We start from the raw sequence: 57671 nt of genomic DNA, 5'->3' as shown, positions 1-57671 counted from the left end.
ACGGGGCATATGTTTACTGGTAAACTCAAAAATGTCCGCAACGATTTGCATGGAAGGGGTAGGCGGATAAATATAGGTGTTCCGCACCATGAATTCCTTGAGAATGTCGTTTTGGATGGTTCCGGAAAGCTTTTCCATGGACACGCCCTGTTCCTCGGCCGCTGCAATATAAAAGGCCATGATAGGGATAACGGCCCCGTTCATGGTCATGGATACCGACATTTGATCTAGGGGAATTTGGTCGAACAGGATTTTCATGTCCTCGATCGAGTCAATCGCTACTCCGGCCTTGCCCACATCTCCAACCACCCGTTCATTGTCTGAGTCGTACCCCCGGTGGGTGGGAAGGTCAAAGGCCACGGAAAGACCTTTTTGACCCGCCTCCAAATTTCTTCTGTAAAAGGCATTGCTCTCTTCTGCCGTTGAAAAACCGGCATACTGACGGATGGTCCATGGTCTACGGACATACATGGTGGAGTAGGGGCCGCGAAGAAAAGGGGATATGCCCGCAGCAAAGTTGACGTGGCTGGGATTATGGGTTTTTCCAAGCTCTGAACTCTGAACTCCGAACTCTGAGCTTAACTCCAAATGTTGAAGGTCTTTTCTACTCATCATCCAGTCTTTTTTGTTCCAAGGCCTCGGCCAACCGTTTTTCAATGATGGGTTCTATCAAGGTTTTTCTGGGCTGCGTTTTTACAAAGGGATACAGTTCCAGATCTTTTTTCATTCGATCTTGTGAATTTTGATAGGTATTGGTGCCCAGTAGCACAATTTTACCTTTATCGAAAAGTTGCTGTTCCTTTGCGGCGCTTTCCTTGATTTTTTGTTGGATGCTCCCTTTTTTGAGCGCACTTAAAAGCCCACCGGATTTTTCAATTTGTTTGAAGAGGGCCAAAGCCTTTTTTGCCAGTTGCTCCGTGATGCTTTCGATAAAGTAGGCTCCATTGGCAACGGCTGAAACGTCTTCAAAATAACTTTCCTCCTTCAACAATAACAGTTGATTGCGGGCAATTCGTTCTGCAAATGCATTGTCTTTATGGTAAATGGCGTCATAGGGAAGGTTGCATACGGTATCGGCACCGCCCAGTATGGCCGACATGCTTTCCGAGGTAGTACGGAGCATATTCACATTATAGTCGTACAGGGTTTTGTTCCGTTTAGTGGGGATGGCCGTGATGTGGCAATCGCTTTCAATCCCATATTCAGAAGCTAGACTGGCCCAAAGCCAGCGTAGGGCCCTTAGCTTGGCTATTTCAAAGAAATAGTTGCTTCCCATGGCAACCTTGAATACTATGGGAAAGGAATTCTGGGTGCCGAAATGGTTCAGGTATTCATGGGCATGGGCCAACCCGTATGCCAATTGCTGAATGCTATTGGCCCCTGCATTTTGGTAGAGCGCTATATCCACGCCAAAAGTGCTGACTGATGCATGCGTTGTGGCAAGTCCATGGATTTCTTCCAAAATGACGTGGTCCTTTTCAAGGTTATGGAACCAATTTCCGTCACGGGACAGATGCCCTACTAAATCAATATTGAGGTATGCCTTGGCATTTTTACCCTTCAAAATTTCCAAAAGGTTTTTGATGGGCTCTATCGCCAAATACTGAAAATTAAAGTGTAATGGTACGCTTTCCAAATCAATGTCATGGAGCAATGTTTTAAAATCAACCTGCTCATTTGGAATGGTGAACGCCAAACTTTCAACGCCTTTTTCCAAGCTGTTCAATGCCTTCGCATTGGCCTTTGCAGAATCACCTGCATAAATGGTTTGCCCGATGTGCCATTTCCGGGAAGCGGAAGTTGGGCGGAATTCGGTGTTTTGCAGGTCCTCTTCGTGATAAAAAGGTTTTACCGCTATCCCTTCCAAGGACTCCCAAACCAAGGTGTCGTTGTAATCCGCTCCCTTCAGGTCGAATTGGATTTTTTGTTTCCACTGTTTGGCGGATACCTCGGGAAATTCTTCGAATAGGCCTGTATTACTCATCTTCCTTGATTTTTAGGCTGTCTTCATATTCAATGAGGAAAATTTCCTCATTCTCCTTTTTCATGTAGTATTTCTCCCGGGCAAATTTTTCCATTTCCCCCGGATTGGACATTTTTTCCAAGATTTCCTTGTCCTTGGCGATTTCCCCTTTTAGAAACTCTTTCTGTTTTTCCAGTTTTTTGATTTCCGAACGAAGTTCCCAGTGTATCAAAAAAGAATTGGTATCGAAAAAAGCCATCCAAATCACAAAAATGGTCAACACCAACACATACATATTGGTCATGACCTTGAACCACCTTTTATTTCTCAGTTCCTTTAACTTCATGTGCTACACCAGTTTGTTGTTGATGATGGTCCTAACCATATCCACCGCAACCGTATTGTAATGGTTGTTGGGGATAATGATATCGGCAAATTCCTTTGACGGCTCTATGAATTGCTCGTGCATGGGCTTTACCGCGGTTTGGTAACGGGTTAGTACTTTTTCCAAATCGTGTCCACGTTCCCGGATATCCCGTTGCAATCTTCGGATCAATCGTTCATCGGAATCGGCATGTACAAATATTTTGATGTCGAACAAATCCCGTAGCTGAGGGTTGCTAAGTACCAAGATACCCTCAACGATCATCACTTTTCTGGGCGGAGTGGGAATGGTTTCCTCCAAACGGGTTTCCTCTACAAAGGAATACACGGGTTTATTTACGGTCTTCCCTTGTTTCAATTGCTCCAAATGCGAAATCAATAGATCAAAATCTATGGAATTGGGATGGTCAAAGTTGATTTTGCTCCGTTCTTCCTTGGTCAAATGCGCCAAATCGTTGTAATAGGAATCCTGCGAGATGATACCCACCTCATTTGCGGGTAGTTGGTCCACAATCTGGTTCACCACGGTAGTTTTTCCGCAACCTGTTCCACCGGCAATCCCTAGAATCAGCATAAAGAAGATTTTAGTCCCAAAAGTAAACATTTGACGGGATTTGTGGTTGATGATACTGTATAACCCAACTGCCTTTATGCCGATTGGTGCATTAATCTTATATTTATCAAACTAACCTATAGGAACACTATTTATGGACAATCCGTATACCGTTGTGGTTGATGGAACTTCTGAATTTCAACTGTCAAAAGAGGATATTGCTTCCCTGGATATCATAAAAACGGGCCCCAATGGATTCCATCTCCTGAAGGATGGCACTTCCTATCATATTCAAATGGTGGAGACGCAATTCAATGCCCGTACCTATACCGTCAGCGTGAATGGGACCGAGCATCAAGTATCCATAAACACCCCTTTGGACGGGCTCATCAAAGCAATGGGTTTTGCCTCCAACGGACAAAAAAGCATTGACTCCATTATGGCACCCATGCCAGGACTGATTTTGGACATCTTGGTCAGTGAGGGGCAGGAAGTAGAAGAGGACGATCAACTCTTGATTTTGGAAGCCATGAAAATGGAAAATATCATTGCTTCGCCTAGGAGTGGGACCATCAAAAAAATTGGGGTAAAAAAAGGTGATGCGGTCGACAAAAAACAGCTACTTATAGAATTTGAATAGGAGACCATGAAGAAAATATTGATTGCCAATAGAGGGGAAATTGCGGTCCGGGTGATGAAAACCGCAAAGAAAATGGGCATACACACCGTGGCGGTCTATTCAACTGTAGATCGGAACGCACCCCATGTGCAAATGGCGGATGAAGCAGTTTGTATTGGTGAGGCACCTTCCAATCAATCGTATTTGCGGGGAGACAAAATCATAGAGGTGGCCAAAAAGTTAAATGTTGATGGCATACACCCGGGCTACGGCTTTTTGAGTGAGAACGCAGATTTTGCCGAAGCGGTGGAAAAAAACGGGTTGGTGTTCATCGGCCCTAAATCAAAGGCCATTCGTATGATGGGCAGTAAGCTGGCCGCCAAGGAGGCTGTCAAAGCGTACGGTATACCCATGGTTCCTGGGATAGATGAGGCCATTACCGATGTGGCCACCGCCCGTGAGATTGCCAATGAAGTGGGATATCCCATTTTGATCAAGGCCTCTGCCGGAGGTGGGGGTAAGGGTATGCGTATCGTGGAAAAGGAAAGCGATTTGGAATCGGGCATGCGGCGCGCCATCAGTGAGGCAACTTCTGCGTTTGGGGATGGCTCTGTATTTGTGGAAAAGTATGTGGCATCGCCCCGACATATAGAAGTCCAAATAATGGCCGATACCCACGGGAACATCCTTCATTTTTTTGAACGGGAATGCAGTGTGCAACGCCGACACCAGAAGGTGGTGGAAGAAGCTCCATCCTCTATTTTAACCCCCAAGCTTCGGGACGAAATGGGCATGGCCGCGGTCAAGGTGGCCCAAGCGTGCGACTATGTTGGGGCAGGAACGGTGGAATTTTTAATGGATGCCGACCACAACTTCTATTTTTTGGAGATGAACACCCGTTTGCAAGTGGAGCACCCGGTTACCGAAATGATTACAGGGATGGACTTAGTGGAACTGCAGATACGTGTGGCCAAGGGTGAGGAGCTGCCCATGAAACAGGAAGACCTTAAAATCCAAGGGCATGCGGTGGAGTTGCGGGTATATGCCGAAGACCCCTTGAATGATTTTTTGCCGAGCGTTGGGCGTTTGGAAACCTATCAATTGCCTGTTGGTGAAGGTATTCGGGTGGATAATGGTTTTACGGAAGGAATGGATATTCCCATTTTTTATGACCCCATGCTTTCCAAATTGATTGCCTACGGGAAAACTCGGGAGGAGGCCATTGAATTGATGCTCAACGCCATCAAAGCGTACAAGATAAAGGGAGTGGAGACTACTTTGCCCTTTGGAAGCTTTGTCTTTTCCCATGAGGCCTTTCGTTCCGGGGATTTTGATACTCACTTTGTGAAGACCCACTATGCTCCGGAAATGGTCAAACAGCAACAGGCCAAGGAGATGGAAGTTGCTGCATTGGTGGCTTTCCACAGCTATCTGGAGGACCAAAAAATAGTTCAACTGCCCAAAAATTGAATCCATGGACCCGAAAATAAAAACACTTCAGGAAAAGTTGGCCAAAGCTCATTTGGGTGGAGGTGAAAAACGCATAGAAAAACAGCACGAAAAGAAGAAACTCACGGCCCGGGAACGTGTCCACTATTTGTTGGACGAAGGCTCCTTCGAAGAGATGGGCGCATTGGTAACCCATAGGACCACAGATTTTGGGATGGAGAAGGAAAAGTACTATGGCGATGGGGTGGTCACCGGTTATGGAACCGTACATGGCAGGTTGGTATATGTATATGCCCAAGATTTCACCGTTTTTGGGGGAGCCTTGTCCGAAACCCATGCCGAAAAAATCTGTAAGGTAATGGATTTGGCCATGAAGGTCGGGGCGCCCATCATTGGGTTGAACGATTCTGGGGGAGCCAGAATCCAAGAGGGTGTGCGATCATTGGGAGGCTATGCCGATATTTTTTACAGGAACGTGCAGGCATCAGGGGTGATTCCCCAAATATCTGCAGTGATGGGACCCTGCGCGGGTGGTGCGGTGTATTCGCCTGCCATGACCGATTTTATTGTGATGGTGGAGGAAACGAGTTATATGTTCGTTACCGGGCCCAACGTGGTCAAGACGGTGACCAATGAAGAGGTTACCTCTGAAGAATTGGGGGGTGCCAGTACCCACGCGGCCAAGTCTGGGGTGGCCCATAAAACCTCCTCCAATGATGCAACTTGTCTGGATGATATCAAAAAATTGTTGGCGTATTTGCCACAGAACAACACCGAGGCACCAAAATTACAGGACTACGTTTTAGGGGATGAGGTACGGGAAGAACTGTCGCACATTGTGCCGGACAATCCCAATAAACCGTATGACATGCATGAGGTCATCAAGGGCATTATTGACGCCGATTCGTTCTACGAAATCCATAAGGAGTATGCCGAAAATATTATTGTAGGCTTTGCCCGAATAGGGGGTAGAAGTGTGGGGGTCATTGCCAATCAACCCATGTTCTTGGCTGGCGTGTTGGATGTGAAAAGTTCCCGGAAAGCAGCCCGTTTCACCCGTTTTTGTGATGCCTTCAATATTCCATTATTGGTTTTGGTGGATGTTCCCGGATTCCTGCCGGGCACCGATCAGGAGTGGAGCGGTATCATCATGCATGGGGCAAAACTGTTGTATGCCTTGAGCGAGGCCACGGTGCCCAGAGTCACTCTCATTACCCGAAAGGCCTATGGAGGGGCTTATGATGTGATGAACTCCAAACACATTGGTGCCGATTTCAATTTTGCTTGGCCCAGTGCCGAGATTGCTGTAATGGGAGCCAAGGGGGCCAGTGAGATTATCTTTAGGCGTGAAATTGCTGCATCGGATGACCCGGAGGCGAAACTCAAGGAAAAGGAAGCAGAGTACGCCGAAAAATTTGCCAATCCCTACCGCGCGGCACAACGTGGATTCATTGACGAGGTCATTTTACCAAAAGACACCCGACGAAAATTGTTGAAGGCCTTTGCCATGTTGGAAAAGAAACAGGTGCAACCGCCCCGAAAAAAACATGGGAACATTCCGTTGTGATGAATTTTTTCAATACAACGGAACCTCAGGACAAGAGTCTTTTTGGAACTGTCAGGTCGAGCGCAGTCGAGACCTTAATCATGGTCAGGACGGTACTTGTAATGTGTTGCATTTCTACATTCAGACAAAATTTGAAGCAAGTCCAAATTATCTTCTACCAGCGCCATTTTCTTTTTAGCACTCCACTTTTTTAATTTCTTTTCAAAAAAGATGGCTTGTAACACATCATTGAATTCTTGTTGAAAGATAAGTTGAACAGGTCTTCTTTGATACGTGTAAGCTGTCTTATTGATTCCGTTTTGGTGTTCAGCAATCCTTCGGTCAATGGCATCGGTAATTCCCGTGTAGATTGAACCATCGGCGCATAAAAGAAGATATACGTAATAAAGTTTCATATTTGGAAGAGGTCTCGACTGTGCTCGACCTGACACCAAACATAACAAAGTTTTAAGGAAGAGGTCTCGACTGCGCTCGACCTGACATTTTTACTATAAGATTACTGTTTTTCCCGTTTTTACCGATTCATCCGCAGCCAATACCACTTTGAGACTGTTCACGGCATCGTTCAAGTGGTCGGTGAGGTCAACATCATTTTGGATGGCATTGAGCAGGTATTCCTGTTCCAAAAGACAGAGACCATCATGGTCGGGCTCATCGGCAGTATCAATGATTTCATCATTTTTCACAAAATGGCCATCACTGTCCAATTGGCTATGGTGCAGTTTTAAGCTTCCGGTCTTGGTATGGCCCTCAATGTCACCAGATTCTCCCTTATCCATATCATTGATGGAAACACAACCTTTTGGGCCTATAACATCTTTGACAAAAAAAGCGGTTTCACTCATCATGGGTCCCCAGCCAGCCTCGTACCAACCTACGGAGCCATCTTCAAAACGGACCTGTAACTGGCCATAGTTGTACATGTTTTTATCCACTTCCTCCGTCAATCGGGCCCCAATGGCAGAGACGCTTACGGGATTGGAACGCACCATGGAACACATGACATCCACATAATGGACCCCACAATCCACAATGGGCGACATGGAGTGCATAAGCTGTTTATGGGTATGCCATTGTTCGCCGGAACTTTGTTGATTGAGGTTCATTCGCATGACCAAGGGTTTACCCAAGCCCTGGGCCATTTGTACAAACTTGGTCCATGTAGGGTGTACCCTGAGAATATATCCCACCACCATTTTTTTTCCGAGTTGATGGGCCAAATCCACTAAAATTTGGGCCTCTTCGACCGTTAGGGCAAGCGGTTTCTCCACAAACACATGGGCACCCGATTCCAAAGCTTGCTTTACATAGTCAAAATGGGTGTCGGGGTAGGTATTGATGGAAACCACATCAGGTTTTGCGGTTGCAAGGGCTTCAGTGTAATCGGAAAAGGTGGGCACCCCTCCCAATTCATTGGACAATCGTTCACGGCTTTTGGCACCACGGCTCACAAGTCCCACAATTTCAAATCCATCCAGTGTGTGGTAGGCACGGGCATGGGAAGTTCCCATATTGCCACAACCTACGACCAAGGTCTTTAAAAGGTCCATTTAGTTTTTGGTTTCCTCAAAGATAGGCATCGAGCTAGACACAACGAAATCAAAAAATGTCATAAAAAAGGGTGTTTTGAAGATGGGCAAGAACCGTTTTATTTACCTACAACGTTTGATTCGTAAACATTACATTAATACTTTCTTAAAAGCTTCGTGGGCCCGCGGGGTATGCCTAATTTTGCAACATGCAAAAAGAAACCCAAAAACCTAATTTTGAATTTATTGCCTTAATGGCTGCTTTAATGTCCATTGTGGCCTTGGCCATTGACGCGTTATTGCCGGCCATCTCCAATATTGGTGCCGATATCAATAGTTTGGATTCCACGGATAACCAAATGCTGGTCACTATGATATTTTTGGGACTGGGATTGGGCCAGCTGTTCTTCGGTCCGCTGTCTGATTGTTATGGAAGAAAGCCTGTGGTCTATGCTGGATTCATCTTGTTCTTGTTGGCCAGTATCGTTTGCTTGTATGCTCCATCCTTGGAGGTGATGGTGCTGGGTAGGATCCTTCAAGGGATTGGACTTTCGGCACCTCGGACCATATCCATTTCCATCATCCGTGATACCTATGAAGGAGATTATATGGCCAAGATCATGTCGTTTGTGGTGGCGTTCTTTATTTTGGTGCCCGTGGTGGCCCCAGCCATTGGAAAGGTAATTTTGGATAGCTTTGGTTGGAAAGGTATTTTCTATGTCCAATTGATTTTTGCCTTGATCATAGCACTTTGGTTTTGGAAACGACAACCCGAGACCCTTCACCCCGAATTTAAAATCCCATTTTCCGGACATGTATTCGTTGATGGGTTGAAAGAATTTATTCGCCACAAGGAAACCGTAGCTTTTACGATTACCTCTGGTCTGGTGACCGGGGCATTTTTGGTGTATCTGAGTTCGGCACAGCATATTTTTGAGGATCAATATGCCCTAAAAGAGGTATTTCCCTATATTTTTGCGGGATTGGCCATTTCCATAGGACTTTCCACCTTTTTGAACGGGACCTTGGTGATGCGTTTTGGTATGCGAAAGCTTTCCTTTATGGCCACATTGGCCTTTACCATAATCGCTTTGTTGTATACGGTACTCTTTTTTAATTCACCCAACCCTAGTATTTATGTTTTGGTGGCATTCTTGTCTGCACAGTTCTTCTGTCTAGGATTCATGTGGGGGAATTTCAGGTCCATAGCCATGGAACCCATTGGACACATAGCAGGAATTGGAGCGGCCATCAATGGGTTTGTATCCACGATTTTTGCCATACCCATAGCAACCTTTATCGGAGAGTTTGTGAAAAACAGTGTTTGGCCACTTTTTGCAGGTTTGGCTGTTTGTGGGCTATTTTCGGTATTGATTTTTATGCTGGTGCGCAGAAAACCCAGAAGAATGGTGACCGCTTAATCCTTTACCGGAAAAAAAACCTCTCCGCTACTGGAATCTTTACGCCCCCCTGTGACTGAACGCAGCACATTGGTTTCACCTTTAAGGCGTAGAACGCCCATCAGGGCAAAGACCAAGGCTTCCTTGTACGCAATCAAGGTTTTGTTTGGTGTGGAAACTATAGCGATACTTCCCAATTTTTCTTGAAGTGTATCCATAAAAAACTGGTTCAAGGCACCACCACCCGTGGCCAATAATTTGTTGGGGGTCTTTACGGCATATTTTTTTACCTCGTTAGCAATTTGCTCGCAATTGTGGTGGATAAATGTATGAAGTAGATCAATGTTGGTGGCCTTTGAAGCTTGAATCAAAGGAATAATTTCCCCAGTGAACCATTCATACCCGGTCGATTTTGGATAAGGCAATTTGTAGTATGCCAAACTGTTTAGTTTTTGCAGGAGGTCATGGTCCAATGTTCCCGTTCTGGCCCGTTTCCCATTTTCATCATAGTCCAACCCCATTCTTTGGGTAATGTAGTTTAAGGGCATGTTGGCCAATCCAATGTCATAAGCTATCCGTACCCCGTTGTCATCAAACGAGATATTGCTGATACCTCCAAGGTTGAGGCAGAAATCATATTCATGGAACAACAATTTGTCCCCAATGGGCACCAACGGGGCTCCTTGGCCGCCCAAAGTAACGTCCTTGGTCCTAAAATCACAAACCACCTGTTTTCCACTGGTATTGGCCAATAATTGGCCATCACCAAGTTGAAAGGTAAACCCATCTTCCGGTCTATGGTGCGATGTATGTCCGTGACTGGCAATGAAATCCACATCCAAATTTTCCTCATCAATGAAGTGTTTGGATTGTTCCCCCAGCCAAATGCCATAGTCTTTGTGGAGTTGGGCATGGTCTTCCTCGGATAGGAAAATGGCATTTTTGAGGTGTTCCCGCATTTCATCGGTATAGGAAACCTCTTTTGTTCGTTCAATGGAGAATTTCCAACGTCCATTATCCTCTGTAAAATAACAGTAGGCCATATCCAAGCCGTCCAAGGAGGTGCCGGACATCAACCCTAAAACTTTATAGGTGCTCATGCTTTTTTAATTTTGATGATCAAGGAAATGGGTTTTTCTTCATCGTTGACCACTTCTTCAATGGAAACCCCTCCATGCTGTAACCCATTCAATTCGTTGATCCAATCCTCCAGTGTTCGGGCATACCATGAATGGCCATCCTCAAAGTTTCCGGGAAGACCTTTCCAGGAATCGGTGAGCCACTGGCTTTTGTAGGGCATACTGTTTTGTACCAGAAAAAAAGGGTGCAGGGTTTGAATCACCACAGTGCCTCCAACAGTCAGATGGCCCAAGGTGTTTTGTAAAAGGGGAACAAGGTCATCCTTCAAATACAGACAGAAATTGAATACTGCAGCATCAAATGGTGCATTGGGAATGGTTTTTCCCGATATAATGTCCTCAAAGGTGGCTACATGATAGGCTTCTTTTCCTTTGGTCTTGGCTTCGGAAATTAGACTTGCAATGGCATCCAAGCCGGTAGCCTCCCATCCCAAGGCGGTCATTTCCCGGGTCAGCCAACCCTCGCCACACCCTATGTCGGCAATTTTCTTGCCCTTTAGATTTTTGATGGTTTCCACTATGGCTGTGTTGGTGAACTTTCTGGAGGGAATGCTTTGGTTCTGGATGACCTTGATCCATTCCAATGCATTTTTCTCCCATGAGGAAATGATATCGGTTTTCATGGCTGAAAGGTTTTAAGTTGAACGGGTAGCTTTCCTTTGGCCGCCAACTTTCCAATGAAATGTTGGAAGGCCTCTTCTTGAAATTCTGAGAAATCTTGATACACCAGAACCGCATTCGATGTGGGCAATAGCCCCATGATGTCCAAGGCGTATGGATTTCCAAAAAGATAGATGAGTACATTTTTCTGTGCGATGATGTATTTGATGAAATCCAACACCTCGTTTTCAAAACCAAAGTTATTTTTTGGCTTTACGGCAGGAGGGAAGATGGACAGTACAACATTTTGATGCTTTTCCAACAATGTTTCAACGGTCGCTTTGTCCTTTGTCAAATCCCATGGTTTCTGGCCGAGGTCCTCTTCGATTTTTACGGAAAACCTATTTTGGATGTTATTGTTCACCGACAGGTTGAGAAATGCACCACTCTTGATTTTGGATACTTCCTCAGCTTTGCCGTGGAGTTCGGTAAGGGTGTTTTGTGCCAATAGTCGGTTTAGCCCTGAAGGTTCTTTGGTTGGAGAAGTGTCTTTTGAATGGGAAAATGCCTTTTCCTTGAGCTGCCAAATGCGTTTAAAACTTTGTTCAATTTCTGCTTCGGTGGCGGTGTTGAGGATTGCTTCAATGCCTTCGGGAACATTTTCGCTAAAACACAACATATCCATTCCTGCGGCAAAGGCGGTTGCCTCCAACTTGCCCTTTTCGGGATATCTTTGGGAAACGGCATGCATGTTCAGTGCATCGGAGATGACCACTCCATCAAACCCCAAAGTATTGCGAAGCAAGTCCGTAATAATTTTTGATGAAGTCGTGGAGGGTTCTTCGCTATCCAACTGGGGAAGCAGCAAATGCCCCACCATGACGGAGTCCACTCCTTTTTGTATCAGTTGGTGAAAAGGGTACAATTCATTTTCATGGAGTTCTTCCAAAGATTTGTCGATTACCGGAAGGCCCAAATGGGAATCCGTGGCGGTATCGCCATGCCCGGGGAAATGTTTTATGGAGTTCAAAGTTCCTGAACTTGCCAGACCTTTTAGGTATGCCCCGGCTTTGGAAAACACTTCACCCTTACTGTCCCCGAACGATCGGTAACCGATCACAGGGTTTTCAGGATTACTGTTGATGTCCACTACAGGTGACAAATTCCAATGGATACCTGCTTCCTTACAATCCAAGCCAATGTGCTGCCCAACCTGTTCAATAAGATCAAGGTTGTTGGTCAGGGCCCCCAACGTGATGGCATATGGGTATTGCGGGGTATTTTCAATCCGCATGGCTAAACCCCATTCGGCATCAATGGCAATCAACAGAGGCTGTTGTGCCGCTTTTTGATAGCGCTCTATGAGGGTTTTTAATCGGTCATAACTTTTTTCATTGTGGACAACCTTCTTTTTTCCTTCAAAATTGGTGGCCGCACTGGCCCTACTATGAAAGAAGCACAGGGCTCCTACATGATGGTCATGGATCAATTGCTCCATTTTGGCCACTTCTTCCTCGGTATCATTTATAAAAACGGCAGGCATGAACAATTGCCCGATCTTTTGTTGTAACGATAGGTCTTTTTGGGCAGTGGTATATGGGAGTATTCTTTTATGCATCTAATTCGCTTGTCTTTTTGCCGTAATCGGCTGGGTATTCAATAAATCGGAGTAGGAGGAATGCCGGAATGGCCGCGATGACCACCCAAACAAAGAAACCATCGTATCCCAACCATTCCTGGATGTATCCGCTGAGCATACCGGGTAGCATCATGCCCAAGGCCATAAAGCCGGTCGCAATGGCATAATGTGATGTTTTTGAAGCACCTTCGGCCACATAAATGAGAAAGACCAGAAATGCGGCAAACCCAAATCCATATCCAAACTGCTCTACCACCACGGTGCCCACTACGGCATAAATGCTGGTGGTGTGGGTGATGGCCAATATGGCATAGAGGATATTGGGCAGGTTTAGGGACAACAACATGGGAAACATCCATTTTTTTAATCCATCCCTCGAGATAAGGATTCCGCCGATGATTCCGCCCAAGGACAGCATGATGACCCCAACCGTACCATAAATGGTACCTACCGCTTCGGTGGAATAACTGAGCCCTCCAACTTCCAGTTTGTCCAAGAGAAATGGTGAGGCCATTTTTACCAATTGCGATTCGCCCAAACGATAGCTAAGGACAAACAAAAGGGAAATTCCAATGTGTTTTTTTCTAAAGAAGGAAGCAAAAACCTCCCAAAAGCTGGTGGGTTTTTCAGAATCTTTGGTGGGTGGTGCCTCAAATTTTGGTGCGGCCATAAAATTGGTCGCGGTCAGAATCAACATCAATACCGCAGCACTGATCATGGTCACGGACCATGCTTTGGTGTTGTCCCCATATTTATGCTCCAAAAAGCCGGCAATGATTACCAAGAGTCCTTGCCCGGTCACCATGGCCAATCGGTAAAAGGTACTGCGCATGCCAATAAAAAAGGACTGCTTTTTTTGTGAAAGCCCGATCATATAATAGCCATCGGAAGCAATGTCATTGGTGGCGGAGGCAAATGCTGCCATCCAGAAAAAAGCCAAGGTAATGGTGAAAAATGCGTTGGATGGCAAAAAGAGGCCAATGCCCAAAAAGGCCAAGGACATGATCAACTGCATGACCAAGAACCATTTCCGCTTGGTGCCGTTCAATTCCACAAAAGGGCTCCAAAGCGGTTTTAAGACCCAAGGGAGGTAGAGCCAGCTGGTGTAGAGTCCAATTTCTGCATTTCCAATGCCCAAACGTTTGTACATGATAACGGAAACGGTTACCACCAATACGTAGGGGATACCTTGGGTAAAATAGAGAAAGGGAACCCAGAGCCAAGCGTTTTTATCCTTTTTTGCTACATCCATTTTATAGTTTTTCTTACGTTTTTAATCCATTGGATTTTGTTCCAAGGGTTGGGTTTGGCTTTCATTGCCATAGGCATCACGAACCACTACTCCCATCTTCTTTTTGATTTGCTTCCTTTCCAATTCCATTTGAACACAGCCCAAATCCTGACTCTCGGAAAGATACGCTGTTCCGATAAGTGTTTTTGGTTCCTTTGTTTTGGGATCCAATTCGTAGAGCAAGATGAATCTAGGGATAGAATCGCTATGCGAAACACAGATTTTTAGTTGACTGCCATGTTTTTGTACGGATTCAACCGTGGGTATGGCAACTGTTCTTTTAATGTGGTTCAGCGGACCGGGACTTTGTGTTGGAAGCCTGTAAAATTTCCGTTTGAGTTTCTGGTTTACTTTTTCGTGTTGTCCGATTAGGGATTTGGCACTGAAAAAGATGTTCCCGTTGATATTGTTCTCTTGCCTAGCAAAGTCCAACTGCTTGGGAATTTCGTTGTTTCGTTTCCAGGCTTTGTCCGGGTTGTTCTTTATTTTGTAGGTACCGTTTCCGATATAAAGGTGGGTATTTGGGGTGGTGTTGGCCCACCACGTAGTGATTTTTTTATGGGAGGCAACTGGGTAATCCATGCTCCAGTAGACTTGTGGAGCCAGATAATCCAACCAACCTTTCTCTACCCAGAGTAGGGGGTCGGCATACAAATCCTCATAAGTGGTCTGTCCCGCTTGGGTGTCGGAACCTTTGGGGTCCGTACTCTTGTTTTTCCATACACCAAAGGGACTGATGCCAAACTGTACCCATGGCTTGTTCTTTTTAATGGTGTGGTGTACATCTTTCACCAAGGAATCCACATTGCTACGGCGCCAATCCTCTATATTTTGATTGGGAAGGCCATAGGTGGCAAAAGTGATTGAATCTTTAAAAACTTCTCCTTTGACCTTGTAGGGATAGAAATAATCATCGAAATGGATGGCATCCACTTCATATCCGGTGACCAGTTCTTCGATGATTTTACTGAATTTCTGTCGAACTTCGGGCAAACCGGGATTGTAGTAGTACTTTTTCCCATATTTTACCATCCAGTCCGGGTGTTGATGGAAGTCATGTTGTTTGGAAAGTGCGGAAGTGTCCAAATCGACTGTGGCTCTATAGGGATTGAGCCATGCATGGAATTCCATGCCCCTTTTGTGGGTTTCCGTTATCATCCATTCCAAAGGATTTGAAAACCCTTCCGGGGCTTCACCTTCTTTTCCGGTGAGGTACTCGGACCATGGGGCCAAATCCGAATCGTACAGGGCATCTCCAGCGGTACGGACTTGGACAATGGCAGCGTTGAAGTTCAAGTCTTCGTAAAAATCCAGTATTTCAGTGAAGTCTCTCTTCTTTTTCTCAACATTGTCCTTGGGATTCTTGGGCCAATCAATGTTGGCCACAGTGGCGATCCAAACTCCCCTAAACTCTTCTTTTGGGGCTTTGGTCACGGCACAGGATAAACAAAAAATAACGGGAAGGATGTATAAAATACGCTTCATAAGAATAAAAAAAGGCCTACGATGCACTAAATGTAGGCCTTTTCACTTGGATTAAATTAAAACAACTAACAACTCAAATAATTTATTTTGATCAAATTGACGGATCGGCCGGTGTATTGGTATTATTGTCCCGTTCCGTATTTGGATAAGGATAGAAATTCCTGTTGCGTTCCTCGTCAAAGTTCTGTACCGTTGGAGAGGGTTGGGGTCTTCCAAACCTTCTACTATCCTCCAAGCTGCAACCGGTCAAGAACAATTCTGCACGTCTGTTTTTGTACACTTCGTCCAAAAGGGCATCCACTGTGGTGTCCCCTGCATAAGCGGCAACGTTGGCATTTACACCAAACACGTCATCGGTGTCGGTCAATACCTCGTTCAAAGCAGCAACGGCCGCTCCAGTATCAGGTGTTCCTTTTCTTAGGTTGGCTTCAGCAATGATCAGGTTCATCTCGTCTGGAAGGTACACCGGAATGGATTCGGTATCGCCATCAAAGAAACCAGCCAAGTCCTCAATGGGCAATTGGTTTTGGTTCAACTCGTCCAAAGCGATAAGATAGAAATCGAATCTGCCGTCATTGGCATCGAATGTAAACGAATCCGGCAAACCAAAGTTGTCCCTAGGCTTAAAGTTAGGTGCACTGTTCTGATACACCCTACTCCAGATAGGATTCAGGTTTTGGGAATCGTACGTAAATACAGAGGCAGAGGTCTGATCCACAGCGGAAGCGGCACTGATGGCAGCTTCATAATTTCCCGCATAAAGGTTGAACCTTGCCAGCATGGCATCAATGGTATTGGCCAAATCGATATCCCCTCTTAAGATTTCGGATTGAAACTCTCCGGATATGGGATTGGCAGCAATGGCTGCTTTGGCCTCGGTCAATAGGGTAATGGCCGTATTGAAACCTTCGGTTCTTGAAACGAAAGGTGGGTTATCCTCCGAAGTGGCTACGATCACCTGTTCGTAGCTTTGGGCCAAAGCCCCTATACTCATGGCCTGGTAGAGCTTGGCATAGGCAATCAATCCGCTTTGGGTTCCTGCATCAATGTCCACGTTTGCTGCATTTTCAGCTATATCCTCTGCGATGCCGACCACGCGTAGCATGGTGGACCAAAGTCCAACGACATTGGAGTTGGAATTGGGAATGTCCCCTCCGTCTTCCAGTTCGATCATGTTTTGGAAGGTAGTGGTAATACCTCCCTCCCTGGCGGTGATGGCAGGGGTTTCAACGACCCATCGCAAACCAGTGGTGGAATAGAGTTGTTGCATCCCTATGGTCGCAGCCAAGATACCCTCCCTGGAGGAGAATACCTGATCGTCCGTTGCGGCATTCGGATTGTCAAAATCGGTTTCACATGATGTGATCGCCACCACGGAGGTAAGCAATAACATCAGTTTTAGTTTTGTATATCTATATATTTTCATCATCAATTTTTTATTGGATTAGAAACTAACGTTAAAGCCTAGTTGATAGGTTCTTGGAATAGGCACGGTGGCAAAATCAAATCCACGTACTCCGTTGCTCTGTCCGGCGGCACTTACTTCTGGATCCCATCCGGAGTAATCGTCCCAAGAAATCAGGTTTCTTCCCACCAAACTTATTTTCACGTTGTCTATGCACTCCCATTTGGGTTTAAAGTCATAGCTCAAGGCCACTTCCCGTAGTTTTACAAAGGAACCATCCTCCACAAATTCCTCGAAGATGTTGGCCTGTGCACTTCCATATCCTTTAGGCAAATTGCCCAATAGTTCTTGCCCTACTTGGGCACCACCACCAAAGATTACGTTGTCCAGCAATCTGCGGTTCCAGTTGAATACATCGTATCCCTGAACGGCGTCGAACTGTACACGAAGACCAAAGTTCTTATAAGAGAATTCGTTGATAAAAGAGCCGAACCAATCTGGGTTGGGATCGCCCAATACTTTGGAGGATTCACCATCTTCGGTAGTACCTCTGTACGGATACCCATCGGCATCCAAGGCAATGGAACCATCTTCGTTTCTGGCATAAAACTGTCTGTAGAACACACCCAAGGGTTCTCCTTCAATAACATAGTTGGTAGAGAAACTTCCAGCCAAGGCCAGTCTTCCACCTCCGGCAACGTTGGTCACCTCGTTCTTGTTCTTGGAGAAGGTAGCGGTAACGTCCCAGCTAAAGTCCTGGGTTTTTATAGGAGCTCCACGTAATAGGATCTCAACACCGGTATTTTCCAAGTTCCCCACATTTTCAAAACGAGAACCGAATCCGCTCGAAGGAGCCAAAACTCTTGGAAGCAATAAATCGGTCACTTTTTGTTTGTAATAGGAGAATTCAATACCCAATCGGCTGTTCAGCAATCCGGCATCAAAACCAATTTCAATTTCATCTTGACGTTCTGGTTTAAGGTCTTCGTTACCTTGGGCGGTGGAAGGAATCAAACTCACCGAACCGGTCAAGGCATCGGGGTTGTAGACTGAAAATCTATCAAAGGCACCCAAGGCGGTCAAGTTACCCGCCTGTCCCCAAGAAGCTCTTAGCTTGAACAGGTTGAAGGCTCCACCGAAGGTACTTTTCCAAAAGTCTTCATCGGAAACCACATAAGAACCACTGGCCTTAAAGTACAACTGGTTTCTTTCGTCTTCACCAAATGTTGAAGCGCCATCCATACGCACGGCTCCATTGACGTAAATTTTGTCATTGAAGGAGAAGGATTGTTGGAAGAAGGCACCCCAATAGGATATTTGGGAACGACTTTCGCCCTGCTCCAAAATACTACCTCCGGTAGCGGTCTCCACCACGGGAGGAAGTCCTGTGGCATTGATGCCTACCCTGTCTCGCTCTTCATATTGCCATGATCCCCCAAGTGTGGAGGTGGATGCGATGGCATCGGTAATATCCGCTTTATAGGTAAGGTTCAAATCGGAGTTGTACTGAAAGCTGTTCAAATCTGACCGTCTTGCATATCCATCGGCATTGGGTGATGTATTGTTGATGGGGATATAGGCTGTGGCGGATTGGTTATAATAATCCATACCCAAGGTGTACTTGGCGCTCAGATTGTCCGTAAAGTTGGCATCCAAGGCAACGCTGGTGATGAAACGATTGGTCTTCTGACCGAAATCGAATCGGGCAACGGCCTCTGCAGGGTTGGTCCTGGGAACCAATAGAGAGGTTACCGGATACACTCCTGATTCATCTGGAGCTGGGTTTACCGAGTTGTCACTGAAAACAAATCCGGTGATGGCACCATAGGCATTGTTGATCCCTCCGTTGGGTACATCCTTACTTACGCTTCGTACATAATTGAAACCACCGGTAATTTTTAACCAATCAAAGGCTTGTTGGGAAAGGTTGGCCTTAAACCCATAGCGTTTGAAGTTGGTGTTTTTCACAATCCCATCGTTGCTCAAATGGGAAGCGGAAAGGTAATAGGAGGTTTTTTCGGTACCTCCGGTCATGGAAAAATAGTTTTCCACACCAAAACCAGACTCAAATATCTCATCCTGTAGGTTGTATCGGTCTACGGCAACGGTGTTCAGGTCGGAACGGTCGGTTGGAGCGGTCCACGCCAAAGGCACGGTATTGTAATCGATTTCCTTGCGTAGTTCGTTGATACGCGTATTGGTCATGAAAGAAAACTTGGGTTCCCCACTTCTTCCTTGTTTGGTGAAAATCTGAACTACCCCGTTACTCGCCCTGGAACCATAAATGGCGGCGGCGGCGGCCCCTTTGATGATTTCTATCTTTTCAATATCGTTAGGGTTGATATCCGCCAAACGGTTCTGGGCATTCCCCCCTAAATCTACGAGCTCATTACTGGAGTTACTGATGATGATACCATCCACAATATAAAGTGGGTCCGAATTACCGGAAATGGTACTGGGCCCCCGTAAACGGATGCTGATACCCCCTGCAGGGTCACCAGAATTCTGCTGTACCAAGGCACCGGTGATCTTACCGGCAATGGCTTGGTCGATTTGCGTGGCCCCGTTGTCCACCAAATCTTCGGATTTTACTGAAGAAATGGCGTTCCCCAAAGCTCTTTTGTTGGCTCCGGCACCGGTACCGGTCACGACCACCTCGTCCAAGCTCAATAAATCCTCTGAAAGGACGGCATCTGTAGTAATGGTAAGGTTACCGCCGGCATCAATGGACACCTTTTGGGATGAAAAGCCCAATGAACTGAACGATAGGCTGTATGATCCAGATTCCAATGAAGCCGTAAAGCTGTAGTTTCCATCAAAATCGGTAACGGTGCCGAACGATGTGTTTTCAATAAATACTGATGCGCCGACCACTGGAAGTCCAGTGCCGCTTTCAGTTACGGTCCCCGTCAAGGTATACTGACTTTGGCCAAACGCGCTCAACGTTGTTGCCAAAAGGGCCAGTAGGGCCAATCGGAACCTCATTTTTCCTAGGTAATCATGAAGTTTTCCCATAAATCTGAGTAGTTAAATTAAGAGTTAATAGTATCTAGTAAGTTCACGGTCAATCGCATTGGGTGGAGCTATATTTTCCGTGGCGAATTTGATGGTCTGACAAAATCCCAAGGACTTGATTGATATTTATCATTAAAAATTCTTTTTCAGGAATAAAGAATGAATAAAAGTCCACAGTACTCTTGCAAAAAATCGAAATTCTACATCCAAATATATGCAAAAACGGCAAAAGATTGCAAGTAAAAGCAATTTTAATCGAAATTATCCAGATATCTGCTTATTTTTGCAATATATTGCTGTAATAAGCAATCTTTTTAGGATTTATTTAACTTTACCCTCCATATGCTAAAAGAAGAGCGGCATCGATTTATTCTCAATGAAGTGGGCATCCATAATAGGGTATTGTTAACGGATATTGCCAATTTGTTGGATGTTTCGGTAGATACGGTGCGAAGGGACATCAAGGAACTCCATAACTCCAAGCTGCTGAAAAAGGTACATGGGGGCGCCATTTCGTTGGGATTCAACAATTATAATCCTATTGGGAAAACTGTATACTCACTGGAGGAAAAGTCCCAAATTGCGGAAAAATGTCTCTCCTTGATCAAGGAAGGCCAGGTAATTTTGTTGAGCGGTGGAACTACAAATTTGGAGTTGGCCAAGCGTTTGCCCTCGAAGTTTAAGTTGACCTGCTTTACACCCAGTTTGCCCATTGCCGTGCAATTGTTGACAAAGAGCAATATTGAGGTTATTTTTATAGGGGGGCGAATGTCCAAAGATTCCCAGATAGCCATTGGGGGCAGTGCCATCAATATGCTTTCCGAGATTAAAGTGGACATCTGTTTTTTAGGGACCAATTCCTTGCACCCGGTTGAAGGACTTACGGAGTTCGATTGGGAAATTGTGCAAATGAAAAAGGCTATGATCCATAGTTCCCGAAAGGTGGTATCTCCATGTATATCGGAAAAAATTGGTTCGCTGCAACGTTTTAAGATATGTGACGTTGAAGAGATAGACGTATTGATCACCGAACTGGAACCATGGGATGTTAAACTCGATGCATTTAAGAATATGAACATACAATTATTGTAACCAAGTGGAAAAACACATCAAAATCACTGAACAACCGTCACTTTATGACCAATTGGACCAAATGGATGCCTTGGATATTGTGACCAACATCAACAATGAAGACAAAAAAGTGGCCCATGCCGTGGAAGCGGTACTGCCCAAAGTAGCACAACTGGTGGATGAGATCGCACCCCGTTTTAAGAAGGGAGGGCGCTTGTTCTATATCGGGGCCGGTACCAGCGGGCGATTGGGTATCCTGGATGCTTCCGAAATTCCCCCAACCTTTGGAATGCCCCATACTAGGGTAGTTGGGTTGATGGCTGGCGGGGACGTTGCAATCCGCAAGTCGGTAGAGCTTGCCGAAGATGATAGGGAGCAGGCCTGGAAAGATTTGATGAAACACGACATCAATGCCAATGATGTTCTTGTGGGCATCGCCGCATCCGGGACCACACCTTATGTTTTGGGAGGTATTGCCGATGCCAAGAAACATGGGATACTTACCGCCGGAATCACCAATAACCCTGGATCACCCTTGGCCACCGAAAGTGATATTGCCATTGAAATCAATGTAGGTCCGGAATTCTTGACTGGAAGTACCCGTATGAAGAGTGGAACCAGTCAAAAATTGGTGCTCAATATGATTTCCACGGCGGTTATGATCCGAGTGGGACGGGTGAAGGGCAACAAAATGGTGAACATGCAGTTGAGCAACATCAAATTGGTGGACCGTGGTACCCGTTATGTCATGGAGGAACTGGGATTGGAATACGAAGAAGCGGAAAAAGCCCTAAAGAAATACGGTTCCGTCAAGGCAGCTGTTGATGCGCTTAAGTAAAGCTTACCTCAAGGCTTGGGCACTAATTTATAGATGCCCTTGCCTTCTATACCAACATAAATAAATCCGTCAGGAGCTTGTCTTACATTTCGTATTCTTCCCATGCCGTCCAATAATTTTTCACGGTAGGTGACTTTGCCATTTTCAATGACCAAACGTTCCAAGTATTGAAAGGATAGGGAGCCGGCCAATAGATTCCCTTTCCATTTGGGATATTTGCTGGAAGAAACAAAGGCCATTCCGGACGGACCTATCGAAGGGGTCCATTGGTACATGGGCTGCTCCATGCCTGGTCTGGAGGTCTCATCCGTAATTTTTGTGCCGCTATAGTTGATTCCGTATGTAATAATGGGCCACCCATAGTTTTTTCCTTTTTGGATGATATTGATTTCATCCCCACCCCGTGGACCATGCTCGTGTTCCCATAAATCTCCAGTTTCGGGATGAAGGGTCAACCCTTGGGGATTTCGATGTCCATAACTGTAAATAGCAGTTTTTGCACCGGTTTTTCCAACAAAAGGATTGTCATTGGGGATACGGCCATCGTCATGTATTCGGTATATTTTGCCACAATCCCTGGTGATGTCTTGAGGATTTATGTCCCTGTCCCCACGGTCTCCAATGGAAAAATACAAATACCCATCAGTATCAAACTCCAAGCGGGAACCAAAATGGTGTCCTTTGGTAGAGTTGGGTTCCGCTTTGTAAAGAAGTTGGGTCTGTGCAAGTTTGTTTTTGGTGAGTTTTGCCCTAAAAATAGCCGTGTTTCCTCCCTTTTGGTCACCTGAACTGGACGCGTATGAGAAGTAGATCCAGCCATTCTCTTTGTAATTGGGATGTAGCTCTATATCCATCAACCCACCCTGTCCACGGGCGTAGATATCTTTTGGGATGTTCCCTATTTTCGTTGCTTTTCCATTGCTGTATAGAATCAGTTCCCCTGATTTTTCGGTTACCAAAACACTGTTGTCGGGAAGAAAAGCCATGCCCCATGGGGTTTGGATACCGGTAATAACAGGTTCTACAGTAAAATCAATGGTTTTTGGAAGTTGAATGCCCTTATCGGGAACTTGGGCACAAGATGTACTGAGCAGTACAACGAAAAAATACAGAAACACCACACTTTTTTTCATAGTTTTACGTTGAAATAATAGATTTTATAGACGAACGACTACTTTTTGGTAGTTGATTGCTGAAAAGATAAAGAGAATTTTATAAGTATAGATAACTACGATTTAGAATATTAAGGTCCCAAATCTGAATATTCTGTCCTAACAAGACTTAACCTATGCTCCCTCGAAAGACAAGGCATCTGCTATATGCCGTGTTGATGGTATCCATATCCATTTTTTGTTCCACGGTATTAGCAAAGACGGAAGTCAAAAAGATGCTCACCCACATCGTATCAAAGGTTTCTGAATCCGGAGAGGAAAAGAAGACGGCAGTACGTACTGTTGATACTTCTGTATCTAAATCGGATTTATCCTCCTCTTTTGCCAGTGCAAGCATGTTCGCTACCATTATCCAAGGGGCCAATCAAGAAGTGGTCTGCCCCAATGATGGAAGTACACTTGCCAAATTTTTCCTGTGCGGTACCAGTGACGTCAGGACCCTTACGCTCAGTCAATCTGGTGCAAGTTATCAATGGCAAAAATTGGACCCCAATACCTGTGCGCCAACGGTGGTGGACGATTGTCCCACCATAAATGGGGCCTGTACTTGGAACACGGTTGGAATAGATCCTACCTATAACCTATCCACGGCAGGAGAGTTCAGGGTACGGGTAGGCTCCGGTCAATACTATTATTTTAAATCGACCTTAAACCCATTGGACCCACAATTGATCAAGGAAGATATTGTATGTGGCAATCCGGGTAGGGTAGAGGTGACCAATGTTCCTGCAGGATATGAATACAGCTTGAACAGTCCGGCAGGGCCTTACCAAGATGCACCTTTCTTCGATATTACCGCTTCAGGAAGTTACAGGGTATATGTACGCTTGAAAAATGTTTCGGCCAGTGCTTGTGTTTTTCCATCAAACAGTGTTACTGTCAATGAGTTGGATATTACAGTAGATGTGACCGCCAATGATATTCTTTGTAGTGGGGAATTGGGAAGTATAGATGTGCAAGTATCCGGTGTTCCGGGATTTTATACATACCGTTTGGTGAAGAACGGGGTTACCGTGGATACCTTTGGACCCAATGGAGCCGATACCTATACATTTGCCAATGTTAGTCCAGGTACCTACAGCATCCGGGTAGAAACCAATAATTGTTCTGAGACCATCACAACAGATATCAATGGAGATGCCATCACCATAGGAAACGGTATAAGCCCGTTGGCGGTATCGGCCACGGCATCCGATAGTTTTGGCTGTGGGGCTACTTCAGTGAATGTAAACCTGACCACTTCAGGAGGTACCGCTCCCTACCGTTTTAGTGTGGATGGAGGTCCTTTTGGTTCCACATATGCTGGGTCCACCAGTTTTTCGGTATCCACCCCCGGGACCTATAATGTTCTGGTGGAAGATGCCAATGGGTGTCAAAGGAGTGCCTCTGTGGATGTTCCCGATATTCCACCGCCAATTTTCAACATCACTGAGGAAGATGCCAACTGTGGTGGCGCCAATGATGGTAGGGTTACCATTAACGTCACCAATGGATTTGGGTATGAAATTGAATACAGTATCAACAATGGGGCTACCTTTCAAATTAGTAATGTATTCTCCAATTTGGCCCCGGGCAACTACGATGTGGTTTTACGGTACGAGCAGGATTCCTTTACCTGTACCACAACACCTCAAGTGGCTACCATTGGGACGCCTTCGACCATTGTGGCCACGGCTACACCCAATACGGTTCCTACCTGCTCCAATGAAAATGGGGGACAAATTACCATTTCCGGGGTTTCTGGAGGAACAGCACCTTACGAATACAGCGTAGGGGCCGGATTCAGTACAAACACCGTCTTCCCTAACTTGGGAGTGGGAACCTATACCCCATTGGTACGGGATGCCAATGGATGTGTTCAAACACTGCCAGATATAGTTTTTAATGCTTTGGACAAACCCACCAATCTGGATTTTGCCATTTCAAGTTTGGATTGTATCACCACCACGGCTTCCCTACAACTTACGGTTACTGGGGGAACTGGACCGTATACATATGAAATCATTGCCCCGGCTGCCAGTGTGGTCAATAATGGGAACAATGACACCTTTACTGGGTTGGGATTGGGGACTTATACCTTTAGGGTGACGGACAATGAAGGTTGCTCTTATGATGAAAACTATGCCATTACCGATATCAGTTCCATTGGAGTAACGGCCCAACAGACCAAAGTGGTCACCTGTGTTGGGGATTCCGATGGGGAAGGTAGATTCTTGGTAGATGGTTTCAACACCACTTACAGCTATAGTATTGATGGAGGAACGGTTTTTACCGGTCAGAATGGAAGCATTATCCCAGTAACAGGATTGGCGGCAGGAAGTTATGTCATTTCTGTGACCGATGAAGAGACCAACTGTACCGACACGGCCACTTTGGTTATTGAGGAACCTTCAACAGCCTTTGCCATTTCCAGTTTGGATGTTACCGACATGAGCTGCCAAAATGGAAACATTGGTGCCGTGCGAATCAACACCATTGGAGGATGGGGCGGTAACCGCTATACCCTTACCCAGCCAGATGGCTCCACCAGAGGTCCAAAAAATGGAAGTACTTTCTCCAATCTTTCCCAAGATGGTACCTATCAGGTAAGCGTAACCGATGCCAATGGTTGTACAGTTACCGATAGCTTTACTTTGACCCAATTGGAAGCACCCACCTTGGCTTTGGATACAGGAGCCTCTGATTTTTGTTACGATAATTTTACCGCGGCCACTTTGGTGGTGAATGCCACCTTGGGCGTTGCTCCCTATCAATATCGAATCAATGGAGGAGCATGGGGTGGAAGCAATAGCTTTTCTGGGCTTACCCCGGGAACCTACACCATCGAGGTTATGGACAGCAACGATTGTCGGGATACGGTCACAGCGACTATTGAGCCCCAGGTGATCGCCAATGCCACCACCATCCAAGAGTTGGATTGTGCCGGGCCACCTGCCCAAATTCAGGTGAACATCAGCAACGGATATACTTCGGGAGGAAACTATGATATTTATGAAGTAAGTATCAATGGAGCCCCGTATACTTCGGACAGTAACAACATCACAGGAAATTCATTTGTGTACAGCATTCCCAATGATGGCTCCATCATTTCGGATACCACATTCCAGTTTTTGATAACCGATGCCAATGGCTGTACCAATGAAACCAATGTAGTGACCATTTCCCCGCCGGAGACCATTGCAGGCTCTGTAGTGGGCACGGATACCCAATGTGGTGACAATACAGGTGGCATTGTGGAACTGATTCCCGATACGAGTCAAGGGATACCTCCATATGAGTTCAGTAATGATAATGGGGCCACTTTTAGTACACAGAATATCTTTTCAGGATACGGACCAGGAACCCATGGCGGATTTGTAATTCGTGATAGCAGGGGCTGCGTAAGTCCGGCCTATGATGTGACCATAGGGGCCAGCTCTCCTTTGGACGCCACGGTGACCCCTACAGACCCAGTGTGTTCAGCAGGGTCCGTGAACGGTTCTATTTCCACAACGATCAACAATGGTGTTGCCCCGTTTGATTATGTCTTATTGGATGTGGCCGGGAATTTGGTGGCTTCTTCCATGAGTACGGCAAGTACCACGGTAAATTTCCCCAACCTTCCTGCTGGAAATTACACCATCGTCACCACGGATGCCCAAGGTTGTGAGGACCGTGATGAGGTGGTCCTTGATCAAAATAGTCTGGATTTGATTCCTTTGGATGCTGCTCCCCTAAATTGTACCGACCCTTTCCTTTCCTATAGGGTGCAGGCGGTTGGAGGTACGGCACCTTACCAATTTAGACTAGTGGGTGGGGGAGCCTTTGTTCCAGCCAATGTCAATGGGGTGGATATTCATGATTTTTCGGCAGTGGTAACCTTTGGAGTGACCTATTTTGTGGAGGTCATAGATGCTTTGGGATGTATTTATATTGAAGAAATAGACCCTATTACCGCACCAAGTCCGGTTACGGTCACTGCCACGACCACTACGGCCTCTTGTGATGTATCGGGAAGTGGTACCATTACGTATGAGGTATCGGGATTGCCGAACGACCCTGCCAATTTTACGGTCACCCTACAAAATACGGATACGGGAGCTACATTGTCAGGACCAACATCTTTTACCAATGAATCACTCCCCTTCACGGATACGTTCACTGGCTTGGCGCCCGGAAATTATCAGATTATTGTCAACGATACCGATACAGGATGTAGTGGAAGTACTTTGGTATTCATTGGATTTAGTTCTCCTTCCATCGCCATCGATAATTTTGTGGAAGCTACCTGTAATGCAGGGGCTTTGGTCACGGTGCGTGGTTTTGGTGGTACAGGACCGTTCAATTATGCCTATGTGCCTACGGGAGCTGCCGAACCCACGGTTTTTTCACCGGAAACTACTTTTGAGATAGCGGGACCTTACCCGTCGGATTACGATTTTTATGTACAGGACGCCAGTGGATGTACCGCATTTACCACATTAACGGTTACCCAAGAAGCTGGGGTGCCTACTCCAGTTATAGATGTGGTCAACCAATGTACGGCCACCAGTGGGTATCAGATTCATATGGTGTCCCCGTTGACTTCTGGACCTGAACCAGAAAACACCTTCCAGTATGATATAGGTAGTGGTTTTCAATCTGGGACTACCTTTACAGTGCCCAACCCGGGAACATACCTGATTACTGTTAGGGATGGCAATGGCTGTACCAATACGGTTACGGCAGAAGTGTTCGATTTCTTCGCTATTTCGGCCGATGCTACTTCATTCCCCACTTGTAATGCCGGGGATGGGGTCATTACCGTGAACACTACGGGAGGTAGTGGCAATTTTGAGTATCAATTGCGGGACGCGGGAACCTTGGCCAATATAGGTCCTGCCCAGTATACCAATGTGTTCAACAATGTTTTGCCCGGAGATTACAATATTTTGGTGACCGACTTGAACTCCAACACCACACCGCTCTGTTCGGATGAGGCCATAGTCAATGTGTCCACTGTGAACACTCCGGTGATCACGGCCACCCCAAGCAGTGATGTTACCTGTAATGGGGCGGACAACGGTACTATTTCGGTAGAGTTGCAACCTGGAAGTGATACGGATACCCCGATAAACTATGTGCTGTATTTGGGGTCGAGTTCAACCATCATCGCAGGACCTCAAGGGTCACCCGTATTTGATGATCTACAACCCAACACCTACCAGGTTGAGGTGGTATCGGATAGAGGTTGTACCGATAGATCGGGCAACATCTTCATTGATGAGCCCTCTTTGCTGCAGTCCAATGCCATCCATACCGAATTCAGCTGTAATCCATCAAGCAACCAGTTCAGTACGGCCACAATCACGATCTATACGGATACCAATGGTGATGGTACGGGCATTGGCACGGGAACCGGACCATACACCTATAGCATGAATGATGGTACGCCCCAGTTTGATGGCACCAACTTCCAGACCGGTAATACCTTTGAGGTTATTGACAATGGTACCAATCAGACCATAACCTTGACGGTAAGGGACCAGAATGGATGTGAGGATACTTCAACGGTAACCATCAACAGTCCTACGGATATCACGTTTAGCTACAATGTAAATCAGATTACCTGTGACGCTTCAGGTACGGGAGTCAATCCGGGCACCATTGATATCATTATCAATGAAGGCCCTGGAAGCTATGAGGTGGAAATTCTTCCTTTAGGCTCTGAGCCGGCAAGAAGTTCTGGGGGTTCAGACCGGGTAACCTGGGATATTGCCACCCCAGGGGACTACATTTTTGCGGTGACCGATGTGGGCAGTGGTGGGTGTACCTATCTAACGACCACGGTCAACATGCCGGAATACAATACCATTGAGGCGGTGATTGCCGAAGTGCAACCAGTGATGTGTTTTAACGGAAGTGATGGCATCATCAGTTTGGAAATCAACAATTATAGCGGACAATACAATTATGAGGTGTTCACTAGGGACAACTTGGGTGTGGAAACTTCTACAGGGGTAACGGGTAGTTTTGATACCAATGCACCCATCAACTCACCAGAATTGATCATCGATGTGCCCGCTGGAAACTTGGTGGTACATATTGAAGCCTTGGATTCCCCCTTTTGTGATGTGGTCAGCAATGTGACCACGGTCCGTTCCCCGGACAGGGCACTTACTGTAGACCTTGTACAAACCTCACCCGTAACCTGTAATGTTCCTGGTTTGGGTGAGATTACGGCGACCGGTGATGGCGGTTGGGGTACGTACCAATATCAATTGGTGGCTTCGGATGGTACTGTTTTGGTGGATTATCCCAATACCAATCCTGTTTTTGAAAATCTATCCACGGATACCTATACCGTAAACGTTAAGGATGTAAGAGGTTGTGAGGCTGGTCGAGACATCTTTTTACCACCCCCCGTTGGAATTACCGCAAACATAGAAATCGTGCAGGGTCTGGCCTGTAACAATGACAACAATGCCATTATACAAGCTGATTTGGTATCTGGGGGACAAGGCCCTGGAAATTATCTTTATCAGTTGAACAGGATCACGGATGGAACCAATAGTGGGTTGCAGACCACACCAACGTTTGCCAACCTTTCGGCCGGAGACTACAGGATTACCATTTTTGATGGATGGAACTGTAGTTTCACAACAGATCTTATTACCATAGATGACCCAGAAATTATAGTGGCCGAGCTTGTGGAGCTGCAACCACCTGGATGTGGGGATTTGGGTAGAATGGAACTCACGGTGACCAATCCAGAACCCGGGGTGGAATATTTCTACCGAAGGGCCGGTACATCGGACCCATTTGTAGCCTTTGGCACAGGAATGACGAGTGTTGTAATTGCCGAGGACATTACGGTGGACCCAGGTCCATTCCAATACGATGTGCAGAATTCAAACGGATGTCCGTTTGAAAAGTCCAACCAAATTTCCTTGGACCCCGCAGCGCCTTTGGTGATTGCACTGGATTTGACCAACGCGACCATCAATTGTGCAGGAGAGGCAACCGGAATTATCCGTTCCGAAGCCTTTGGGGGGATTGGTAGTTACATGTACACTTTGGTAAACTCCAACACCTTGCCGGTTACCCCTGCCACCATGGTACGTCCGGCACAAAGTTCAGGAATCTTTAGGGAGTTGAATCCCGGAACCTATTATGTATATGCAGAAAGTGGCGGATGTGAGGCTATATCCGACCCTATAGTTATAGACCCCAAACCACCTTTGGTATTAGAGTATCTTGAAGCGGTACCAGTAGTCTGTGCCGGCGATGCCAACGGACAGATCATTATCGAGGCCAGTGGTGGTACGGGAGCTATTCGGTACTCCATTTCCGATACGTTGAGCGAATTCTTTGAAGGGGACGACCCAAGCAACCCGAATAGAAAAACGTTCAACGATTTGTCTCCTAGAACATACGATATTATCATTCAGGATGATTTGGGCTGTACCATTACCAGAACGGTGGAAATCACCCAACCGGCCGAATTGGTGGCAAGTGTGGCCTCTACCACCCCTGAAGTATGTCTGGGAGATGGTGATGGTACCTTGACCTTGAACGTAACGGGAGGAACTGCACCGTATTTTACCAGTGTGAATTCTGCCGATGATGCCGATTTTGTCCAGAATGATAGTCTGTTTTTTGACCATCTCCAGGGTGGAGAGACCTATGTGATTTTTGTTAGGGATGCCAATGGCTGTCAGACCACCGTTGTTGCGGATATAGGCATTGGGATTGAAATAGAAGCCGAACCTGTGGTAGAGTATGGTTGTGACGGTATTTTCCCGAACAGCACTGTTCGTATCAATATTTCGGATAATTCCCAAGTTTCCCAATTACTGTTTGCCTTGGATGTGGATGATATTTCCTTGGCTACCGAGCAACGTACTTTTGGTGACCTCCCCGCGGGAGAGCACACAGTATTCATTTATCATCAAAATGGATGTGTAACCTTCGTGGAGTTTGAAGTTGAAGCCTACGAGCCTCTAACCTTGGAAGCAGTGAAAACAGGTCCCAATGAGGTGACTGCCGTTGCAACGGGCGGTTATGGCGGATACGAATATTTCTTCCAAGGGGAATCGTATGGTGAAACCAACACTTTTAACATCAGTGTAGATGCCAATGTCAACATTATGGTTCGTGATGAACGCGGATGCGTGGCCAATTTGGTAATGCCGTTTGACTTTGAGGGAATGCCGGAAATGCCGGATTTTTTCACACCGGATGGCGACAACCTCAATGATTACTGGTACCCGGGCAATCGTGAGTTTTTCCCCAACATTGAAGTCATTATCTATGACCGTTACGGTAGGGTAGTGGCCCATTTGGACCAAGTAAAGAAATGGGATGGGAACTACGAGGGTAAACCCCTGCCCACAGGGGACTACTGGTATGTGGTCAATGCCAATGACCGGGAGAAACAACGATTTGTAGGGCATTTCACCTTGTACAGATAGATCTTGGTTCTGCCTTGTTTTCAGTACGGTAAACCTGTGAATTGTACCTATGGGATTTCCTATATTTCCACAGGCTTGTTTTTTCTTTTTTAATTTCAGGAATTGGCGAGGTAATATCAGTAAAATTTATATTTTTGCAATCCGTTTTCGGGATGTGGCGCAGTCTGGTAGCGTACACGCATGGGGTGCGTGTGGTCGCTGGTTCGAATCCAGTCATCCCGACGAACCACTAAATAGGTGGTATCAAAGCACTGTCAACTGACTGATTGACAGTGCTTTTTGTTTTTATTGCATTCATTTGGATTCATTTAAAACCATATAAAAGGTGTAGAGTTCGGTGAATGTTTCGGTACGTTCATTGTGCATAATTTAGATAGCGTTTGACGCTGTTCACGGGTGTTTTGCAAACCTGTTTTTTTAAACCCAAAAGTTATGTATTATGCGCAATTCCAACACTTTAAAAGTACTTCTCTTCACTCGGGACATTTCAAATAATCCCCAAAAGTTGACCATTTATGCCCGTATCACCGTCAATGGGAAGAGGGCAGAGATAAGTCTTAAACGTTATACCTCGGTGAATGAATGGGACGAAAATAAGGGAAGGCTCCATGGACTTACCCACAAGGCCCGTTTATTGAACAGCTACCTTGATGAGGTCTATGCTGCAATCATGGACACCCACAAGATATTATTGCGGGAAGAAAAGGTAATCACAGCCCAAGCCATTAAAGCCCGTTATCTAGGGCAGGACGAGCAACATAATACCCTACTTGAACTTATTGAGTATCATAACAAAACACAAAAGAGTGTACTCCGCCCCGGAACGATGAAGAACTATTATGGGACCAAAAAGTATCTCCTTCGTTTTTTGGAATTTAAATACAAACTCCCCGACATCCGATTGAAACAATTGAACTATAAGTTCATTACTGATTTTGAACACTATTTACTGAACGGCCCACAACTCCAAAGGGGAAAGAAATGTACCAATAATGGCGCTATGAAACACTTGGAGCGTTTAATGAAAATGGTCAAGCTGGGCGTCAAGTTGGAATGGTTGGACAAAGACCCCTTCATTAACTATAAGCTCAGATTTCATAAAACTGAACGAAGTTATCTTACGGAAAGGGAACTTAGGCGAATTGAAGAAACGGACTTCACTGGAATAGGCTATGAAAAAGTCAAAGATGCATTCCTTTTCGCCTGTTATACTGGCCTATCTTATATCGATGTCCGGGAACTTGAAAAGAATCAATTGGTACTTGGTATTGATGGAAACCAATGGATCTATACCAAAAGGGAAAAAACATCGGAAAGTGTAAAACTTCCCCTATTGCCCAAAGCAAAAGAAATCATTGAAAAGTATTGGGACAGTCCAGAGACCGATACTAAAATACTACCTGTACTCTCCAATCAAAAGACAAACAAATATCTAAAAGAGATTGCCAAGGCCTGTGGTATTTACAAGACCATATCCTTTCATTCAGCCAGGCACACCTTTGCTACAACGGTAACCCTTTCCAATGGAGTGCCGATAGAAACCGTTTCAAAAATGCTTGGCCATACAAAATTGTCCACTACCCAGATCTATGCAAGGGTACTGGAGCATAAGATAGGGGAGGACATGCAAAACCTTATAGAACATATGCAGACCAAAAAAGCAGCCGAAGGATGATAAAGATGTATTTATTCGGTCCCGCTTGCGGGACGAAGGAATAGCAAGAGGATAGCGTGCTAAAGCGGCGCTATTGATTCATTTTCCTTCGGAAAAGCTCTGTTTATAAGGGTTTTTGGAAATGGTTGATTTTAGGAACTGCAAAATTTATTGTTACAATAATGCTGGGGTTTCCTGTAATCACTGAAAAGAATTGTAACAATTGTAGCCCTTAAAACTTGAAATATGGACGATTTCAAAGCAGTTAGGATAAAGAAAAGGACTTTGTCCAGATTTAAGGTCTTTTCTAGAAAGGTGGGCAAGAGTTATTCCCATACCTTGGATATGGTCATGGATTTTTTTGAGTGGCATGGATTTTTACCATCTGAAAGATTTGAAAAGAGCATTGGTCAAGAGATTATCAAGAACAGGAAACGGACGGAAGCGGTCATTGCCATTATCAGGGATATTGAAAAGAACCAGACACTTCCAACCATTGGTATGATGCAGGCTTTGTTCAATCAGGAACTGGACAATGATGGGGAAGAGGATGATTTCCTTGAGGACATGATCGAGAAGAATCCACCAAAGCCATATCCAAAATTCGAGGGGGAAGTAATGGTCCCCAGGATCAAGTATGAACATTTGGAGGAAAAGGCAGCCTCACTCCAAACAGATTTAAAGGATATCCTTGAAAAGGTCAAAGTGGTCAAGGGCAGTTTTGGAAAGAGTTATCTGAAGCTTGAAATAACTGAAGGAAGGTTGGAACGATATAAACTTGAAGCCAATAGGCCTTTGGATTCCCTTTATTGATATGAAGTATGCCGTCCAATCAATAGAAAAAGATGCCTCGCTCAGTAGTATTAGTTTGGTAAGTATTCTATGAACTTTCCAAATTAAATCTGATGATTTTTGTGAATTATTTTTCCCTATCAATACACCCCGTCTTTTTGCGGGGGGCGATATTGAAGGAAAAAATAATGTTTAGTAGGCATGTGCGTAGACGTTGACGTACGGTGTGCCACGATTCACTACTGCGAATGCCCTTGACACGAGTTTGTTTCGTATGATGTTGATGGTGCTCATCTTGCTTTTACCGGAAGCCACCCTTCGGTCATAGTACTTTCGGATTTCTGTATTGTATAGGATTGATGACATCGCACACATGTTCAGAAGGCTTTTGATGTTCTTGTTGGCGATGTGGCTTACCCTCGACCTACCTTTGATGCTTGTCCCTGATTGATTTGGATATGGGGCTATTCCACAGTACGCCGCGAATTGCCTTGCGTTCTTGAACTTGGTGAACGCTTCGGTATGTATCAATAAGGAGAGGGATCCTTGGATTCCAATTCCCCTAATGCTCATTAAAAGGGAGAAGATTCGTGCCAGTTCCGCGTCCCCTTTGGCGATGGCCTCCATTTCCCTGTCAATGGCCTTTATCTGCTTTGAAAGCTCTTTTATGATTTTTTCCTGGACTTTTAACAGCAGGCCAAAATCCTTCCTTTCAAGTACTTTTTTCTGTTCCCTTAAACTGGTCTTGTAGCCTGCCCTTTGCCTTATGACCCGTTCCCTAAGGGACAGGAGTTTTTTCAGTGACCTTATCTGTTTTGATGGGGCCTTTGATGGTTTGATTTCATCCCTGAGCCTATATGCGTACAGAGCTATCTTTTGGGCATCTATCCGGTCATCCTTGCCCCTTGTGATGTCTAGGGACCTTTTGACCTCAAGGCCCGGCACCATTTTATAGGGAATCTTGTTTTTTGATAGAAAACCCGATAACCGTTCGGAGTATAGTCCAGTATGCTCAAACACAAACAGGGTCTCCGTGCTTTTGTGATCACTATGGGACCTTGCCCATTTTACAAGAAGGGTGAACCCTTTCTCGGAGTTCTCGAATGTTGAACTGCTCCCATTGGAATGAAGGTAGGCATCCAATGTGGCCTTGCTCACATCGATGCCGATGGTCTCTTTGATTTCCATAACTTTATAGTGTTTTAAATGGTTACGTTGACTAAAACCTTTAGCAGGTAATTCCTAAATTTCTATTTGGTCCTTTGTAACCGGATTAAGAGAGAATGGGGACTAATACTTACCATGGGCCGTTAACCTCGGTTTGGGAAAAGTTCACCCCATTCTCTTTTTTGATTACTACCAAAGTTATCCATAAAATGGAGGTCAACGATTTAGTACGATGACCAACTTTTGGAATCGACAACAATGGTTAATAAATGAAGATCTAATCTAAAGGAATTTGGGACGCTTGCCGCGCAAAACAACGTTTTGCTCGCGTGTATATCAACCTCTAAAAGAACAAACTCCTTATTTTTCTATGATTATCCGATTCATGTCTTATAAAACACATCTAAAGTATAGCGAGATAATGTTTCAATTCTTTATTGGATTTGAACTTTTCAAGATAAGATAAGATAAGATAGAGCAGCAAAGATGCTGCCGATAACGGGGCCTATTATGGGTATCCAGGAATAACCCCAATCGCTCCCACCTTTCCTCTTAATGGGAAGCACGGAATGCATGATTCTCGGACCTAGGTCACGTGCCGGATTTATGGCATAACCGGTAGTGCCACCAAGGGCAAGACCTATCACAAACACTAGAAGGGATACCGGTACCGCACCTAAAGACCCCATGCCTATTGGAGCTTGGATGTCACCTTCACCCAAAAGAGGGTCGCTAAAATAAAAAATGACAAAAATAAGGGAAAATGTTCCTATGACTTCACTCAATAAATTTGACGGCCAATCCCTAATGGCTGGATCGGTACAGAAAGTAGCTTTTTTGGCAGCTGCGTCATCCGTTTTCCGATAATGGTTGCGATACAATACCCAAACAAAAAAACTGCCCAACATGGCACCGATCATTTGTGCCATTATATAGGTGGGCACGAGCTCCCATGAGAATTTTCCTGCCATGGCCAAACCAATGGAAACAGCAGGATTGAGATGTGCACCGCTATATGGGCCGGCAATGACCACACCTATAAATACCGCTAAGGCCCAACCAGTGGTAATCACGATCCATCCACCGTTGTTCCCTTTAGTTCCCTGAAGGACCACATTGGCCACTACACCATTCCCCATAAGAATGAGAAAGAAGGTTCCGATAATTTCGGCTATAAATGCTGTCATTTGGATATGGTTTATTTGTGGTTAGACCAATAATTAGTAGTATTAATCGCTTTGTGCCATTGTCCAACGGCTTCTTTTACCTGAAAATTTACTTCTGGTTTATATTTAATTTTTACTTTCCATTGTCTTTTGATTTGTTCCACATCACTCCATATACCAATGCCAAGTCCTGCCAAGTAAGCTGCTCCCAATGCCGTAATCTCAGTAGTTTCCGGTTTGACTATGCCGGATTGAAGCACATCGGATTGGAACTGCATCAAAAAATTGTTGGTAGTGGCCCCACCATCAACCCTTAACTCTTTGATTTCAATATCCGCATCTGCTTCCATGGCCTTGAGTACATCATAAGTTTGAAAGGCAATGCTCTCCAGAGCTGCTCGGGCAATGTGCCCTGCAGTGGTTCCTCGGGTAATGCCCACAATGGTTCCACGAGCATGTTGGTTCCAGTGAGGGGCTCCCAACCCGGTAAATGCGGGAACAAAACTTACCCCGCCATTATCATCGGTACTATTTATTAGTTCTTCGATTTCTGGTGCGGAATGAATAATACCAAGTCCATCCCGTAACCATTGTACAACCGCCCCAGCAATAAAGATACTGCCTTCCAAAGCGTAAACCACCTCATCACCAATCTTCCATGCTAGTGTGGTGAGCAACTTGTTTTTGGAAATAATGGGCTTGCTTCCAATATTCATGAGCATGAAACAACCGGTGCCATACGTATTCTTTACCATTCCTGGTTCTGTACACATTTGCCCGAACAAAGCGGCATGTTGGTCCCCTGCAATTCCTGTAATAGGAATTTTCTTTGCAAATATAGCCCCTGATGTTGTGGCCAAGTCCCCGCTCGAATCACATACTTCTGGCAACATTTTTTTTGGTATGCCGAAAAGTTCTAATAACTCATCGTCCCAAGAGAGCGTATGGATGTTATATAAAAGATATCTTGAAGCGTTGGTGCTATCCGTAATGTGCTTTTCACCTTCTGAAAGGTTCCATACCAACCAAGAATCAACTGTTCCGAGAGCCAATTGGCCTGCTTCTGCCTTTTCACGTGCACCTTCTACATTGTCCAAGATCCAACGAACCTTGGTTGCTACAAAATAGGCATCGATGACCAAGCCTGTTTTTTCGCGGATCATCGGTTCATAGCCTTTGGCGATGAGTTCGTCACAATAGTCAGAGGTACGCCTATCTTGCCAAACTATGGCATTGTAGACGGGTTCACCCGTTTCTCTGTCCCAAACTACGGTAGTTTCCCTTTGGTTTGTAATGCCTATGGCGGCTATATCCTCTGATTTTAGTTTGGACATCGAAACCGCTTCGGCGGCCACCCCAATTTGGGACGATAAAATCTCATTGGCATCATGCTCGACCCATCCCGGTTTTGGAAATAGTTGTCTAAACTCCTTTTGAGCTATGTTGATGGCCTTTCCGTTTTGGTCAAAGATCAAAGCACGGGAGCTTGTTGTGCCCTGGTCAAGGGCAAGAATATATTTTGACATGTTAGTTATTATTTTATGTTCTACTCTATCTTTTGTAGTCTGCTGGAAATTAAAACCTCACCCAAGACCGGATCTACAAGGTAATTTTTTGCGATGTTATGAAAATCCTCTATTTGAGTGTTTATCCATTCCTGGTCTTTACCTATTTCTCCAGCCATGATTTCCGCTACTTTTGGGGCCAGTTCGATAGCTGCTCTGGCATTTAGGAATAGAATGCGCAATCGACGGGCCAGTATGTCGTCAACCGTACGGGCCATTTCGTTACGAACTGCCCAGATTACTTCCGCGGCAGTAAATGAAAATTTGGGGTGGAGCGGGTGGTTCCAATCAGGATGGTCTCTTTTAAGCTGAGCAATCCCTATAGCATCTGCCCCATAAAACTCAAGCGATCCGTCAGCTATCTTCCCTGTTGTATATCCATGGATTTTTAAGGTCTGTGTTTGACATGGGCCAGCTGATAAACTACCAACTTCTATAGCTTGATCCACCGTATCTTCTGCCATCTTCCTGTAGGTGGTCCATTTGCCTCCCGTAATGGTGATTAATTTGGATGCGGTGACTTTAAGCTTATGGTCCCTGGATATTTCTTTGGTGCCCACTTCCTTGTTTTCAGGCAGTACGAGAGGTCTGAGACCTACGAATACACTTAGTACATCTTTTTCCTTAGGGGCTATTTCCAGATAATCTTTTAAGGTATCCAAAATGAAATTTATTTCTTGCTTCAAGGGTTTTGGCTCCAGTTGATGACGATCTAATGGTGTATCGGTAGTGCCTACTAAAAGATGATTATGCCATGGAACGGCGAAAAGTACCCTACCGTCAGTGGTGGCTGGTATCATAAGTGCGTGCTCGCTATCGAGGAAGGATTTGGGTAGAACCAAATGAATTCCTTGGCTTACCTTTAATAATGTATTGGCATCCGGATTGTCCATTTTAAGGATATCATCTACAAAGACCCCAGTAGCATTGATGACCACTTTTGCCTGGACACTATAGGCTTTTCCTGTTTCCATATCAGTTACCTGCACTCCGGTCACTTTGCCATTGAAATCTTTATTCAACTCATTTACCTTCATGTAATTAAGTAGATTCCCTCCTTGTTCAATACTGGTCTGGGCCAAGTTGATGGCCAAGCGGGCATCATCAAACTGTCCATCATAATATTGCACACCGCCATTAAGCTTCTTAGGATTTAAATTACCCATCTGTTTAAGTACGGTAATGCGTTTTAGTAGAGAGGTGTTCCCCATTCTGAATTTTTGTGCCATCCAATCGTAAATTTTCAAGCCAATACCATAAAAATATTTTTCCCACCAGCGATAGCTGGGGATAATAAAGGAAAGAGAATTGACCAAGTGAGGTGCGTTTTCAAGCATTATTCCTCTTTCCCGTAACGCCTCAAAAACCAGTTTAATGTTTCCTTGGGCCAAGTATCGTACACCTCCATGTGCCAACTTGGTGCTGCGGCTAGAGGTACCCTTGGCAAAATCGGACTGCTCAAAGAGCACTGTTTTCAAACCTCGTGAACTTGCATCCAGTGCCACGCCAAGTCCCGTGGCCCCTCCACCAATGACAAGAATATCCCAAACTTGATGTTCTGTCTCAATTTTTTGCAACAATTGATCACGACTAAAAGTTGTTTCTTTTTGTTCTTTTTTCATGTATTATTAGAAATAAAACGAAGCAAATATAACATAAATGCAACAGTGGAATAACATAAAAACAAAAAAAAGTTCTATAAAATGTCAAAATGGTATTTGTTTTTATTTTTTTTTGTTACTTTCGTAATTGTTAAAATTGTATTTTTTAAAAACCAACTACTAAAACTAAATTTTAGGAATCCAATGAAAAAAAGTTATGTGTATTTGCTCTTGTGCAGTTTGCTCTCTTTCTCTGCTTGGTCACAAGATACTATGATCAAGGGGGCGATCACCGATCAAGCGGGTGTTCCTCTTCCCGGGGCGTCCATTGTTGAAAAGGGAACTTCCAATGGTGTTGTTTCCGATTTTGACGGACAATTTGGCCTAACACCTTCCAAAGATGTCGTAGTCCTTGTAATTTCTTACGTGGGATATACAACACTGGAGGTTTCCGCTAGGTCAGGGTCTTTTCAAGACATTATTATGGAAGAGGATGCCAGTGAACTTGACGAAGTGGTTGTCACGGCCCTCAACATTACCCGTGAGGAAAAATCCTTAGGTTATGCCGTTGCCAAGGTTGAAGGGGAAGAAGTGACCAAATCTGTGTCGGGAAATTGGTTGAACGGTATGTCGGGAAAAGTTCCGGGTCTCTTTTTTGCCCAAGCCGGCTCTGGACCCAGCGGTTCCATCCGTGTGACTCTTAGAGGGGATCAGTCGTTGAATTATGGGAGCAATGAGGCACTTATCGTTGTGGATGGTGTCCCCATAAGTTCAGGTATGACGGCTACGCGGGCTGTGAGTAACTATGCCCAAGCCGATGCTCCGGTGGATTTTGGTGATGGTTTGAGTGACATCAATCCAGAAGACATAGAATCAGTATCGGTTTTAAAAGGTCCTGCCGCCGCCGCTCTTTATGGTTCTAGGGCAGCGAATGGAGCCATAATGATTACGACGAAATCTGGCAAGAAAGGCAAGGGGTTGGGTGTTACTGTGAATACCACTGTGAGTTTTGAGCAGGCTGGGTTCTTTCCTGATTTTCAAACGGAGTATGGGAACGGTTCCGATAGGGGTGAGCAGCCATATTCCCTTTGGGAGTTGACGGAAGACATGGCTCCCGATGGAGTGGCAACCAACAGACATTACTCTAGATACACTTTTGGGGAGCGGTTCGATTCCAACAAAATGCGTTATCTGTATGCTTCAAAAAACTGGGAGACTGGGGAATTCTCCAAATTGCCTTGGGTATATCAAGATGATTGGTATACAGGTTTGTTTCGAACAGGGGTCACCACGATCAATACGGTAAGTATCAATGGAAACAATGGTGAGGGCACTTCAAGTAGATTATCGATTACTGATTACAAAAACGATTGGATAATGCCCAACACTGGGTTTAATCGCCAATCGGTGTCCCTGGCGTTCAATACACCTATCAATGATTGGATTTCCCTTAACTCCAAGGTGAATTATTACCGTAAGAAAAGCGACAATATGCCAGGGGGGGGATATGATGAGTCCAACCCTATGTATGCCTTGATTTGGGGTTTTAATGTAAACAGTATGGAGGATTGGAAAAATGAGTATTTTGAAGGCAGGTACAATGTCTTGAATTGGTCTGCACAAGGGGAGAACGGGCAAGGACTGGTGTTTCCTTCGGCAAACTCATTCAACCCATATCGTACTTTGTACGAGGCCCTCAGTGCACACGATAAGAATAGGGTGTTTGGAAATATTGGATTGAACTTTGACCTTGGCCATGGCTTGTCTTTGGACTTACGTTCCGGTTTGGACTGGTCCACGGAATTTAGGACGCAACGGAGGCCTTTTTACACAACGGATTACCAGAATGGTTTTTATAGGGAACAGACGGTTCGTTATTTGGAGAACAATAACGACTTTATGTTACGTTACGAGAACAATGATATAGCCGATGGCCGATTTACGCTTTCTACATTTGTGGGTGGAAACAACAGAGTGAATGAGTATTATAACAGTAGGATCACCTTGGAGCAATTGGGGGAAGAGGGAATCTACCATACCACCAACTTGCCTACAGGAGTCAATCCGGACAATTATAATTATAGAAGCAAAAAGATTGTCAACAGTTTGTACGGAATGTTATCGTTGGGTTGGGATGATACTTACTTTTTGGATGTTACTGCACGTAACGATTGGTCCAGTACGCTTGCCCGTAGTAACTGGTCATTCTTTTATCCATCAGTTGCTGCAAGTGTACTACTTGATAAAGTATTTGATTTCCAGACCAACGCTTCCTGGGTCGATTTTACCAAGCTACGTTTTTCCTGGGCCAATGTCGGTAATGACACAGGTGCCTATTCGTTGTCACAACCCTATGGAAACACTTCGTTCCCTGGAGGTTATGTGCTTCCAGGAACCATTAGGAATCCATTGATCAAACCAGAAAATATTGAAAGTTGGGAAGTGGGTCTGGAGGCTAAGTTTTTCAAAAATCGATTGTCGTTTGACATCACTAAGTATTATTCTTCAACTACTGATCAAATCGTTTCGGTGAATGTAGATCAAATTACAGGCGCAACAGGTAGGATAGTCAATGCTGGGGAAATCACCAATGAAGGTATTGAAATTGCTGCTGGGTTTGTGCCAATACGAACCAAAGATTTTGAATGGTCATTTGATGCCAATTGGTCCAAGAACAACAATACCTTGGTGAGCCTGCAAGAAGGCTGGGATCCGGAGGAACCCCTGCAGACGGATATGGGTACTACCATAGGCGGGAGGGTCTATGTCTACTCCTATTTGGGTGGGGAGATGCACAATATTTATGGACGTGGATTCCAAAGGGCACCAGAAGGTGCCACCTATATAGACGAAAATGGAGAGACGATTGATGCTTCTGGAATGCATATTGTAAACTCCCAAGGGTATCCGGTCCTGGATGAGTCTCCCGACCGCGAGATAGCAAAAGTAAATCCAGATTGGAGAGGGGGCATGACACAGCGTTTTAGATACAAGAACCTTTCCCTATCTGCAGCATTTTCTGCACAAATGGGGGGGAGTGCATATTCTGTGACCAATTTTGCCCTTTCGTATCAAGGAAAACTTAAAAACTCTTTGGAAGGGCGTTATGATGGATTGGTACACGAAGGAGTCAATGCAGTAGAAAATACGGATGGTACTGTTACCTATACCAAGAATACAACCGTAACGGAAAACGTCCAAACCTACTACAATGCCTATATCTGGAACAGGAACAATACAGAGATGAATACCTTTAGCACGGACTTCTTGAAGTTGAGGGAACTACGGTTGGATTATCAAATGCCGCGTAAAATAATGGAAAGTACTGGCATTTTTCAAGACATGAGTTTTGGAGTTTTTGCAACCAATGTATTCTGTTTGACCGATTTCCCTCAGTACGATCCCGAAACGGGAATGTTGAACGGTTCGAATATCATGATGGGTATTGAGTCCGTAACCTTTCCAATGACACGTACATACGGTCTAAATGTTAAACTTTCATTCTAACCATAAAGCATGAAAACGTTGAAAAAAATAGCACTTATTATAGGAATCATGGTACTTACTTGGGCATGTACCGACAATTTTGAAGAAACCAATACAGACCCCAACAGAACCATAGTAGGGGATATACAGGCGAGCGGCATGTTTGAACCGCTTTTGTACAACGGAGCCAATGCTTGGCAGAACTATACTTGGTTTTGGAACAACGAACTTATCCAATTCACTGCCTTCACCGGAGGGACTACCCGTCAGGAGCATCGTTATTTTATCAGTGATGCCAATTGGCAGAGTGTTTGGAACTTTTATGCCAGATATGCCAATAATGCTTTGCATATGCATAATTTGAGCATTGAGCAGGAAGACCCCTCGTTGGAAGCCATTTCCATTACATTAAAAGTCCTTTACCTATCAAACTTGACAGATATGTTTGGGGACATTCCTTACTCCGAGGCCTTTTTGGCCCTCTCGGAAGAAGGGGTAGTGAAACCTAGATTTGATTCGCAGGAAGAGGTGTACCGACAAATGTTTGCTGATCTAGAGGAAGCCAATAACATCTATGCCACAAATCCCATATTCATTAAACCTTCTTTGGATGGTATGTATGGTGGTTCCATGGATCAGTGGCGTAAATTCAATAACTCCCTCTACCTGCGCTTGCTTAACCGTGTTAGTGGGCGAAGCTCTATGAACTCTGGAGGCAAAATGACAGAGATGTTGAACAATCCATCAAAATACCCCGTATTCACGTCCAATGAGGATAATGCGACCGTGGTATTTTCGGGAAATGATCCTTATCGTAGTCAATTTGATAATACCAATGAAGGAAGTTTTACCAGTTCAGGGAGAAAACTTACGGAGCAGCTCATCAAGATGACCGTCCTGACCAATGAAAGCGATGAACAAATCTATGAAGACCCTCGATTGGCCATATACGGAAAGAAAAACCCGAATACGGACCCAAATTTGCCATTTGTATGGAAAGGCACTGTGGCAGGATGTACTGAATCTGAGCAAAGTGATGTGGATAGGGGGACCTCCTGGCTCAACGCGGCGGTTTTCTGCCGAGCCGATGCCCCTGGGTTTTTCATGGATTTTGCCGAAGTACAGTTCATCTTTGCGGAAGCTGCCTTAAAGGGGTTGATTCCGGGAGGGGAATCCGCTGCGCGTCAATATTATGAGTCGGCAGTTGCGGCTTCCATTGAAAAATGGGCTCCCTTAGGACAATACAGTGAAACACCTGTGGTCATTTCCAGTGAGGACATCTCTGCTTTCTTGGCTTCGGATCTAGCGGCATGGGATAGTTTGGACAATAAGGAAGAGCTTATCGGTAACCAAAAATTTCTTGCCCTCTTCTGGGTAGGTATGGAGGCATATCATGAGTACCGTCGTACCGGTTACCCTCAACTCACTATAGGTGACGGGGCCATATATAATGATTTTATACTTCCCACTCGATTCGCCTATCCAAATACGACCATGGCCACTAATGGGGAAAATGCCCAAGAGGCGCTTAGCCGCATGGGTGGAGAAAACAATATGAAGACCCCTGTATGGTGGAGCAAGGAAGCCATTGAATAAACAAAGAAGCCAAACCCAAACATTTTGATAAAAATCTCAAGAATATGTATAGTAAAGGAATTTTAACAATAAAATCGTATCCAAAGTTCTTTTGGGCGTTGATCATATCTTGCTTTGTTGCTGTATCCTGTAATGATGACAATGGAGATGAAAATATGGGCGACCCCTATTTTATGATCGAAGAGGACCCTACTTCCTTGTCGGCTAGCGTGGAAGGTATTAGTCAAAAATATGTCGTGCGTTCCAATAGGGATTGGAAAGTGGTGGCCCAGTCGAGCGTCGATTGGGTAAAAGCCTTTCCTGATGAAGGTGATGAAGATGGTATTTTTAGTTTTGATGTGGATCCCAATGATTCTTTTGAAAGCCGGACCGTGAACTTTGCATTTGTGGTCGGTGGAGAAGAACAACCGGTTCTTTTTAGAATCGACCAGGAGGCCAACGTTCCATACATTACCATTGTTGATGGAGAAGATGGTATTTCTGTGCCATCTGCAGGAGGGGATGTGAACATTTCACTGGAAACCAATGTGGAATGGACCTATGTATTGGGAGATGAAAGTTGGATAACCGGGGTAGAACAAACCGATAACTCTTTGGTCTTGAACGCAGAAAAAAATACTGGTTTGGAACGAAGTACCACTTTGACCATCCAATCAACCACCAATGGGCTTACCGAAGAGGTAGAGATAACCCAGTCAGCCGGTAATGTTATCTTGGAAGAGGACTTCAGTTGGCTTACCTACGGTAGTACCATTTTCTATACAACTTCCGGCGAAACGAGAATGGACAACTGGACTGATGAGGAAATGTCCCGTGGTTGGACAAGCACCGAAAATACCTTTACCAGCAACCAAATGGTGGTCTATGCCCGAACCGGTTTTGTAAAATTGGGTAAGACCAACTATGGTGGTGACCTTATTTCCCCACCCCTTGCGGAACTCGATGGGCCGACCAATGTACAGGTGACGTTCAAAGCCGTTCCTTATAAGACGGCGGGTGGAACTCAGGATGATAATAATCTCGTGGTAGGGGTTGTAGGTCCAGGGACTACCAGCGTCCCTTCTTTTACAGTAAGCAATTATCCTGACTATGATGCCGATCCAGATTGTGTCCTGATTTGGGAAGACGAGAGTAGCACTTACACTTTTACCATTACAGGAGCTACCTCTGAGACCCAGGTTCGTTTTCTTGGTGGGGCTTTTGACCTGAATGGTGTAGGGGCAGGCAAAAACAGGATTTTCATCGACGATATTAAAGTAGAAATCATCAACTAGGCACGTCCAATGAAGCATACCCGTAGAAAATTTGTGAAGACCGGTATCGGAGGCCTCGCCTCGATGACTACCTTCAATATTCCTTTTTTTGGATTGATTTCCTGTAGTTCTGATGGTAATAATGACGTTCCGCCGAACAACGGTTTGGGCATCACCGGGGTCTCCGTACCTCCGGTGATTAATGCCTCGGCCGGAAGTGAGTTCGTCCTAAATGGAAAAGGATTCAAGAAAGGTGACCAAATCGAATGGATTTCCATCTCGGATAACTCCAAAAAGTTCTCTTCCTCAATAGGCTCTGTTACGGAAGCGTCCGCTACTTTGGTGTTGCCAACTGAAATTCCCTCGGGCGGTTACCGTCTGGTGCTGTCCCGAAATGGGGAGACCTTGGCAATGGGGTCGGTTCAATTGAACATAGTGGCTGATTCTGATGTGCCGGATATTGAAGGGATGACCATTAAGGGTGTCGTTTTCAGTAGTGGAGTTGGAGTGGCCGGGGTGGTGGTTTCCGATGGTCATGAAGTTACCACAACCAATGAAGATGGTATTTATTATCTGCCCTCTGGCAAGGAGTCTGGATTTGTGTATATATCTGTGCCTGGAAATTATGAGGTACCTACCAATGGTAACGCCCCGCAATTCTTCAAGCGGTTAAGTGCCAACGTGGAATCGGTGGAACAACATGATTTCTCATTGATAGAGGTAGATAATATGGAACATGTGGTGTTGACCATGGCAGACTGGCATTTGGCCAACCGAAACAACGATTTGGAACAGTTCCAGAATATGGTATTACCTGATGTAAATGCCATGATTGATTCATATACTGCGGCAGGTACCAAAGTGTATGTCCTCACTCTCGGGGACATGACCTGGGACCTTTATTGGTACAGTAATGGTTTTGGTCTTAACGACTATATCCCGTACATGAACCAGTTACACTCCCCGGTGTTCAATGTAATCGGTAACCACGATTATGATCCCTACTTCGCCAATGATCGTTTGGCGGAAGATCGTTACAGGAATATTTTGGGTCCAACGTACTATTCTTTCAATCTGGGCCAAATCCATTATGTGGTACTCGACGATGTGGAATACTTAAACACGGGCGGTTCACAAGGAACTGTTGGAAGTCGTAATTATAGGGAGCGTTTGGCCACCGAGCAATTGGAATGGCTGAAAAAAGATCTGGCCATGATTACTGATAAGAGCACGCCTATTGTCATTGCGACCCATACCCCAGTGTATAGTAATCCTTCGTTGGACGGAAGTGGGAATCAGGTCGATTCCTATAAATTGGACAATGCACCGGATCTTATGGCCTGCCTTCAGGAGTTTTCAACAGTGCACATTCTTACGGGCCATACCCATATCAATTATACGGTGGAGGAAGACCCTGGTATTATGGAACACAATACTGCGGCCATATGTGCCACTTGGTGGTGGACAGGTCGTGAGGGCTATGCCGGGAACCACATTTGTAAGGATGGTAGCCCAGGAGGATATGGAATTTGGGAAATCAATGGCGCCAGTATGCAGTGGCAGTATAAAAGTATTGGTTTTGAAACTGATTATCAGTTCCGGGCCTACGACTTGAACACGGTCCATATCACAGCGGCCGAGTTTGCTCCTAACGCTTCGGAAGGGGATATGGAACAATATGCCGGGCCATATGCCTTGCCCAACCTCAACAACGAGGTCTTGATCAATATTTGGGGCTACGATGAACAATGGCAGATTGAAGTAAGTGAGAATGGACAGCTCCTGGATATCTCTCGGGTCAAAATGATGGATCCCTTACATATTATTTCCTATGAGGCCAAGAGATTGAATGTTGGGGCCCAACCCACGGGCTCTTTTGCAACCAATGAAACGGCCCATCTGTTCAAGGTAACGGCATCGGCGCCAGATTCCACATTGGAAATTAAGGTGACTGACCGGTTTGGAAGAGTGTATACCGAGAGCATGCAGCGGCCCAAGGCTTTTTCAACAGCCATAACTTAATCTTAATTCAGTATCATTTATAAAATCATTGACATTTCTATAATCACTATGAATTTTTCAGTTATTTGTTCTCAATTGGCAAGACGGGGGGTATTTTTAATACTCCCCCTCCTGTTCTCAAACCTTTCCTGTTCAGAAAAGATGGACACCAGTGCCCGCGTCATTGCACATCGGGGGGCTTGGAAAACGCAGGAGCTTCCTGAAAACTCAATCGCGGCATTGAAACATGCCATTGAATTGGGTTGTTATGGTGCTGAGTTTGATGTCCATATGACCATGGACAGTATTCCGGTGGTAAACCATGACCCGGATTTTATGGGCATGGACATTGAGCGTACCAACTATGCTGACCTATTATCGGCTTCTCTTCCAAACGGAGAAAAAATACCTACTCTGGAAGCTTACCTTAAGGAAGGGCTCAGGCAAGACAGAACACGGTTAATACTTGAAATTAAAAAAGCTCCCTCTGGCAAGGAGCATACTTTGCTGTTGACCGAAAAAGCCGTGGCCCTTGTAAAGCAACTTGGCGGGGAAGATCTCGTAGAGTACATTACCTTCGATTTTGACGCTGGAGTACGGGTCAGTCAATTGGCACCTAGGTCAGAAGTGGCTTACCTTAATGGAGACATGACTCCTTCCGAGGTCAAGAAATCGGGATACACCAGTATCGATTACAATATCAAGGTTTATCGCAAGCATCCTGAATGGATTGAAGAGGCGCATAAGGAAAATATGACTGTCAATGTGTGGACTGTGAATACGGAGGAAGACATGGCAGATATGATTCAAAAAAAGATAGATTTCATCACAACCAATGAGCCAGAGAGACTCTTTGCCCTTTTGTCCTCCCAAAAATAGTTTATTATTCAAAATTGAACATGGGCAGAATTCTAATCACCTTATTCAAAATAAGGACGTAGGATTTCTGCCCAATACAAATACCCTTTTTCATTAAGATGCAGGCCCTCATCCGTATATTTGGTGTTCAAACTTCCTGAACTATCCAAGAACAAGGGGTAAAGGTCTATCAATGTCAATTCATACTTCTTAGCTAATCGCTTGATACCTGTATTCACTTTGACTATGTGTTCATCCTTGTTGTAATGTCTTTCATATTCCCCAAAACTACTGTTGACGGGGAGAATGGTCTGTACCACTAATCTGGTTTTAGGTGATTCCATTTGTATGCGGGTGATGATGGTTTCGTAATTCCGTATAATCTCTTCATCTGGGAAATTCCGTGAAATATCGTTAATGCCGATCAATAGGAAAATTTGCGATGGCTGTCCCTTGGTGACTTCATCTAGGCGTTCCAAGATACCGAAAGTGGTATCCCCCGAAACCCCTCGGTTCCTAGCTTGGGGAAGCCGTAGGAGTTCATTCCACTGGGCACGAGCCGTAATGCTGTTGCCTAAAAAAATAATGTCATTGGTCGAGTCTGGATAAATTTCAAATTGACGTACTTGGACATCATAGGTGCGGGGACGATAATCCCTGTTGATTTTATGGGTTTGGGCTACAATGCTTGCGGAGCCCAATAAGGTCGTGTAAAGAATTACTCGGGAAATGGAAAACTTCATTTTAATCAAATTACAGAAAGTAATCGAAATATAAGGAAATTTATCGAAACCTAAACAAAGAGATTTTTTGTGAATTTAGAAATCTGGATAGAGGTCTTTGCAATTAAGAAAGTTTAAACGATGGTCACCTTGATACCATATTCTTCCAGGGCATTTTGGGTAAACTTGGAGATTCCTTGATCGGTGATGATTTCATCAATGTGTTCAAAGCCGCAGATACGGCCAAAGCCTCGTTTACTGAATTTGGTGGAGTCGGCCAGAACAATGGTTTTCTGGGAAACCTTGATCATTTCCCTGTTTAGGTGTGCCTCCATTACATTGGCGGTGGTCAGTCCAAAATCAAGGTCAATGCCATCCACGCCCAGGTAAAATTTACTGCATGAAAAATCAGGTAAAATAGACTCGGCATAAAGTCCTGTAACGGATGAAGATCGTTTTCGGAGTACTCCTCCCAATTGTATCACCTCTATTTCCAAATGGTTGTTCAGTTCCAATGCTACATTCAGTGCTGATGTGATGACTGTTAAATTTTCTTGTGGTACTATTTTTTTGGCAAGGGCCAATACAGTTGTTCCCGAAGCAATCAAGATGGAGTCGTTGGGAGTGATCAATTTTGCGGCAGCAGCTCCGATTTTGGTTTTTTCATCGTAATGAATTTTCTCCTTCTCGTTGACATGTTTGTCAATGGTATATGGGTTGATCAATGTTGCTCCACCATGCACTCGATAGACAAGACCTTTTTCCTCCAAAAATTTAAGGTCCTTTCTTGCAGTTACCGGTGAAATATCCATCGCCTCACAGATATATTGAACCTTTATCTGTCCCTCTTGTTGAATTTTTTCAAGGATATGTTTATGTCTTTCTACAGTGTTCATTTGCTGGATGGTTAGTTTGCGCCTGCGCAATGACTGAATGGCTTAAAGGTATAAATTCTGGAATAAATGCGATGTCTTCCTATTCTGCCTTACAATCATTTTGTGTTTTCTTCTACAAAAGCGTTTTGTGTTCAGTTATTTGAAAAAAGCTTTTGGATTTCCTTAATCGGTATCATTGTGTGTAAAAATAATAAAAAGAAACAAAAAGATATTGTTTGAAAGTAATGGAGATGGTATATTAGCATATATAATAAACTCGAAATTCCTCGATTTATCCCAAATCAATTTTATTTTATAAAATCCAAGCAAATGAAAATTTTTCTCAGATTGATAAATTGGTCTAATGTATTTGTCCTATCTATATGCTTTCTGGGCATGGCATCCGCCCAACAACAATCCAGACCAAAATTGGTCGTGGGCATAGTCGTTGATCAAATGAGGGCTGAGTACCTATACCGTTTTCAAGAGAATTTTACCGAGGATGGTTTTAAACGCTTGATGGGTGAAGGTTTCAATGTAAAGAACATGCACTATAACTACATTCCTACCACTACTGGGGCCGGGCACTCTTCCATTTATACTGGGACTACGCCCGCCCGACACGGTATCGTAAACAACGATTGGTACAGCCGTGTAGAGGGTAAAACCGTTTATTGTGCCCAGGATATGGGGGTTTCACTTGTAGACGACCCAGTTACCATGGACTCCAATAACAAAGAAAACTATTCTAGATCTCCTAAGAATCTAATGGCCAATACCATTACTGATGAACTTAAACTTGTCTCTAATGGCAGGTCCAAGGTGGTGGGGGTTTCGCTAAAGGATCGGTCCGCCATTTTCCCTTCTGGACATATGGCCGATCATGCCTTTTGGTATCATTCAGGGAACGGTAACTTCATCAGTAGTTCATATTATGGGAAGAAATTGCCGGATTGGCTTGTTGCATTTAACCAAAGAAAGTTGTCCGACTCCCTATTGAACGAAACATGGGCTCCCTTTTTGCCTATGGAACGCTACCGGAACAGTAATCCCGATGACTCCCCTTTTGAAAAAATCTATAGGGGAAATGAAAAAAGTGTTTTTCCTTATAATTTAAAAAAACTGAGAAAGCAAAATGGCGATTTTGCCATGCTTACAGAAGTACCCTTTGGAAATGCCATAGTGACGGAAATGGCCATGGCCACTATTGAAGGAGAAGAATTGGGGAAAGGAGATGATATAGATTTTCTTGCATTGAGTTACTCAAGTACTGACTATGTGGGCCATTATTTTGGGATTCGTTCCAAAGAACTGGAGGATACTTATGTGCGGTTGGATAGGGAACTTGCCAGATTACTTACTCACTTAGATAGGACCTTGGGCAAGGGGAACTATTTGATTTTCCTTACCGCAGATCATGCCGCCAGTGACCATCCCGGATTCTTGGAACAGAAAGGACTTCCTGGCAGAAATTATGACCCTAATAAGATAGGCCAAGAACTCAATGAATTCCTTTCCAAGGAATCGGGCCTTGAAAACTGTGTTTCATTTATAGACAATACCCAGGTCTATTTATCTCCAGAAACAAGAGACAATAGGGAACTTCTTAAAAAAGCGGCACTGTACTTGGAAGGCAAAACCGGCATCAAAGAGGTTTTTGTACCTGCCCTACACGATTGGAACATAGGCAACAGTACTACAGGAGAGTTTATACGTAACAGCTATAATTCTAAAAATTCAGGGGATATTCTCCTTCATTCTTTTCCTGGTTGGATGGATCAAAGAGATTATGGGACCACCCACGGAACGGCTTACACGAAGGATACACACGTACCCATGCTTTGGTATGGCTGGAGAGTGGATAATGGAATAAGTGTTGCTCCGCATACCATTACGCAAATAGCACCAACGTTGGCATTGCTGCTGGATATTCCTTTGCCTGATGCATCGGATAGGAAACCTATTGAGGAATTGTTTAAATAATTAAGTCAAATCTTTAATTTTTCAAACTAATTTTCAAAAGATTTTTATTTCTTCTAAAATCAATATCAAACCTTCACATGTTTACGAGTTCAGTAATTTCAGTTTATAATAGAATGCTCATATGGATGTTTATGTCAACGTTACAACTCTTGATTACAATGAAAATGGAGATCAGAAATTAGGTTATATTTGATATTGCGATAAGCAAATCGGCCGCAAAAGTCTACAAATCGTCAACATTTTGAAATAAAAATGGGAAAACCCTTAGGAAATGGTGCTCTGAGACAAGTTTGATTCTTGACGGATTTTGTAATCAACAGCTTATTTTAAAACCTCAAATAGGTGTAACTCATAAAATTTTTAAAGGAATTTCATTAAATTTACATAGCAAACATCCATAAGTTTTGCCTCTGAATGTGCTGTTTTATAGACAGTTTAGATTTCGGTTAATCAGTATTGGAACACAGTATAAAGTGTTGATTATGAGTTGGTTGGAAACACTACTTTCTTCCAGTCATCCCGACTTACCTTATTTAAGTAAAATAAAAACACTGTTAATCTTATGATTTTCAGTGTTTTGTGTTTTTAGGCATATCGTTTGAGTTCATTTAAAACCATCTAAGATCATATCAAGCGTGTTCCCATCGGGAGCAAACACTTACAGTCTGTTCAGGAAAATGCCCATACCGTGGTGAGATAGCAAGGCTCAGAAACGAGATACGGAAAGTGGAACGGGACGAATCCATACGGAAAGACGGTCAAAAGAGGCTTTGATAGGGATAGTTTTTACCAAGCCGCAGAAAAGTACCTTTGAAAGGACAACAGTTTTCAACAGGAACTATGTGGAATCCTATGCTGCTAGAAAAGCACATGCCAAGATCATGGGACAGCCACCAAGGAAAAGGACATGGCCTTCAAATTGCTTAAAACGGTGGGGGTCAAAGCTCCCAGTATCCCACCAACAAAGTACAAATGGCGGCCAAGATCATCAAAGCCTTTGGAATAGGCATCAATAAAGCTAGGGGCACAGGCGAGGACATGGGGTACTGAAATCCAAAAAAGTAGGTTGCGTCCTGTCGTGCTTTTGCTTCACGCTTATCTTTCCGGACGCTACAAAAACCCGATAGGATCTATGCGCAAAAGTTGGGCGTAAGGATTTGGGGAAATATCATTCTAGTATCAGTCCCGAGGGAGTGTTATGGTTGTAAGGATTAAGAAATTGTAAGATTATCAATTCAATATCCAATAAATACGAAACCAATGTATTGATATTCAGAGCTGTACATGAAATTGTAAAACTATTAAAGAAAAAACCTACTTTTTTTAAGGTTTTCACGTAATAATTTTCAAGCATTTATTGGTATTTTTCTTACCACTAACCATTAAATACCAATTATTGAAAACCTCTATCCTTTCAGGGATCCATGGATTCATCCCTGTCCCTATTCTTTTCATAACAATTAAGCTCTCCCTTTCGGATTGCCCTGCAAATAATAAGGATTGGGGCTTTCCCATCTCTTTTTTATGTGGTTGGGCATACTTTCTTCACCACTTAAAATTTTATCAAAAGAACTTAAGGATGACTAGAAAAAAGAATTTCACATTTTTTGTTCTTGTTTTATCATTTTTCATTACAACCAATGCATTTTCCCAATGGCAAACCAATGGTTCGGATATATATTATAACGGAGGCAATGTTGGAATAGGAACGGCTGCTCCGAACACTAAACTGACATTGTACTTGCCCAATGGAACCAGTTCTTTTCCAACTTCAACCACATCGGGGGATATAATGCAGTTTTTCAGGAGCAATAACAATGGGATTGAAATTGGAAATGCTAGGAGTACAAATGCTAGAAAAGCTTGGATATTGGCTAGGCATTCCTCCGCTTATTATTATGGGGAATACTATTCGTCCCTCCACTTGCAACCAGATATAGGGACCAAGTCTTATTATCGTGGTGTGGCCATCGGATATAATGCTTCTACGGAAATTCCATATGGTACTCATTTGGCTGTTGATGGAAAAGTAGGGATTGGAACCCTAAACCCTGATGAAGAACTTACCGTAAAGGGTAAAATCCATGCAGAGGAGGTCAAGGTGGATCTTTCCGTTCCCGGTCCGGATTATGTTTTTAAGGAAGGATATGATCTCAAATCCTTGGAAGAAGTCCAAGACTACATTAAAAAAAATGGGCATTTACCCAACATTCCATCGGCCCAAGAAATGGAAGAGAACGGTATTGAATTGGGGCAGATGAACATTAATCTTTTGGAGAAAATCGAAGAGTTGACGCTTTATACAATCCAACAAGAGGAACAACTAAAAAGGATGAAAGTCCTAGAAGGGGAAGTTGACGAACTGAAGAAACAATTTAAAGAACTGCTGAAAAACAAATAGCATAAAGCATGAAAAACATAATAATACTGTTTGCAATAAGCTTCACTTGTCTACGGATGGAATCCCAAGATTTGACACTTAATGCTAATAACTCCTTACTAGGAAATGATGGGTCTGGAACTTTTACCCAACTTATCTTTTGGACTGGCAGCAATGTGTATTATGGTAGAAATGCTTTAGGTGCAGGGGTAGACAATCAGTATTTCAGGACCAACGGAATTGATAGAATGATGATAAGCTATGTTGGAAATATAGGCATCGGCACCACTTCACCAACTTCAAAGTTCTTTATCAAGCAAAATCATGAGAACAGTAATGGCGGATTGTCAATTTCTGACCTATCCGGGCGATTAATTCAAATCTATGGTGAAGGATCTGGCGGGAGGCAGGTGATTGGAACTTCATCAACCGCAAATCCTTTGGCTTTTGACATGAATGGGGAAGAAAAAATGCGACTGACTTCCGGGGGTAGTTTAGGAATAGGAACCACCAATCCCGGAAGCTATAAATTGGCCGTCAAAGGAAAAATAAGGGCAGAGGAGATAAAAGTGGAAACCGGTTGGGCCGATTATGTGTTTAAAGAGGGCTATGATCTACCTACTTTGGAAGAAGTGGAACAACACATCAAGGAAACAGGACATCTTATTAACATTCCATCAGCAAAAGAAGTGGAAGAGAACGGCATTGAACTGGGAGAGATGAACAAACTGCTCTTGGAGAAAATTGAAGAGTTGACCTTATATGTTATTGAGTTAAAAACGGAGGTTGATAAAACCAATATCCTGGAAGGTTTGGTAAAGGAACAGGGGCAAAGAATCAAAGAATTGGAACAGGAAACAAAAAAGTAGGATGAAAAAAATACTAATGTTATTTGTTGTGTCTTTTTCAATGTCGGTTCAAGGGCAAGTTTATGAGGATCCCAATGGCAGCGTGGGTATTGGAACCTCATCTCCGTCAAATAAATTGGAGGTAAATGGAACTATAGGTGTTCAAGATGCTTTGGTAATAAAAAAAGGAAGCACATATAGAATTGCGTTGAATGGAACCGATAACGCTTATATAAATGGAAGAAATTCTTTATCGGAGAACAAGTTTTCCATAAACTCCAATGGCCCAAGCTATTTAAATGGCGGTTTTGTCGGTATAGGTACTATAGGTCCCAGAACAAAACTTCATGTTTTGGGTCCATTGGAGACCCATGCAGGGGCCATAAACACCTTTGGAAACCTTTCGACAGAAAATCTGGTCACATCAAACACTTACAGGTCTTTTTCGGGCTCAACTTTTACCGATGGCAATTCGGGGTCAATTAGCAGATATATTTCCTACAGGTCTATTTACGGAGGTTATTTAAATTACAATAATGAAGGCCACGGATTTTATAGCCAAGGTCATTATCCTAGAATGTTCATGGAGGTGATTTCGGGTAACCATGGGACCATAAGCAACCTTCCGTCAGATTCACCAATCAAATCAGGATACATATACCAACAGATCAAAGGCCCAGTTGCCAGTGCTGCCACTTCCCCGGTAAAAGCGACCAATGGCAATTCCCAGTGGCTTTGGGGAGTTACTGGCTCTGGAAATATTGTGGTGGCAGGCAAAGTTGAATCCAGGGAAGTTAAGGTGACTGTGGATGCCGGGGCGGATTATGTCTTCAAGGAGGGATACGACCTGAAATCCCTTGAAGAGGTTCAAAACTACATAAAGGAGCATGGCCACCTGCCCAATATCCCCTCTGCCAAAGAAATGGAAGAGAATGGAATCCAGTTGGGGGAGATGAACATGAAACTTTTGGAGAAGGTCGAGGAGTTGACACTTTACCTTTTTCAGATTAAACAGGACCAGGATTCTCTGAAAAAGGAAAACAAAGAGCTAAAAGCTGAACTAATAAAACTATTGAAAAAATGATAAAATCTCTTTTTGTCCTCTTTTTGTGCATTTCTATATCCATTAATGCGCAAAATCAGTATTCAGAAAATGAAATTATTGGCAATATGGTTTTAGGAGTCTACTATCAAAAGGGGCCAGGGAGCAATAATTCAACTCTGAATTGGATATATCCTTTTGGAACAAAATTAACAGTTCTTGGGGCTGCAGAAAGAAATTTTGAACTGTTGGTCACCCAGTATCCTTACGGGAACCTTAAACTAAGACAGTGGGATCCAATAAATGACGTTTGGATAGGATGGAGGGATATTATGGTACAGGACAGTAATGGTAATTATGGGTTGGGTACATCGTCAGCCTCTGCTTTTTTTGAGGTACATAAGTCGATTAACAATTCATGGACTGCAAAAATTTATAATGGGGGAGGAGATGGACTGGGTTTATTGGTGCGAAGCGGGTATGGAGGTTCACAATCCTCCAATAACCCGACTATACTGAGGTTGGAAGATGGAAGTGGCAATATAAGAATGAAAGTCCAGAGCAATGGCAAAGTTGGAATTGGTACGGACACTCCTGACTCTAAATTGACTGTAAAAGGCAGAATACATGCAGAAGAGGTAAAAGTGGACCTTTCTGTTCCAGGCCCCGATTATGTGTTCAAGGAGGGGTATGATCTCAAATCCCTGGAAGAAGTCCAAAGCTACATTAAAGAGAATGGCCACCTGCCCAACATTCCCTCTGCCAAAGAAATGGAAGAGAATGGCATCCAATTGGGAGAGATGAACATGAAGTTGTTGGAGAAGATCGAGGAGTTGATACTCTACATGATTGAGTTGAAGAAGGACAACGAAGAGCAGCAAAACCAAATAGATGCTTTAGAACGAAATCAGGAATTACAAAACGGAAAAAAATATAAGAAATAATGAAAAAACACGTAACAACTCTTCTTTTGGTAGCATTACCATTATATGTCTTCTCACAAATCACAGATACTGGAGATAAAATTGGGATTGGATTAAATAATCCCACCGAGGGCAAATTACACATATTACAATCAGGGCCTAGTGCATATGATGGATTGGCAATAGAGCATCCCACAAATACTAACAC

39 protein-coding genes and 1 tRNA gene (1 of these 40 only partly in view) are annotated in these 57671 nt (G+C 44.3%); 20 read left to right on the top strand and 20 right to left on the bottom strand.

The window, feature by feature from the left end; all coding sequences use genetic code 11:
• The 4 genes in view from scpA to udk are tightly spaced (at most 3 nt apart) and all read right to left on the bottom strand, a layout consistent with a single transcriptional unit that may run on beyond the window.
• Positions 1-612 carry the beginning of a methylmalonyl-CoA mutase gene (gene scpA / locus ACPD8L_RS06380; protein WP_423942978.1) on the bottom strand. 1476 nt of this gene lie to the left of the window's left edge, so 612 of the gene's 2088 nt are visible here — the first part of the coding sequence; it begins with the start codon at positions 610-612; its stop codon lies off the left edge, out of view.
• Positions 605-1984 (bottom strand): methylmalonyl-CoA mutase subunit beta, encoded by a 1380-nt coding sequence (locus ACPD8L_RS06375; protein WP_423942579.1) that lies wholly within the window; start codon positions 1982-1984, stop codon positions 605-607. The genes scpA and ACPD8L_RS06375 overlap by 8 nt, the downstream gene beginning before the upstream one ends.
• Complete coding sequence (locus ACPD8L_RS06370) at positions 1977-2309, bottom strand: FtsB family cell division protein (protein WP_116218148.1); 333 nt, start codon at positions 2307-2309, stop codon at positions 1977-1979. Before ACPD8L_RS06370 ends, ACPD8L_RS06375 begins: the two co-directional genes overlap by 8 nt.
• A gap of 3 nt (positions 2310-2312) precedes the next feature.
• Positions 2313-2921 (bottom strand): uridine kinase, encoded by a 609-nt coding sequence (gene udk / locus ACPD8L_RS06365; protein WP_116218147.1) that lies wholly within the window; start codon positions 2919-2921, stop codon positions 2313-2315.
• Positions 2922-3054: 133 nt separating this feature from the next.
• On the opposite strand from udk, the gene ACPD8L_RS06360 reads away from it, so the two are divergent.
• Genes ACPD8L_RS06360 through ACPD8L_RS06350 form a run of 3 tightly spaced genes read left to right on the top strand, consistent with a single transcriptional unit; the run spans position 3055 to position 6535 of the window.
• Positions 3055-3540 carry an acyl-CoA carboxylase biotin carboxyl carrier protein subunit gene (locus ACPD8L_RS06360; RefSeq protein WP_423942577.1) on the top strand — a complete coding sequence of 162 codons (486 nt, stop codon included), beginning with the start codon at positions 3055-3057 and terminating at the stop codon, positions 3538-3540.
• 6 nt (positions 3541-3546) lie between these two features.
• Positions 3547-4989, top strand: coding sequence for an acetyl-CoA carboxylase biotin carboxylase subunit (gene accC, locus ACPD8L_RS06355; RefSeq protein ID WP_423942576.1), 1443 nt, complete (start codon positions 3547-3549; stop codon positions 4987-4989).
• A 4-nt stretch (positions 4990-4993) separates the two neighbouring features.
• A complete protein-coding gene (locus tag ACPD8L_RS06350; RefSeq protein WP_423942575.1) occupies positions 4994-6535 on the top strand; it encodes an acyl-CoA carboxylase subunit beta in 1542 nt (513 codons plus the stop codon).
• A gap of 74 nt (positions 6536-6609) precedes the next feature.
• Here ACPD8L_RS06350 and ACPD8L_RS06345 read toward each other — a convergent pair whose 3' ends face one another.
• Together ACPD8L_RS06345 and ACPD8L_RS06340 are read right to left on the bottom strand one after the other, a co-directional pair.
• Positions 6610-6930 carry a GIY-YIG nuclease family protein gene (locus tag ACPD8L_RS06345; protein ID WP_423942574.1) on the bottom strand — a complete coding sequence of 107 codons (321 nt, stop codon included), beginning with the start codon at positions 6928-6930 and terminating at the stop codon, positions 6610-6612.
• A 93-nt stretch (positions 6931-7023) separates the two neighbouring features.
• On the bottom strand, positions 7024-8085 hold the full coding sequence (locus ACPD8L_RS06340; protein WP_116218142.1) for a Gfo/Idh/MocA family oxidoreductase: 1062 nt from the start codon (positions 8083-8085) through the stop codon (positions 7024-7026).
• A 188-nt stretch (positions 8086-8273) separates the two neighbouring features.
• Here ACPD8L_RS06340 and ACPD8L_RS06335 point away from each other — a divergent pair, with 188 nt between their 5' ends.
• Positions 8274-9485 (top strand): multidrug effflux MFS transporter, encoded by a 1212-nt coding sequence (locus tag ACPD8L_RS06335; protein ID WP_116218141.1) that lies wholly within the window; start codon positions 8274-8276, stop codon positions 9483-9485.
• Here the strand turns inward: ACPD8L_RS06335 and ACPD8L_RS06330 are convergent.
• The 7 genes from ACPD8L_RS06330 to ACPD8L_RS06300 form a co-directional block, all read right to left on the bottom strand.
• Positions 9482-10564 (bottom strand): anhydro-N-acetylmuramic acid kinase, encoded by a 1083-nt coding sequence (locus ACPD8L_RS06330; RefSeq protein WP_421809757.1) that lies wholly within the window; start codon positions 10562-10564, stop codon positions 9482-9484. The genes ACPD8L_RS06335 and ACPD8L_RS06330 overlap by 4 nt on opposite strands.
• Positions 10561-11226, bottom strand: coding sequence for a class I SAM-dependent methyltransferase (locus tag ACPD8L_RS06325; protein ID WP_421809756.1), 666 nt, complete (start codon positions 11224-11226; stop codon positions 10561-10563). The genes ACPD8L_RS06330 and ACPD8L_RS06325 overlap by 4 nt, the downstream gene beginning before the upstream one ends.
• A complete protein-coding gene (locus ACPD8L_RS06320; RefSeq protein WP_421809755.1) occupies positions 11223-12821 on the bottom strand; it encodes a glycoside hydrolase family 3 protein in 1599 nt (532 codons plus the stop codon). The genes ACPD8L_RS06325 and ACPD8L_RS06320 overlap by 4 nt, the downstream gene beginning before the upstream one ends.
• A complete protein-coding gene (locus ACPD8L_RS06315) occupies positions 12814-14094 on the bottom strand; it encodes an MFS transporter (protein ID WP_423942571.1) in 1281 nt (426 codons plus the stop codon). Before ACPD8L_RS06315 ends, ACPD8L_RS06320 begins: the two co-directional genes overlap by 8 nt.
• A 21-nt stretch (positions 14095-14115) precedes the next feature.
• Positions 14116-15618 carry a glycoside hydrolase family 10-like protein gene (locus tag ACPD8L_RS06310; RefSeq protein WP_421809753.1) on the bottom strand — a complete coding sequence of 501 codons (1503 nt, stop codon included), beginning with the start codon at positions 15616-15618 and terminating at the stop codon, positions 14116-14118.
• Between the two features lie 91 nt (positions 15619-15709).
• Positions 15710-17011, bottom strand: a complete 1302-nt coding sequence (locus ACPD8L_RS06305) for a RagB/SusD family nutrient uptake outer membrane protein (RefSeq protein ID WP_181898201.1) — start codon at positions 17009-17011, stop codon at positions 15710-15712.
• A gap of 51 nt (positions 17012-17062) precedes the next feature.
• On the bottom strand, positions 17063-20038 hold the full coding sequence (locus ACPD8L_RS06300; protein ID WP_116218134.1) for a SusC/RagA family TonB-linked outer membrane protein: 2976 nt from the start codon (positions 20036-20038) through the stop codon (positions 17063-17065).
• Positions 20039-20380: 342 nt separating this feature from the next.
• Between ACPD8L_RS06300 and ACPD8L_RS06295 the strand changes: the two genes are divergently transcribed.
• Together ACPD8L_RS06295 and murQ are read left to right on the top strand one after the other, a co-directional pair.
• Positions 20381-21130 carry a DeoR/GlpR family DNA-binding transcription regulator gene (locus ACPD8L_RS06295; RefSeq protein WP_116218133.1) on the top strand — a complete coding sequence of 250 codons (750 nt, stop codon included), beginning with the start codon at positions 20381-20383 and terminating at the stop codon, positions 21128-21130.
• 4 nt (positions 21131-21134) lie between these two features.
• Complete coding sequence (gene murQ / locus ACPD8L_RS06290) at positions 21135-21947, top strand: N-acetylmuramic acid 6-phosphate etherase (protein ID WP_116218132.1); 813 nt, start codon at positions 21135-21137, stop codon at positions 21945-21947.
• An 8-nt stretch (positions 21948-21955) separates the two neighbouring features.
• On the opposite strand, the gene ACPD8L_RS06285 is transcribed toward murQ, so the two are convergent.
• Positions 21956-23080: a PQQ-dependent sugar dehydrogenase gene (locus ACPD8L_RS06285; protein WP_421809752.1), complete on the bottom strand. Its 1125-nt coding sequence runs from the start codon at positions 23078-23080 to the stop codon at positions 21956-21958.
• A gap of 254 nt (positions 23081-23334) precedes the next feature.
• Between ACPD8L_RS06285 and ACPD8L_RS06280 the strand changes: the two genes are divergently transcribed.
• The 4 genes from ACPD8L_RS06280 to ACPD8L_RS06265 all read left to right on the top strand — a co-directional run bounded on the left by ACPD8L_RS06280 (position 23335) and on the right by ACPD8L_RS06265 (position 34018).
• Positions 23335-31551 carry a T9SS type B sorting domain-containing protein gene (locus tag ACPD8L_RS06280; RefSeq protein WP_423942568.1) on the top strand — a complete coding sequence of 2739 codons (8217 nt, stop codon included), beginning with the start codon at positions 23335-23337 and terminating at the stop codon, positions 31549-31551.
• 148 nt (positions 31552-31699) lie between these two features.
• Positions 31700-31773 (top strand) — tRNA-Pro (locus tag ACPD8L_RS06275).
• 217 nt (positions 31774-31990) lie between these two features.
• Positions 31991-33226, top strand: a complete 1236-nt coding sequence (locus ACPD8L_RS06270) for a site-specific integrase (RefSeq protein ID WP_423942566.1) — start codon at positions 31991-31993, stop codon at positions 33224-33226.
• A 225-nt stretch (positions 33227-33451) separates the two neighbouring features.
• Positions 33452-34018, top strand: a complete 567-nt coding sequence (locus ACPD8L_RS06265) for a BfmA/BtgA family mobilization protein (RefSeq protein ID WP_423942564.1) — start codon at positions 33452-33454, stop codon at positions 34016-34018.
• 171 nt (positions 34019-34189) lie between these two features.
• Here the strand turns inward: ACPD8L_RS06265 and ACPD8L_RS06260 are convergent, their stop codons facing one another.
• The 4 genes from ACPD8L_RS06260 to ACPD8L_RS06245 form a co-directional block, all read right to left on the bottom strand.
• Complete coding sequence (locus ACPD8L_RS06260) at positions 34190-35185, bottom strand: IS110 family RNA-guided transposase (protein ID WP_423942563.1); 996 nt, start codon at positions 35183-35185, stop codon at positions 34190-34192.
• Positions 35186-35616: 431 nt separating this feature from the next.
• Entirely contained in the window at positions 35617-36351 is a 735-nt protein-coding gene (locus ACPD8L_RS06255) for an MIP/aquaporin family protein (protein WP_423942562.1), read from the bottom strand.
• 11 nt (positions 36352-36362) lie between these two features.
• Positions 36363-37856 carry a glycerol kinase GlpK gene (gene glpK, locus ACPD8L_RS06250; RefSeq protein ID WP_423942560.1) on the bottom strand — a complete coding sequence of 498 codons (1494 nt, stop codon included), beginning with the start codon at positions 37854-37856 and terminating at the stop codon, positions 36363-36365.
• A 20-nt stretch (positions 37857-37876) separates the two neighbouring features.
• Positions 37877-39517 carry a glycerol-3-phosphate dehydrogenase/oxidase gene (locus ACPD8L_RS06245; protein WP_423942559.1) on the bottom strand — a complete coding sequence of 547 codons (1641 nt, stop codon included), beginning with the start codon at positions 39515-39517 and terminating at the stop codon, positions 37877-37879.
• 183 nt (positions 39518-39700) lie between these two features.
• Here ACPD8L_RS06245 and ACPD8L_RS06240 point away from each other — a divergent pair, with 183 nt between their 5' ends.
• From ACPD8L_RS06240 to ACPD8L_RS06220, 5 genes are all read left to right on the top strand, one after another.
• The gene (locus ACPD8L_RS06240) at positions 39701-43003 is read left to right on the top strand and encodes a SusC/RagA family TonB-linked outer membrane protein (protein WP_423942557.1); all 3303 of its coding nucleotides are present in this window, start codon (positions 39701-39703) and stop codon (positions 43001-43003) included.
• 9 nt (positions 43004-43012) lie between these two features.
• Positions 43013-44578, top strand: coding sequence for a SusD/RagB family nutrient-binding outer membrane lipoprotein (locus tag ACPD8L_RS06235; protein ID WP_423942555.1), 1566 nt, complete (start codon positions 43013-43015; stop codon positions 44576-44578).
• Positions 44579-44622: 44 nt separating this feature from the next.
• Positions 44623-45852 carry a BACON domain-containing protein gene (locus tag ACPD8L_RS06230; RefSeq protein ID WP_423942553.1) on the top strand — a complete coding sequence of 410 codons (1230 nt, stop codon included), beginning with the start codon at positions 44623-44625 and terminating at the stop codon, positions 45850-45852.
• Between the two features lie 9 nt (positions 45853-45861).
• The gene (locus ACPD8L_RS06225; protein ID WP_423942552.1) at positions 45862-47853 is read left to right on the top strand and encodes a calcineurin-like phosphoesterase C-terminal domain-containing protein; all 1992 of its coding nucleotides are present in this window, start codon (positions 45862-45864) and stop codon (positions 47851-47853) included.
• Positions 47854-47994: 141 nt separating this feature from the next.
• Positions 47995-48711 (top strand): glycerophosphodiester phosphodiesterase, encoded by a 717-nt coding sequence (locus ACPD8L_RS06220; RefSeq protein ID WP_423942550.1) that lies wholly within the window; start codon positions 47995-47997, stop codon positions 48709-48711.
• A 41-nt stretch (positions 48712-48752) separates the two neighbouring features.
• Here ACPD8L_RS06220 and ACPD8L_RS06215 read toward each other — a convergent pair whose 3' ends face one another.
• Both ACPD8L_RS06215 and ACPD8L_RS06210 read right to left on the bottom strand, forming a co-directional pair.
• Positions 48753-49433, bottom strand: coding sequence for a GDSL-type esterase/lipase family protein (locus tag ACPD8L_RS06215; RefSeq protein ID WP_423942549.1), 681 nt, complete (start codon positions 49431-49433; stop codon positions 48753-48755).
• 113 nt (positions 49434-49546) lie between these two features.
• Positions 49547-50308 carry a DeoR/GlpR family DNA-binding transcription regulator gene (locus ACPD8L_RS06210; protein WP_423942547.1) on the bottom strand — a complete coding sequence of 254 codons (762 nt, stop codon included), beginning with the start codon at positions 50306-50308 and terminating at the stop codon, positions 49547-49549.
• 309 nt (positions 50309-50617) lie between these two features.
• On the opposite strand from ACPD8L_RS06210, the gene pafA reads away from it, so the two are divergent.
• The 5 genes from pafA to ACPD8L_RS06185 all read left to right on the top strand — a co-directional run bounded on the left by pafA (position 50618) and on the right by ACPD8L_RS06185 (position 57484).
• Positions 50618-52270 carry an alkaline phosphatase PafA gene (pafA, locus tag ACPD8L_RS06205; protein ID WP_423942546.1) on the top strand — a complete coding sequence of 551 codons (1653 nt, stop codon included), beginning with the start codon at positions 50618-50620 and terminating at the stop codon, positions 52268-52270.
• 1579 nt (positions 52271-53849) lie between these two features.
• Complete coding sequence (locus tag ACPD8L_RS06200; RefSeq protein WP_423942544.1) at positions 53850-54671, top strand: hypothetical protein; 822 nt, start codon at positions 53850-53852, stop codon at positions 54669-54671.
• An 8-nt stretch (positions 54672-54679) separates the two neighbouring features.
• The gene (locus ACPD8L_RS06195) at positions 54680-55519 is read left to right on the top strand and encodes a hypothetical protein (protein WP_423942542.1); all 840 of its coding nucleotides are present in this window, start codon (positions 54680-54682) and stop codon (positions 55517-55519) included.
• Position 55520: 1 nt separating this feature from the next.
• The gene (locus tag ACPD8L_RS06190) at positions 55521-56582 is read left to right on the top strand and encodes a hypothetical protein (protein WP_423942540.1); all 1062 of its coding nucleotides are present in this window, start codon (positions 55521-55523) and stop codon (positions 56580-56582) included.
• 86 nt (positions 56583-56668) lie between these two features.
• Positions 56669-57484, top strand: coding sequence for a hypothetical protein (locus ACPD8L_RS06185; RefSeq protein ID WP_423942538.1), 816 nt, complete (start codon positions 56669-56671; stop codon positions 57482-57484).
• Positions 57485-57671: the final 187 nt, after the last annotated feature.

It is taken from the genome of Flagellimonas algicida (genome assembly GCF_049629585.1).
GTDB lineage: Bacteria > Bacteroidota > Bacteroidia > Flavobacteriales > Flavobacteriaceae > Flagellimonas.
This window is presented reverse-complemented; position numbering and strand designations above follow the sequence as displayed.

What these genes read in the sequence shown, in the direction of transcription:
- ACPD8L_RS06260 (WP_423942563.1), bottom strand. Translation starts at nt 35,185, where the DNA reads ATGGAAATCAAAGAGACCATCGGCATCGATGTGAGCAAGGCCACATTG.
- ACPD8L_RS06230 (WP_423942553.1), top strand. Translation starts at nt 44,623, where the DNA reads ATGTATAGTAAAGGAATTTTAACAATAAAATCGTATCCAAAGTTCTTT.
- ACPD8L_RS06215 (WP_423942549.1), bottom strand. Translation starts at nt 49,433, where the DNA reads ATGAAGTTTTCCATTTCCCGAGTAATTCTTTACACGACCTTATTGGGC.
- ACPD8L_RS06325 (WP_421809756.1), bottom strand. Translation starts at nt 11,226, where the DNA reads ATGAAAACCGATATCATTTCCTCATGGGAGAAAAATGCATTGGAATGG.
- ACPD8L_RS06200 (WP_423942544.1), top strand. Translation starts at nt 53,850, where the DNA reads ATGACTAGAAAAAAGAATTTCACATTTTTTGTTCTTGTTTTATCATTT.
- ACPD8L_RS06270 (WP_423942566.1), top strand. Translation starts at nt 31,991, where the DNA reads ATGCGCAATTCCAACACTTTAAAAGTACTTCTCTTCACTCGGGACATT.
- ACPD8L_RS06220 (WP_423942550.1), top strand. Translation starts at nt 47,995, where the DNA reads ATGGACACCAGTGCCCGCGTCATTGCACATCGGGGGGCTTGGAAAACG.
- ACPD8L_RS06305 (WP_181898201.1), bottom strand. Translation starts at nt 17,011, where the DNA reads ATGTTATTGCTTACCTCCGTGGTGGCGATCACATCATGTGAAACCGAT.
- ACPD8L_RS06330 (WP_421809757.1), bottom strand. Translation starts at nt 10,564, where the DNA reads ATGAGCACCTATAAAGTTTTAGGGTTGATGTCCGGCACCTCCTTGGAC.
- ACPD8L_RS06280 (WP_423942568.1), top strand. Translation starts at nt 23,335, where the DNA reads ATGCTCACCCACATCGTATCAAAGGTTTCTGAATCCGGAGAGGAAAAG.
- ACPD8L_RS06295 (WP_116218133.1), top strand. Translation starts at nt 20,381, where the DNA reads ATGCTAAAAGAAGAGCGGCATCGATTTATTCTCAATGAAGTGGGCATC.
- accC (WP_423942576.1), top strand. Translation starts at nt 3,547, where the DNA reads ATGAAGAAAATATTGATTGCCAATAGAGGGGAAATTGCGGTCCGGGTG.
- ACPD8L_RS06315 (WP_423942571.1), bottom strand. Translation starts at nt 14,094, where the DNA reads ATGGATGTAGCAAAAAAGGATAAAAACGCTTGGCTCTGGGTTCCCTTT.
- ACPD8L_RS06350 (WP_423942575.1), top strand. Translation starts at nt 4,994, where the DNA reads ATGGACCCGAAAATAAAAACACTTCAGGAAAAGTTGGCCAAAGCTCAT.
- ACPD8L_RS06255 (WP_423942562.1), bottom strand. Translation starts at nt 36,351, where the DNA reads ATGACAGCATTTATAGCCGAAATTATCGGAACCTTCTTTCTCATTCTT.
- ACPD8L_RS06340 (WP_116218142.1), bottom strand. Translation starts at nt 8,085, where the DNA reads ATGGACCTTTTAAAGACCTTGGTCGTAGGTTGTGGCAATATGGGAACT.
- ACPD8L_RS06225 (WP_423942552.1), top strand. Translation starts at nt 45,862, where the DNA reads ATGAAGCATACCCGTAGAAAATTTGTGAAGACCGGTATCGGAGGCCTC.
- ACPD8L_RS06240 (WP_423942557.1), top strand. Translation starts at nt 39,701, where the DNA reads ATGAAAAAAAGTTATGTGTATTTGCTCTTGTGCAGTTTGCTCTCTTTC.
- ACPD8L_RS06370 (WP_116218148.1), bottom strand. Translation starts at nt 2,309, where the DNA reads ATGAAGTTAAAGGAACTGAGAAATAAAAGGTGGTTCAAGGTCATGACC.
- ACPD8L_RS06245 (WP_423942559.1), bottom strand. Translation starts at nt 39,517, where the DNA reads ATGAAAAAAGAACAAAAAGAAACAACTTTTAGTCGTGATCAATTGTTG.
- ACPD8L_RS06360 (WP_423942577.1), top strand. Translation starts at nt 3,055, where the DNA reads ATGGACAATCCGTATACCGTTGTGGTTGATGGAACTTCTGAATTTCAA.
- ACPD8L_RS06195 (WP_423942542.1), top strand. Translation starts at nt 54,680, where the DNA reads ATGAAAAACATAATAATACTGTTTGCAATAAGCTTCACTTGTCTACGG.
- ACPD8L_RS06320 (WP_421809755.1), bottom strand. Translation starts at nt 12,821, where the DNA reads ATGCATAAAAGAATACTCCCATATACCACTGCCCAAAAAGACCTATCG.
- pafA (WP_423942546.1), top strand. Translation starts at nt 50,618, where the DNA reads ATGAAAATTTTTCTCAGATTGATAAATTGGTCTAATGTATTTGTCCTA.
- ACPD8L_RS06345 (WP_423942574.1), bottom strand. Translation starts at nt 6,930, where the DNA reads ATGAAACTTTATTACGTATATCTTCTTTTATGCGCCGATGGTTCAATC.
- ACPD8L_RS06185 (WP_423942538.1), top strand. Translation starts at nt 56,669, where the DNA reads ATGGTTTTAGGAGTCTACTATCAAAAGGGGCCAGGGAGCAATAATTCA.
- ACPD8L_RS06285 (WP_421809752.1), bottom strand. Translation starts at nt 23,080, where the DNA reads ATGAAAAAAAGTGTGGTGTTTCTGTATTTTTTCGTTGTACTGCTCAGT.
- ACPD8L_RS06210 (WP_423942547.1), bottom strand. Translation starts at nt 50,308, where the DNA reads ATGAACACTGTAGAAAGACATAAACATATCCTTGAAAAAATTCAACAA.
- glpK (WP_423942560.1), bottom strand. Translation starts at nt 37,856, where the DNA reads ATGTCAAAATATATTCTTGCCCTTGACCAGGGCACAACAAGCTCCCGT.
- udk (WP_116218147.1), bottom strand. Translation starts at nt 2,921, where the DNA reads ATGCTGATTCTAGGGATTGCCGGTGGAACAGGTTGCGGAAAAACTACC.
- ACPD8L_RS06335 (WP_116218141.1), top strand. Translation starts at nt 8,274, where the DNA reads ATGCAAAAAGAAACCCAAAAACCTAATTTTGAATTTATTGCCTTAATG.
- ACPD8L_RS06310 (WP_421809753.1), bottom strand. Translation starts at nt 15,618, where the DNA reads ATGAAGCGTATTTTATACATCCTTCCCGTTATTTTTTGTTTATCCTGT.
- ACPD8L_RS06265 (WP_423942564.1), top strand. Translation starts at nt 33,452, where the DNA reads ATGGACGATTTCAAAGCAGTTAGGATAAAGAAAAGGACTTTGTCCAGA.
- ACPD8L_RS06300 (WP_116218134.1), bottom strand. Translation starts at nt 20,038, where the DNA reads ATGGGAAAACTTCATGATTACCTAGGAAAAATGAGGTTCCGATTGGCC.
- ACPD8L_RS06375 (WP_423942579.1), bottom strand. Translation starts at nt 1,984, where the DNA reads ATGAGTAATACAGGCCTATTCGAAGAATTTCCCGAGGTATCCGCCAAA.
- ACPD8L_RS06235 (WP_423942555.1), top strand. Translation starts at nt 43,013, where the DNA reads ATGAAAACGTTGAAAAAAATAGCACTTATTATAGGAATCATGGTACTT.
- ACPD8L_RS06190 (WP_423942540.1), top strand. Translation starts at nt 55,521, where the DNA reads ATGAAAAAAATACTAATGTTATTTGTTGTGTCTTTTTCAATGTCGGTT.